Below are 56,811 nucleotides of genomic sequence, written 5' to 3'. Positions count from 1 at the left end.
GAGGCCGGCCTTGGTGGCGTTGGAGAGCGCGGCGTCGTAGTTGCCGACGGCGCTCGTGTTGTACGACTGGACGTAGTAGCCGGCCCGCAGGAAGATCGCGAGCTGCCAGATGCCGGTCGAGTCGTCGCCGGTGTAATGGGTCGCCAGGTCGTGGAAGGACTGCGCGACGGTGAGCATCTGCTGCTCTTTGAAGATGGCGCCCGCGTCGGTGCCGGTCACGTTGAACAGCGTGTTGACGCAGTCCGTGGTCGAGCCCTCGACGAACGAGACCAGCCCGGCTCCACTGCGACTGCCGAAGTCGGCCGGAGTGCAACTCTGGGCGGTTCCGGCGGTCTTGGCGGCAGCCGAGGGGGTGGCGTCGAGCCGCGCCGCGCCCGGCTTGGCCGGCGTCGCGTTCTGCCTGAGCGGGCGGGGGGTGGTCTGAACGGCCGTGCCGGCGGGCTGGCCCATCACGACCTGGCCGAGCAGGGCCGGCGGCAGCGGCGCGGCGGCGGGGGCGATGTCGCCGGAGTCGGCGGCGACGATCGGGCCGAGCGGCTTGGGGACGACGAGGGAGTTCGCGGTCGCCGGCCGGGCGGCGACCGGGGCGGATGCAGCCAGCGCGGGGGCGGGCAGCATGGCGGCGGTGGTGGCGCAGCCGGCGACGAGGCCGGCCATCACTGTGGGGAGCGATATTCGCAGACGCACTGGGTCCTTCTCCGGTGGGGGATTTAACCGAGCATCAGGCGAGGCGTGGGGGGAATTGACATGCATCTTGCCACCGGATGAGCGAGAGAACAATGTCACACGTCATACATTCTTCGAGCGCGACGCTGCGGCCTCCCTGGGCCCCGGCAAGCGGCAGCGGGCAGGAGGCAAGGGGGCGAGGCGGCGCGGCGCAGACGGCTCGGGGAACGCCGGGCGGCCCGCCGGGCGTTGTCAGGGCATGGGCGGATTCGGGATCATCGGCGACATCTTCATGCCGAGCCGGCGCTTCCAGGAGGAAGAGGAGCATCGGCTCGAGTGGACCCGCGACGAGGAGGGTGAGGGCGACCCGCACCGCGGGCCCATCGATCTGGCCAGTGGCCAGGTGGCGATAAGACTCCCGGCGCCACCGGACGAAGACTGACCGCCACTCAGGCGTCCTTCGGCCCCCCGGTACTGCTCAGGCGTTCTTCAGCGCGCTGCTGCGCAGCCCGGCGAGCAGGGGCAGCACATGCCGGTCCTCGCCGGCCGTGAACCTGAGGACGGCGTCGATGACGGCCCGGCCGATGTGGCCCGCCTCGTCGGCGGCGGCTCCGGCCGCCCAGGCCTGGAGGGTCTGGCCCAGCACGGTGCAGATCTTGGAGGTCGGACTCGCGTCCAGGCGCTCCATCGCCTCCTCGTACTCCTCCGAGTTCTTCGTGTCGCGGATGCCGGCGGCGGCCATCAGGAGGGTCTGCAGGATCTGCGCTCCATAGTCCGCGAGCAGGACCGGCAGCGTGGCCTCGTCCTCGCGGGAGCGGGCCAGCGCCGCCAAGGCCTCATCGTCATGCCGCCAGCTGGCCTCCAGGGCAGCGAGCGCACGCAGGGTCTCATCCGGTGTCACTCCGTCACCGTACCGTCGAAGGCCGAGCTCCGCCGGGCCGTTCACCGATCGGGCATAAACGCCCGGAAACAGCGGAATTCGCGCACATACGGTCGGACTTGATCACGCGACGGCCCGGCGCCCGCCTATCACAGCCGGTGCAGGTCCCGGGGGCGAGGAGCGAGGCTACCGACCGGTATGGCAGGCTCCGGCACGTAGCGTTGTCGGAGAAAGGACAACTGATGAGCGATCAGGACCACTCACTGGGCCGGCGGAGGTTCCTGGGCTACGTGCTGGCGGCCTCCACGCTCACCGTGGCGGCCCAGTTCGGCGAGGTGGCCGCGCCGGAGCCCGCGCAGGCGGCGATCCCCTCGCTCCCCGAGCCGGCCGAGGTCTACGACCTGAACGACCTGCTCACGGACGCGGCGCTGCCCACCGCCAACCTGATCAGCATCCAGCTGAACTCCGACGGAACCGCCTCCTTCGCGCTGCCCCGCGCCGAGGTCGGCCAAGGCATCACCACCTCCAGCGCGATGCTGATCGCCGAGGAACTGGACCTGCCGCTCTCCCAGGTGCACGTCACGCTCGCCGACGCCCGGCCCGAGCTGCTCTTCAACCAGCTCACCGGCGGCTCCAACACCACCATCTCGACCTTCACTCCGATCCGGGTGGCGGCCGCGATCGCCAAGCACCGCCTGCTGCAGGCGGCCGCCACCGCGCTCGGCGCGGACATCGCCACGCTGACCGCGAGCGCGGGCGTGATCACCGCGCCGAGCGGCGCGAGCATCGGCTACGGCGCCCTGGCGGTCGCGGCGGCCAGCCTGACCACCGTCCAGGTCTCGGTCGCGCTCAAGCCCGTCTCGCAGTTCAGCGTGATCGGGACCCCGCAGGGCCGGATCGACGCGCTCGACGCGGTGACCGGGCGCAAGCAGTTCGCCATGGACCTGAGCGTGCCGGGGGCACTGCCCACCATGGTCTGCCGCCCGCCGACGATCAACGGCACCGTCGTGTCGGTGCAGAACCAGGCCGCCGTGCTGGCGATGCCGGGCATCACCGACGTGGCGACCGTCGCCACCGGTGTCGCGGTCCGCGGCCAGACCTTCGGCCAGTGCATAGACGCGGTCCGTGCCCTGCAGGTCACCTGGGGGCCCGGCACCGCCGAGGGCGCCTCCGACGCGTCCGTGCTCCAGGAGCTGCTGGCCGCCGAACTCCCGCTGGTGGTACCGCCGCTGCCGCTGCTCACCGAGGCCGTCGACGCCCGGTTCACCTTCCACTTCGCCAGCAACAGCGCGCTGGAGCCCAACTGCGCGATCGCCGACGTGCGTTCCGACCGGGCCGAGATCTGGGGCGCGCTGAAGTCCCCGATCGTCGCCCAGGAGACCATCGGGCTGGCGCTGGGCCTGCCGCCCACTGCGGTCACCGTGCACGTCACCCAGGGCGGCGGCTCGTTCGGCCGCAAGCTCTTCCACGACGCTGCGCTGGAGGCCGCGCTGGTCTCGAAGGCGATGGGCAAACCGGTCAAGCTGATGTGGCACCGCACCGACGACTTCCGTCAGGGCCGCGCCCACCCGATGGCCACCTCCCGGGTCCGGGCCACCTACTCGCTCGGCAACGTCATCAGCTTCGAGCAGCGCCACACCTCGGTCGGCACCGACTTCGGCCACGGCCTCGGCGAGATCATCACCTCGCTGGCGGCCAAGCTCCCGGTGGGCAACCTCGCGTTCTCCGAGACCATGTTCGAGCTCACCCAGCAGAGCCCGTACGAGTTCGGCGTCACCACCCAGCTGCTCAGCGAGGTCGATCACGGCTTCAACACCGGTAGCATGCGCGGCATCTACTCGCCGAACGTGCGCTGCGCGCAGGAGCTGATCGTCGACCAACTCGCCGCCCGGATGGGTCAGGACGCCTACCAGTTCCGCCGCGGGTTCCTCAAGGACGCCCGAGCCCGCGCCGTGCTGGACCAGGTCGCCCAGGTCGGCGCCTGGGGCCGCACGATGCCGCCCGGCACCGCGCAGGGCATCGCGCTGCACCCGGAGTACCACGGCTTCGTCGCCGTCCTCGCCGAGATCGACTGCACGCCCGCCACCGTCGGCCGGCAGATCCCCGACGCGGTCACCGGGCCGCGGGTGACCAAGGTGGTCTGCGCCGTCGATGTGGGCCTGGCCGTAAATCCGCGCGGACTGGAGGCGCAGATGATGGGCGGCATCATGGACGGCATCGCCGTCACCCTGACGGCCGGCCTGCACCTCCAGAACGGCCAGTTCCTCGAGGGCAGTTGGGACAACTACTTCTACACCAGGCAGTGGAACAGCCCGCCCCAGCTGGACGTCATCGTGATGCCGCCGACCACCGGAGTGCCGGGCGGCGCGGGCGAGTTGGCGGTCGCGGGCACGATGGCCGCGGTCGCCTGCGCGTACGGACGGGCCACCGGCACGATGCCCACCAGCTTCCCGATCGGCTTCGGCGGCCCGCTCGGCTTCGACCCGCTGCCCACCGTGCCGCCGATCCCCGCCTCCCCCACCGACGGCCTCGGCAACACCTTCTAGGAGAGCAACTCCCGTGTCCCAACACACCTTCATCCTCAACGGTGCGCCGGTCTCGGTGGACGTCGACGACGACGTCCGGCTGCTCTGGGTGCTGCGCGACGTGCTCGGCATCACCGGCCCCAAGTACGGCTGCGGGCTCGGCGTCTGCAAGGCCTGCACCAGCCACATCAACGGCAAGGCCTTCAACCCCTGTTCGGTGCCGGTCTCGGCGCTCCAGCCGACCGACCAGGTCACCACCATCGAGGGCCTGCCCGCCACCGTCGGCAAGGACCTGCACCCCATGCAGCAGGCCTGGCTGGACTTCGACGTCGCGCAGTGCGGGTACTGCCAGCCCGGACAGATCATGGCCGCCGTCGCCAAGGTGCAGCAGGCGCGCGCCGCCGGACACGAGATCGGCGAGGCGGACTTCGACGAGATCCGCAACATCTGCCGGTGCGGCACCTACTACCGGATCCGGGAGGCGATCGCCGCGGCGGCCAAGAACTTCTGACCAGGCTAGGGCCTGTCCGGCGGTGATCCCCGTGATCCCGGTGCGCCGGACCGCCAGGCGGTCGCGCGCCGGGATCACGCCTGCCGGTCGGCCCGGCTGAGCAGCACCGCGGCGATCAGCCCGCCGGCCAGGACGGCCGCGGCGCCGGTGAGTTGGGCGGCCTCGATGGCCCGGCCGTAGGCGCTCAACGCACCGGCCCGGGCCGATCCGGTCGAAGCCTGGGCCAGCGCGTGTGGGAGCGAGGCCGTGCCGGTCAGTCCGGTGAACCGAGCGCTGAGCACCGCGCCCAGGACCGCGACGCCGAGGCTGGAGCCGAGCTCGGCCATCGCGCCGTCCAGGCCGGCCCCCGCCCCGGCCTTCTCGGGCGGGATCGAGCTGAGCACCGCGTCCACGATCGCCGGGTTCGCCAGCGCGCAACCGCTGCCCATCAACAGCAGGCCGAGCAGCAGCGGGCCGTAGCCGCCCGCCGCGCAGACGGCGATGACACCGAACCCGGCCGCCAGCAGGCCCATGCCGGTCGCGATGGCCGTCGGGCGGCCGAGCCGGGCCAACGCCCGGGCGGCCAGGCCGGTGAAGTTCAGCAGCACGACGCTGAGTGCGAACGGGACCATCCGCAGGCCGGCCTCCAGCGGGCCGTACCCCCGGACGAACTGCAGCTGCTGGGTGAGCAGGAAGAGCACGCCGGTGCTGCCGAAGGTGATCAGGAGCACGCCGGTGACCGCGCCGACGAAGCGCCGGTCGCGGAAGAACGCCAGGTCCAGCATCGGGTGCCGGATCCGGTGCTCCCAGGACGCGAAGGCGGCGAGCAGGGCGCCGCCCAGGCCGGCCGGGAGCAGTACGGCGGACGAGCCCCAACCGTGCTCGGGGCCGGCCGTGATCGCGTAGACCAGCGCGGCCATCCCGATCGTGGACAGCGCCGCGCCGAGCAGGTCGGGGCGGCCCTCCCCCGGGTCCTTCGACTCCGGGACCAGGGCCCGGACGGCCACCAGCGCGATCAGCACCACCGGCAGGTTGACCAGGAACAGCGCGCCCCACCAGAAGTGCGCCAGCAGCAGACCCCCGATCGGCGGGCCGGCCGCGAAGCCGAGCGCGCTCACCGCGGCCCACGCCCCGATCGCCCGGGAGCGTTCGGCGGCGTCGAAGACCTGCATCACCACGGCCAGGGTGCTGGTGGCCAGCAGCGCACCGCCCAGTCCCATGCCGGCCCGGGCCGCGATCAACTGGCCGGTGGAGTGGGCGAGTCCGGCGGCGAGCGAGCCGAGGCCGAAGACCGCGAGGCCGGCCAGCAGCAGGCGGCGACGGCCGTACCGGTCGGCGGCAGCGCCGGCCGCGAGCAGCAGACCGGCCTGCACCAGCGAGTAGGCGTTCACCATCCACTGCACGTCGGCGGTGTCGGCGTGCAGCGAGCGGCTGAGCGAGGGGATCGCCACGTTCAGCACGGTGTTGTCGAGCACCACGGCGAGCTGGACCAGGCAGACCACCGCGAGGATCGTCCAGCGGGCGCGGTGGCGGCCGTCGGCCACCACCGCTGCCCGGGCCTGCCCGGTGTCGAGCGCCGTCACCGGGCCATCGGCGTCTGCGCCGGCTGTGCGGCCTGTGCGGCCTGTGCGGCCTGCGGCGCGAACGGCGCGAGCGGGTTGGCCAGGTCGCCGACCAGCTGGAGCGCGCCCACCGGGTCGGCCAGGTCGACCATCTGCCGGTTGTCGCGCAGCTGGAGCCGGTTCAGGCAGGAGAGCGGGAAGCTCGCGACGAACAGGTCGAACTGCGCGAACTTCTCCGCCAGTTGCGGCACCTGCCGCTGGTAGTCGGTGACGCAGTCGGCCACCGTGCGCCAGAAGTCCCGCTCGTTGAGCGTGCCCGCCTCGTCCAGGGTGGCGGCCAGGTAGCGGAAGAAGCAGTCGAAGACATCGGTGAAGATCGACAGCGGCTTCATCCGGTCGGGGACCTCGGCCCGGATCCGCTGGACCTCGGGCGGCAGGGCCGCGAACGGGTCCATCACCACGATCTCCTCGGCGATGTCCTTGAAGATCGCCCGCTCGACCGTGCCGGACTCGTCCAGCACCAGGATGACGTTCTCGCCGTGCGGCATGAAGGCCAGGTCGTAGGCGTAGAAGCTGTGCAGCAGCGGGGTCAGGTAGGCGTCCAGGTAGCGGCGCAGCCAGGCGGTGGGCGTCAGGCCCGAGCGCTCGATCAGCGCGGCCGCCAGCGAGTCGCCCGCCCGGTCGGTGTGCAGCAGCGAGGCCATCGTGGCCAGCCGCCGGCCGGGCTCCAGCGCGGGCACCGGGCTCTCCCGCCAGAGTGCGGCCAGCATCTTGCGGTAGGGCGAGTAGCGGTCGGTGGCCGCCTCGTACTGCCGGTGCCGGTAGCCGATCGCGGCGTGCTCGCGGATGATCGACAGGCCGGTTCCGCTCAGCACCGCGTCCTCGGCGATCAGCGTGGCCAGCCAGTCGTTGATGGCCGGGGTGGCCTCCATGTAGGCGGCCGAAAGTCCTCGCATGAAGCCCATGTTGAGCACCGAGATGGCGGTCTTGACGTAGTGCCTGGTCGGATCACTGGTGTTGAAGAAGGTCCGGATCGACTGCTGGGCGAGGTAGGCGTCCTCACCCTCGCCGAGGAAGACCAGCCGCTGGGTGGCGAGTTCGCCGGCGAAGGTCACCGAGAGCTTGTTGAACCACTGCCAGGGGTGCACCGGGAAGAGGTGGTACGCGGCCGGGTCGAGGCCCTGCCCGGTCAGCACGGCCGCGAACCGCTCCCGCTCGGCCGGGCTCAACTCCTGCTCCATCAGGCGTTCGTAGTCGATGTCGGCGCAGGAGCTGAAGGTGGAGTGGGCGCGCTGCGCGGCCAGCCAGACCAGGTGCACGGGGCTGGCCGCCTCCGGCGCGTAGCGGTGGAACTCGTCGCCGCCGAAGCCGATCCGGCCGTTGTTGGCGACGAACCCGGGGTGCCCCTCGGTCATCCCGGTCTCGATGGCCTGGAAGTCGGCGCCGGCGAGCTCGGCAGCACTGACGGCCGGCTTCTCCAGCTTGTACGCGGTGCCGGCCAGGGTGGAGCCGATCTCCTCCAGGTAGACCGGCAGCACCTGGTCGGACAGGCCCAGGGTGCCGCGCAGCTCGATGCAGAAGTCGACTGCGTCCAGCGGCAGTTCCTGCTCGTCGCGGTGCCGGGTGATCGAGTCGGCGGGGATCTGCCAGTGGTCGAGCGCAAGCAGCCGGGCGGCGAAGCGGTACTCCACCGAACCGTCGTCGCTGCGCACCGCGTAGCGGCCGGCGCCGATCGGCTCCGGTGCGAGCAGCCGCTCGTGGCTGAACTCGGCGAGCGCCTTGCGGATCAGCAGCCGGTTGGCCACGGCCCAGGTGCCGGGCTTCAGATGGGCGACAGGGTTCAGGTCGGCGACAGGGTTCAGGTGGGCGCGGCTCACGCGGTTGCTCCTCGGGTGGCGGCGGCGAACTGCTCGCGGGTGCAGAAGCTGAGCAGCGCCTCCTTCTCGGGCTTGCTGATCGGGCCGGCCGCTTCAAAGCCGACGGCTGCGTTGAGCGCGTGCACGGCGGCGTTGCGCAGGTCGGGCTCGACCACCACCCGGCGGGCGGCCGGGTCGTCGAGCACGAAGGCCATCACGGTGGTGATCACCGCGCGGGTGAAGCCGTGCACGGGGGTGTCGGTCGGGGCGCACAGGAAGTGCATGCCGACGTCGCCCGGCTCGGGCCGGTAGAGGCCGACCAGTTCGACATGCGCCGGGTCGTAGCGCTCCACCAGGAACGCCGGCCTGCCTTCGAAGAGGCCGATGTAGGCGTCATGGTGGGGGTGTTCGACGATCTTCTGGTACTCCGCCACGACCTCGGCCACGCTCAGCCCCTGCATCATCCAGAACGGCGCCTTGGGGTGGGTGACCCAACCGTGCAGCAGTTCGGCATCGGCGGCGAGGTCCAGCGGGCGGACGGCGAACCGGCCCAGACGCGGGTCGGTGCGGGAGAACAGGACGGTGTCGCCGCCCAGGCGGTGCGCGGTCATCCGACGACTCCCTCGGGCGCGCCGAACTCCTGGAAGGCGATGCTCTTCTCGATCGGGTAGACCTCGCGGCCGGTCAGCTCGCGGATGATCCACGAGTTGCGGTACGGGCCCATCCCGAGGTCGGGGGAGGTGAGGCTGTGGGTGTGGGTGCCGCCGTTCTGCAGGAAGATCCCGCGCCCGGTGGTGTCGATGCTGTAGTTGCGCGCCACGTCGAACCGGCCGTGTCCGTCCCAGCGGATCCGGTCGTGCACCGGCGCCAGGAACTCGGGGGTGCGGTAGCGGTAGCCGGTGGCGAGCACCAGGCCCTCGGTACTGAGCGCGAAGTCCCGCTGCTGCTCGGTGTGGTGCAGGCCGAGCGTGTAGCCGCCCGCGGCCTCGTCCCAGGAGGCGGTGCTGAGCGCGGTGTTGGTGAAGAGCCGGGTGGGCACCGGGCCGGTCACGCTCTTCTGGTAGAGCAGGTCGTAGATGCTGTTGATCAGGTCGGCGTCGATGCCCTTGAACAGGCCCTTCTGCTCGCTCTCCAGGCGGTAGCGGGTCTCCTCGGGCAGCGCGTGGAAGTAGTCCACGTACTCCGGCGAGGTCATCTCCAGCGTGAGCTTGGTGTACTCCAGCGGGAAGAACCGCGGCGAGCGGGTGACCCAGTTGAGCCGGTAGCCGTGCACATCGGTCTCGGCCAGCAGGTCGTAGTAGATCTCCGCGGCGCTCTGGCCGCTGCCGACCACGGTGATGCTCCGCTTCGCCTGGAGCGCGCTCTTCGCCTCCAGGTAGCGGGAGTTGTGCACCAGGTCGCCGCCCAGGCCCTGGCAGGCCGCGGGCAGGTGCGGCGGCGTTCCGGTGCCGAGCACCAGGTGCCGGGCCCGGTGCCGGACGGTCTCGTCGCCGACCTGCGAGGTGACGGTGTAGAGGCCGTCGGCCTCGTCGTACTCGACCAGCGAGACCTGGTGACCGAAGCGGACGGAGGAGAGCTTGCCGGCGGCCCAGCGGCAGTACTCGTTGTACTCCGAGCGCACCGGGTAGAACATCTCGCGGATGTAGAACGGGTAGAGCCGGCCGCGCTCCTTGAGGTAGCTCAGGAACGAGTACGGCGAGGTCGGGTCGGCCAACGTGACCAGGTCGGCCATGAACGGAGTCTGCAGCGTCGCGAAGTCCAGCAGCATCCCCGGATGCCAGTCGAACTCCGGCCTGCTCTCCAGGAACAGGCCGTCGAGCTCCTCGATCGGAGCGGTCAGGCAGGCGAGCCCTAGGTTGTACGGGCCCAGCCCGATCGCGATGAAGTCGTGGGTGGACGTGGACATACGGGTCTCCGAGGCAGGGGGCATGGCGGAAGAGGAAGGGAAGGGGAAGGCAGCGGTCAGCCGGCGAGGATCAGCCGGCCGCGCGGCACAGCTCGGCACCGGCCGCGTGCTCGGCGAGGTGGCGCTGCGCGTGCCCGGCCAGCAGGTCGAGCACCTGGGCGATGTCCGCCAGCTTGGTCTCCGGGTTGAGCAGGGTGAACTTGAGGTAGTGCCGGCCGTCGACCTTGGTACCGGCCACCACGGCCTCACCGGAGGCGGCCAGCGCCTCGCGGGCGTACAGGTTGGCACCATCGGCCAGTTCACGCTCCGGGCCGGCGGGCGGGAGGTAGCGGAAGACCACGGTGGACAGCTGGGACCGGGTCACCACCTCGAACCGCGGGTCAGCGATGAGCAGTTCGTACGCGGCGGCGGCGCGGTCGATCACCTCGTCGAAGAGCGAGCCGACGGCGTCCGCGCCCATGATGCGCAGCGTCAGCCAGAGCTTGAGGGCATCGAAACGACGGGTGGTCTGGATGGACTTGTCGACCTGGTTGGGGATCCGCTGCTCGGCCATCCGGGCCGGGTTGAGGTAGTCGGCATAGTACGTCGCATGCCGCAGCAGGGCGCCGTCGGCGACCACCAGGGCGCTGGAACTCACCGGCTGGAAGAAGGACTTGTGGTAGTCGACGGTCACCGAGCGGGCGCGCTCGATGCCCGCCAGCAGGTGCCGGCGGGTCGGCGAGACCAGCAGCCCGCAGCCGTAGGCCGCGTCCACGTGCAGCCAGACGCCGCTGTGCTCGCAGAGGTCGGCGATCGCCGGGAGCGGGTCGATGGTGCCGAAATCCGTGGTGCCGGCGGTGGCGACCACGGCGATCACCGGCAGGCCCTCGCGCCGGCAGCGGGCCAGCTCGCGCTCCAGCACCTCCGGCCGCATCCGGCGATTCCGGTCGCACTCGATGGTGATCACGGCATCCGGGGCCAGGCCCAGCATCTTGGCGGACTTCTGGACGCTGAAGTGGCCGGCGGCGGAGGCGATGATGCGCAGCCTGGGCAGCAACTCGGCCCGGCCGGCCGGAGGCTGGGCGTCGGTGGTGGCGGCGCCGGCGGCGGTGGCGAGCGCCTCCTCGCGGGCCAGCAGCAGCGCCTGGAAGTTCGACTGGCTGCCACCGCTGGTGAAGATGCCGTCGGCGTCCACACCGAAGCCGATCCGGCCGGCGGTCCAGTCGATCAGGCGGCGCTCGATCAGCGTGCCACCCGCACTCTGGTCCCAGGTGTCCAGCGAGGAGTTGACGGCGGTGAGGACGGCTTCGCCGAGCAGCGCCGGAATCACCACGGGGCAGTTGAGGTGGGCCAGATAGCGCGGATGGTGGAAGTAGACCGCGTCGCGCAGGTAGACGTCGTCCAGCTCGTCCAGCGCGGCGGCGGGACTGCCGAGCGGGCGATCCAGGTCGATGCCGGATATCTCGGGGGCCAGCTGCTGCGGCGATATGCCACTGAACGGCCGCTCGGTGCGCGAGATCCGGTCGGCCACCCGGTCGATGCCGCCGGCCAGCGCGCTGCGATACTCGGCCAGCGTGCGGTCATTGAACAAGTGGCGGCGCGCACCTTCCGCAGCCGCATCGGTGCGGGCCGACGGGGCCTCAACGGTGTTTCCCTGGAAGCTCATTGGCAGTCCTCGGCGGTTCGCGGGCAGGGGAGGAAGGGGGGAGAAACTTAGGTTAGCCTATCCTAATTTTTTTGGAAAAAGCGAAGGCCCGTCCCTGACTGGAACGGGCCTTCGCCTGGTGCTGGGTGTTACGCGACAGCGGTCTGAGCCGACTGTTCCGAGCGCTCCACCCGCAGCTGCTCCTCCGATGCGCCGCGGCGCCAGTAGCCGGAGAACTCAACGGACTTGCGGTCGAAACCGCGCTCGCCGACCAGGTGCCGGCGCAGCGCCCTGACCATGCCGGACTCCCCGGCGATCCAGGCGTACGGCGCGCCGTCGGGCAGCCGCGCGGACCGCACGGCCGCGACCAGCGCACTGCTGGCGTCGCTGCCGCTGTCGCTGTCGCTGTCGCGGATCAGCCAGGTGACGTCCAGCTCGCCGGCGCAGGCGAGATCCTGGATGTCCTGCGGGTGCGGGACCTCGATCCAGGCCTTCACCCTGGCGGTGGCCGGCAGCCATTCGAGGATCCCACCGACCGCCGGCAGCGCGGTCTCGTCCGCCGCGATCAGCACCCAGTCGGCCTCCGGTGGCGGCCGGAAGCCGACGCTGCGGTTGTCCGCCACCGCGGGACCCAGCAGCACCACCCGATCGCCGGGCGCGACCTGCGCGGCCCACCGGGAGGCCGGCCCGGCGGCGCCCGGCGGGTCGCCGGGGCCGGTCCCGTGCAGCGCGAAGTCCACGTCCACTTCACCGAGTTCAGGGCGCTGTGCCCGGATGGTGTACGAGCGCATGACCGCGCGCTGCTCGGGCGCCAGCGAGCGCCACTGCCCGAACCAGTCCTCACCCGCCCCGATGGGGAGGACCGGGGCGGACTGTCCGGGGTGTGGCAGGAAGAGCGAGAAGCTCTGATCCCGGCCGCCGGAGGCGAAGCACACCAACTGCTCGCCACCGAAGGTGATCCGGGTCAGCGTCGGGCCGAGTCGGCGGCTGCGCAGCACCCGTGCCTGGTAGAAGCGGTACTGCCCGCCGTAGATGGTGTCCGCCCCGGACACCGGGCTGGTCAACTGACCTTCTTGGCAGTCTGGATGGCCTTGGCCAGGCCCTCCAGCAGCGGCGCGGCGCCGGCGTACGAGAAGCGCGGCACCGAGCTCCACGGCGTGACCTGACTGGCCTTCACCGCGGGCAGCCGGCTCCAGGCGGGCTTGGCGGCCAGGTCCTTGGGCTGCAGCGCGGTGTTGCGGTTGTCCAGCAGGATCAGGTCGGCCGGGTACTTGTCGGCGTTCTCCCAGCTCAGGCTCTCGTAGTAGCCGCCAGTGTCCAGCTTGGCCGGCACCACGAACTCGACGCCGAGCTGAGCGAAGTACATCAGGTCGGTGCTGATCTGCGGGTTGGAGACGTAGAACAGGTCCGCACTCCCGGAGCCCGCCAGCACCTTGATGCCACCGGCCGCCTTCGCGGCCTGCCGCACGCTCTCGGCGGCGGCCTCGAAGCGGGCCTTGGCATCGGTGACCTTCTTGGCGCCCAGGTCGGCGCCGAGCGACTCGGCCAGCTTGGCGTAGTGCTCGATCGGCTGCGTCATCGGCACCCGGGCCACGGTCATCGCCGCGACGTTCGGGTTGACCTGGAGGATCTTGTCCTTGCTCTCGTCCGGGACGTACCAGAAGGCCCCGGGGTCGTACATGTGCGTCACCAGCAGATCCGGCCGCAGCGCCGCGTACTTCTCGATGTCGAACTCGCCGTAGGCGTTGCCGATGATCGTCACCTTGTCGACGTTCAGGTCGCCGGCCTGCGGATCGGCCTTGCCGTCCGCCGTCTTGGTCTCACCGAAGACGCCGACGATCTGCCGGTCGAGACCGAAGTCGACCAGGGCGGCCGCGGTACCGGTGAAGGCGACGATGCGCGAGGGGGTGCTCGGCGCGGTCAGCTGCTTGGGCTGGTCGTCGGTGAAGGACCACGGGCCCTTCTTCGCGGCGCCGGCACCGGCGGTCGCGGCCGTTCCACTCGTGGAACCACCACCGCTTCCGCAGGCGGTCAGCACGGCACCGAGGGCGGTGGCGCCGGTTGCGACGAGCAGGCCGCGACGGGAGAGCTGGCTGGCGGTTCTGGGGTGCATGCCGATGTCTTTCTCACGGGAGCCGAAGGGCGGGGCGGGGTGGCCCCGGCTGGGATAGGTTAACCTAACCTAAGTTGTTGTCCAGAGGGTCGCTCAGTTCTTCTCACCAGCCTCGGAGTCCACCCGTGTCTGTCACCAACTCCCCTCCGGCCCAAGGCTCTTGTCCCAGCGGATCGGGCGGCTCCGACGCCCTCCCGGGGGCGCCGGACGACCGTTCAGCGGGCCGTTTTCCGGGCCGTCCACGCAGCCGTTCAGCGGGCCGGCCGACCGGCAGTCCGCCGCACCGCACCGCGCTTCGCGCCGGCGGACTGCTGGCCTCGGTGCTCGTCCTGCTGGCCGTCCTCGCGCTGAGCATCGGCCTCGGCGCCCGCGCGATGTCGCCGGGCGAGGTCTGGCACGGGCTGCTCGACCACGGGTCACCGAACTACCCGGTGGTGCATCAGATGCGCCTGCCGCGAACCCTGCTCGGCCTGCTGGTCGGCACCGCACTCGGCCTGGCCGGCGGCGTCATGCAGGCACTGACCCGCAATCCGCTGGCCGACCCCGGCCTGCTCGGGATCAACGCGGGCGCCTCGGCCGCCGTGGTCACCGCCGTCTCGCTGCTGGGCGTGGCCACCTTCGACGGCTACGTCTGGTTCGCGCTGGCCGGCACCGCGATCGTCTCGGTGCTGGTCTACGTGATCGGCGGCGGACGCGGCGCCACCCCGGCCCGGCTGGCGCTGGCCGGCTCGGCGCTCAACGCCACGCTCTACTCCTACGTCAGCGCCGTGATGCTGCTGGACAGCAACTCGCTGGAGAAGATGCGCTTCTGGACGGTCGGCTCGCTCGCCGACGCCCGGCCCGACACCGTGCTCAAGGTGCTCCCGTTCATCGGCTGCGGCCTGCTGCTGGCACTCGCGCTGGCACGGCCGCTGAACACGCTCGCGCTCGGCGACGACACCGCCCGGGCCCTCGGCGCCCGCCCCGAACTGGTGCGCGGCGCGGCCATCCTGGCGGTCACCCTGCTCTGCGGCGCGGCCACCGCCGCCTGCGGGCCGATCGTCTTCGTCGGCCTGATGGTCCCTCATCTGGTGCGCGCGCTGACCGGCCCGGACCTGCGCTGGCTGCTGCCGTACTGCGCCGTGCTCGCGCCGGTGCTGCTGCTCGGCTCGGACGTGCTGGGCCGGGTGCTCGGCCGCCCGGGCGAGCTCCAGGTCGGCGTCGTGACCGCCGTCCTGGGCGGCCCGTTCTTCCTCTACTACGCCCGGCGCGGAAAGGCTGCCCGGATATGAACACGCTCCGCTTCGGGCGCGGCCTCTCGCTGCGCTACCGGCCGCGCGCGCTGGCCGCCGGCAGCGCCCTGGCACTGCTGGCACTGCTGGTCGGCGTCCTCAGCCTGGGCAGCGGCGACTATCCGATCAGCCCGGCGGAGGTGCTGCGCACGCTGGCCGGCAGCGGCTCCCCCGCCGACGACTTCATCGTCAACGAGCTGCGGCTGCCGCGCGTGGTCACCGCGCTGCTGGTCGGCGCCGCGCTGGCACTGTCCGGCGCGCTCTTCCAGTCGCTGGTGCGCAACCCGCTCGGCAGCCCCGACGTGCTCGGCTTCACCCAGGGCGCGGCGGCCGGGGCGCTGCTCGTCGTGGTGGCCGGCGGCAGCAGCCTCGCGCTGGCCTGCGGCGCGGTGGTCGGCGGGGTGGTGACCGGCGCCGCCGTCTGCGCGCTGGCCTGGCGCGGTGGCCTGCACAGCGGCCGGCTGGTGATGATCGGCATCGGCACCGCCGCGATCCTCACCGGCGTCAACGGCTACCTGCTGACCCGCACCCGGCTGATGGACGCCGCTCGCGCGGTGCTCTGGCTGACCGGCAGCCTGGACGGCCGGGGCTGGGGCGACGCGATGCCGCTGGTCGTCGCGCTCGCGGTGCTGGGCCCGCTTGTCCTGGTGGGCTGCGGGAGGGCGCTGCGGATGCTGGAGCTGGGCGATGACACCGCGGCCGGGCTCGGCATCCGGGTCGAGCCGCTGCGGCTGGGACTGCTGGCGGCAGCCGTGCTGCTCTCCTCGCTGGCCGCGGCCGCCGCCGGGCCGGTCTCCTTCGTCGCCCTGACCGCGCCTCAGCTGGCCAGACGGCTCACCCGGGCCCCCGGCCCCAACCTGCTCGCCTCGATGTGCACCGGAGCGGCCCTGCTGGTCACCGCCGACTGGGCGGCGCAACGGCTGATCAGCGGCCATCAGCTGCCGGTCGGCGTGGTGACCGGCGTGCTCGGCGGCGGCTACCTGATCCGGCTGCTGGCCGGTGAGCGGCGGGCCGGGCGGATATGACCAGGCCGCACCGATCCACGCAGCGCCGACCCACACAGCAACAACCCACCCACCACCAGCCCACGCGGCAACGACCGCGGCACACCGGAGAGGCAAGCATGGCGCAGGACGGATCACGACTGGCCGGCAGCGGGCTCACCCTCGCGTACGAGCGGCGCACGATCGCCGAGGAGCTCACCGTCGCCATCCCGGACCGGTCCTTCACGGTGATCGTCGGCCCCAACGCCTGCGGCAAGTCGACCCTGCTGCGCGCACTGTCGCGCACGCTGAAACCGGCGGCCGGCACCGTGCTGCTGGACGGTCAGGACATCGCCGGCCTGCCCGCCAAGCAGGTGGCCCGCACGCTGGGCCTGCTGCCGCAGTCGCCGCTCGCTCCGGACGGCATCACGGTCGCCGAGCTGGTGGCCCGTGGCCGCTACCCGCACCAGGGCCTGCTGCGCCAGTGGTCCGAACAGGACGAGCGCGTGGTCGGCGAGTCGATGGCGGCCACCGGCGTCACCGACCTCGCCGAGCGGATGGTCGACGAGCTCTCCGGCGGTCAGCGCCAGCGGGTCTGGATCGCGATGGCACTGGCCCAGCAGACGCCGCTGCTGCTGCTGGACGAACCGACCACGTTCCTGGACATCGCGCACCAGATCGAGGTCCTCGACCTGTGCGCCAGGCTGCACGAGGAGCAGGGCCGGACGCTGGTCGCCGTGCTGCACGACCTCAACCAGGCAGCCCGCTACGCCACCCACTTGATCGCGATGCGCGGCGGGCGGGTGGTCGCGGCCGGGGCGCCGGGCGAGGTCGTCACGGCCGAGCTGGTGCACGAGGTCTTCCGGCTGCCCTGCCGGGTGATCGAGGACCCGGAGAGCGGCACACCGCTGGTCGTGCCCGCCGCCCGGCGGCGCGCCGCCCCAAGCTCCGACCGACCCGCCGCCACCGACCGTCCCGCCGCAGACCGACCCGCCGCCGAAGCGAGCCGCGCATGAGCATCGACGTCTTCCGTGACGACTGGGGCATCCCGCACCTGCGGGCCGGCGACCCGCTGGAGCTCGCCTACGCCCAGGGCCACAACGCCGCCACCGACCGGGCCTGGCAGCTGGAGGTGGAGCGGCACCGGGCCCAGGGCAGCTCGGCCGCGTTCCTCGGCCCCGACAGCCTCGACTGGGACCGCTTCGCCCGGCAGGCCCGGCTCGCCGACACCGCCCGCCACTGCTTCGCCCGGCTGGACGACTCCACCGCCGCCTGGGTCCGCGGCTACGTCACCGGCGTCAATGACGGGCTGCGCGAACACGCCCACCGAGCACCGGAGTTCGCCGCCACCGGCCTGACCGTCGGCCGCTGGGAGCCGTGGACACCGCTGGCCCTGTGGCTCTCCCACCACATCCTCTTCGCCGGCTTCCCGAGCAAGCTGTGGCGCGAGCGGGTGGCGCAGGTGCTCGGCGAGCGGTCGATCGGCCTGTTCGCCACCGACGGTCTGTTCACCACCAGCGGCCTGCCCGCCTCCGGCAGCAACGGCTGGCTGATCGCCCCCGAGCGCACCGCGAGCGGTGCCGCGCTGATCGCCGGCGACCCGCACCGGTTCATCGAGGACCCCGGGATCTATCAGCAAGTCCACCTGGCCTGCCCCGAGTTCGACGTGGTCGGGCTGGCCGTACCCGGCGTCCCCGGCCTGGCCCACTTCGGCCACACCGGAGACGTCGCCTGGGCGATCACCAACGCCATGGCCGACTACCAGGACCTCTACCACGAGCGGTTGCGGCGCACCGCAGGCGGCGGCGTCGAGGCGCTCGGCCCCGACGGCTGGCGCCCGGCCGCCGCGCACACCGAGACCATCGAGGTGGCCGGGGGCGAACCGGTCACCATCGAGGTGGTCGAGACCGACCGTGGACCGGTCGTGATCGGCGGCCCTGACGACGCCTCTGATTCGGACGGCTCCGGTGGAGCGATGAGCCTGCGCTACCCGCCCAGGGTCCGTGCGGAGTTGGGGTTCGCCGCGCTCCCCGCACTGCTGCGGGCGCGGACCGTGGCCGACGTCGACCGGGCGATGGACCAGTGGGTCGAGCCGGTCAACGTGGTCCAGGCCGCCGACACAGCGGGCGGCCTGCTGCACCGGGTGGCCGGCGCCGTGCCGCTGCGCGACCCGCGCAACCGGCTGCTGCCGGTGCCCGGTTGGGAGGCCGGCCACGACTGGCACGGCTGGTACGCCCCGCTGCCGCGCGCCGAGGTCACCGGCTACGCCGTGATGGCCAACCAGCGCGGCCTGGCCGCACCGCTGGGCGTCGAGTTCTCCGCCCCGCACCGCGCCGATCGGATCGCGGAGCTGCTGGCCGGCACCAGTAGCTGGCAGGGCGACCAGATGGCCGCCGTGCACACCGACACCCACCTCGCCTCCGCCGGGCCCCTGCTCGACCTGCTGGCCGGGCTGACCGGGCTGAGCCCGGCGGCCGACCGGCTGCGCACGCAACTGCTCGGCTGGGATCGGCGGATGGCCGCCGACTCGGTGGCCGCCGGCCGCTACGCCGCACTGCGCTCCGCACTGGTGCGCCGGTTCGCGGCCGAGCCGGCACTGGCCGGCCTGGCCGAGCCCTCCGGCCGTCCCGCACTCTTCGCGCCCTGGCTCTCGCTCACCGCACGGATCGGCTTCGCCCTGGAGTACCTGCTGGACGGCGACCTGCCGCGCAACGGCCTGCTGCCGGGCGTGCAACCGGCGGCACTGCTGCGCAGCGCCATCGAGGAGCTGGCCATCGAGGAACCGGCCGCCGAAGGACCTCCCGACAACAGTCCGACCTGGGGCGAGACCCACCGCCTCGCCCACTGGCAGGCACTGCCCGCCACCGACCCGACACCCGGCCCCACCCTGGCCGGCGACCACGACTGCGTGCTCGCCACCTCGTGCGTCCCCGGCATCACCGACCTCAGCGCCCGCGCCTCGGCCGCCCGCTACGTCTGGGACCTGGCCCGGCGCGAGGACAGCCGCTGGATCGTCCCGTTCGGCGCCGACGGCGTCCCCGGCACCCCGCACCACCATGACCAACTTCCGCACTGGCTGTGCGGAACCCTGGTGCCGGTGATCACCGACTGGACCAGGCTCGAGCCGACCCCCGGCAAGGACACCGATGACCACTGACCAGCCCACCCCCACCGGCCGCACCCACACGCGGGACGTCCCGGGCTTCGGCACCGTCCTGATCCGCCCACTCGACCCGGCCGGCGACGCCGAGGCAGTGCACGGCTGGGTCAACGAGGAGCGCGCCCGATTCTGGGGCATGATCGGCCACAGCCGCGAACGGGTCCAGGAGATCTACGAGTTCGTCGACTCGCTGACCACCCACCACGCCTACCTCACGCTGCGCGACGGCGTGCCGGCGGCGCTCTTCCAGACCTACCAGCCCGAGCACGACCCGCTCGGCGAGCACTACCCCGTCCAGCCGGGCGACCTCGGCATCCACCTGCTGATCGCCCCCGCCGACGGCCCCCGGCTCCCCGGCCACACCGAACGGCTGGTCTCGGTCTTCCTCGACTTCGCCCTGGCCGACCCGACCGTCCGGCGCCTGGTGGCCGAGCCCGACACGCGCAACGAGAAGTCGATATCCCGGCTGCTGCGCAGCGGCTTCGTACTCGGTCCCCAGGTGGAGCTGGCGGAGAAGCACGCGCAGCTCGTCTTCCTCCCCCGCCCGGCCTACGACATGCGCTAGCGGGACTCGACCCGTCCGAGCGGGTCCGGCCCGGCCGTCAGCGCGTCACAGGCCGTCTGCCACGCGGAATCCCCGGGGTAGAGCTCGCTGCGCAGGTAGGCCGCGGTGAGCCGCTGGATCACCGACACCCGGTCGAGGTTCTCGTCCGTGGTCTCGGCGACGTCGTAGCCGGAGACGCCGCCGAGGCCGTGCTCCGCACCGAACAGCGTCAGCAGGGACTTGGGGCCCGGGGCGAGGTGGTACGGATCGGCATGCCAGTCCGGGCCCCGAACCGTCAGGTGGGTGGAGGCGTCCTGGTCACCGGCGACCACGAGTGCGGGCGTCGTCATCGTGGAGAAGTCCGTGGTCAGCAGGAACGGAAGGCTCTCCGCCACGGACTCCGTGATGGCATCGCCGCCCCTGCCGGGCGCGGCCAGCAGCACGCCCGCCTTGATCCGCGGCTCGATCAGGTCGACCTCGGTGCCGTCCTGCGGATCGGTGAGCCGGGCACCCAGCAGCAGGCTCGCGGTGTGCCCACCCATCGAGTGCCCGGCCACGGCGACCCTGCTCCGGTCCAGGCGCCCGAGGAGTTGCGGCACCGCGGCCTCGATCGCGTCGAGCCGGTCGAGGACGAGCGTCATGTCCTCGGCCCGCGATCGCCAGAACAGCGGCGCCCCAGGGGTGTTGGGGTCCAGGTCCAGCGTCCTGGAGCTCAGGTGGGTGGGCTGGATCACGACGAAGCCGTGCGCCGCCCAGTAGTTGGCAAGGGGGGCGTAACCGTTCAGCGAGGACAGGTGGTTGGAGTAGCCCTGCCCGTGCGAGAGCAGGATGACCGGCAGCTCCCCACCGGTCACGGGCGCGGAGACGCGCACCTCCAGGTCCACGGCCCGACCGGGTGCCGGCAGCACGACCGGACTGACCGAGAGGACGGGGACGGGCGAGCCGAGGATGTCGGCCGGGTACGTCGATTCACTCATGGTGCGTTTTCCCTTCAATGGCCTCTGCTGCCGGCCTCGATCGGGCGGCAGCGGGCGAGGTACGCAGGACCGCCGGTACCGAAGTAGGCACGGGCCATACCTACGGCCACGACTACGGCATCGGCTGCGATCTCGGCTACGCTGAAGCGGAGCATCGTTCCGATTAATATACGGAGCGCTGTTCCGCTTTGTCGACGGCCATCGAGAGGAGCCAGCGGTGCCCACCACAGGCCAGTCCGGAGAGGTACCGGCCCGCAGCAAGCGGGCCGACGCGCAGCGCAACCAGCAGACGCTGCTCGCCGCCGCCGCCGAGGTGTTCGTCTCCTCCGGCATCGACGCACCGATCCGTGAGATCGCCGCCAAGGCGGGCGTCGGGATGGGGACGATCTACCGCCACTTCCCGACGCGGGCGGATCTCGTCGTCGCCGTCTACCGCCACCAGGTCGAGGCCTGCGCGGAGGCCGGCCCGGTCCTGCTGGCCGCTGCCGAATCCCCGCTCGCCGCCCTGCGCCAGTGGACGGACCTCTTCGTCGACTTCCTCGTTACGAAGCACGGACTCGCCAACGCGATGCAGTCGGACAGCAGCGGCTTCGACGCCCTGCACAGCTACTTCCTCGACCGCCTGGTGCCCGTCTGCGCGCAGCTGCTCGACGCGGCGGCCGACGCCGGCGAGATCCGGCCCGGCACCCAGGCCTACGAGCTGATGCGCGGCATCGGCAACCTGTGCATCGGCCGCGACAGCGACCCCCGCTACGACCCCCGCCGACTGGTGGCTCTGCTCCTCCAGGGCCTGCGGCAACCGCCGTCAGCCCCGCCGGCCTGACCCCTCATCCCCCGTCCGCCGTCCCCCGTCCCCCTCCGCCGTCACCGCGCCGCAGCCCCCGCCCGGCGGAACAGCGCCGCCCAGAGGAACGGCTCGCCGAAGCACGGCGAGTCGGGCGCCTCGTCACGCATCCGGCGCAGCTCGACCTCGGTCAGGTCGGCGAAGATCCAGCGCAGCGACTCCGGCGTGTAGGCCAGGCCGCCGTGCAGGCCGGCGTCGCGGTAGAAGTCCGCGTCGGAGAGCTCGGAGCCCATCGCACCGGCGGCGAAGCAGCTGAGTGCCAAGTGCCCGCCGGGTGCGAGCGCGCGGTCGAGCAGCGCGCGGTAGCTGATCCGGCGGTGCGGCGGCAGGTGGTGGAAGCAGCCCGAGTCGTAGATCAGGTCGTACGGTCCGGCCGGCACGGCGCCGCCGGGCGCGAACGCGTCGCCGCAGTGGAACCGGACCCGGGCTCCGGCCTCCCTGGCCCGCTCCCGCGCCCAGGCGATGGCCGTCGGGGAGAGGTCCACGGCGTCCACCTCGAAGCCGAGGCCGGCCAGGTACACGGCATTGCGGCCCGGGCCGCAGCCGAGGTCGAGCGCCCGGCCCGGCGTGATCAGGCCGCGGTCGAGGTAGTCGACCAGGCTCTCGTCCGGCTTCGACACGAAGAACGGGACCGGCCGGTCCCGATCGGTGTAGAAGCCGTCCCACCACGTCACCGCCCGAGCATCGGCGGACCAGCGCCGTGCCTCCGGTGTGAACAGGCCGTCCAGCAGCTCCAGCACATCTTCGATCGTGCGCACGGTGCGATCCATCAAGTCCCCCTCGGTGATGGGGAGATGCTAGGCCGAACCAGCGCATCGGCCCAGCTCGGCGGCCCGCGCCGGGGGATCCGAAAAGCCGTGGACGGGCGCACGGACGCCTCCCCGGCCGACCCCTGGCAACGGACCCGGCACCCCGGGCGAAAAAGTGTCCGCACCCCCGGCGCGGCCCGCCACGGGCGGTTTCTGCGGCGCGCGCGGGCGGGTTTCTCGCGGGAATGACCGCGCCTCTCCCGCGCTCGGCCTTCTGGTACTGTCGCCGGGTCGCAACAGGCGGGTCCGACAGTGGATCCGGAACGAAGGAGGTGAGACCGATCAGCGCTGTGTCAGATCGGGTGCTCCCTCCGCACCGCCGCGCGTTCTAGGTCCACGTCCGGGCTCAGGTCCGGACCCAGGTCCTCGGAATCCTGCTCGGCAGTGAGCGGACGGTCGAGGGAGCCCCGGAAGCTTCCCGAAAGGCTCTCCCCTTGTCGATCTTCTCCTCCGCCCGGCTCCGCTCCACCCTCACCCGCCGGCTGCGCGCCGCCGGCTGCGTCTTCGCCGAGGACGAGGCGCGGCTGATCATCTCCACCGCGAACACGCCCGCCGAGCTCGCCAGCATGGTGGAACGCCGAGTTGCCGGCCTGCCGCTCGAACACGTCCTCGGCTGGGCCGAGTTCTGCGGCCTGCGGATCGCGGTCGGCGCCGGGGTCTTCGTGCCGCGCCGCCGCACTGAGTTCCTCGTCCAGCAGGCGGCCGCACTCGCCCGCCACGGCGCGGGCACCACAGGCGCCGGCCCGGCCCGTCCCGACGCGCCCACTGTCGTGGTCGATCTCTGCTGCGGCTCCGGCGCGTTGGGCGCGGCGCTCGCCTCGATGCTCGGCCGGGTCGAGCTGCACGCCGCCGACATCGACCCGCTCGCGGTGGAGTACGCCCGCCGCAACGTCGCGCCGGCCGGCGGACACGCGTACCAGGGCGACCTGTACGACCCGCTGCCCGCCGAACTGCGCGGCCGGATCGACGTGTTGCTCGCCAACGTGCCGTACGTTCCCACCGAGGACGTCCAGTTGCTGCCCGCCGAGGCCCGCGAGCACGAGGCCCGGGTCGCGCTGGACGGCGGCGCGGACGGGCTCGATGTGCTGCGCCGGGTGACGGCCGAGGCCGCGCACTGGCTGGCGCCCGGCGGCCTGCTGCTCTTCGAGACCACCGAACGCCAGGCCGACGCGGCGGTCCGGGCCGTCACCGGGGGCGGGCTGAGCGCGCAGGTGGCCGTCGAGGAGGACTGGGAGGCCACCGTCGTCATCGGCATCCGCGACCGCGCGTAGGACACGTTCGATTGCGCGTCTCGTACGTGATGCGGCGTCAATCGGGTGACAATGCACGACATGGCGAACATTGACGACTACAGCGGCGGCCAGCACACTCCCGACGTGCTGGTGGTGACGACCAACGACATTCCGGGCTACCGGATCGAGAAGGTGATCGGCGAGGTCTTCGGCCTGACCGTCCGATCGCGCAACATCGGCAGCCAGATCGGCGCGGGCTTCAAGTCACTGGCCGGCGGCGAGCTGCGCGGGCTGACCAAGACCCTGGTGGAGAGCCGCAACCAGGCGATGGACCGGCTGGTCGAGCAGGCCAAGGCGCGGGGCGCGAACGCGATCCTGATGATGCGCTTCGACGTCAGCGACGCGGCCGGGGTCGGCACCGAGGTGTGCGCGTACGGGACGGCCGCAGTGATCAAGCCCGTCGACTGACGGACCGCAGGACCCGCAAGCCGACAGGCTGACGCGCACAGTCGGCCCCGAAGTGGCCCCACTCCCCGACTCCGGGGTGTGGGGCCGCTTCGGGGCCGCCTCGCGGCTACTGCCCGCCCATCGCGAGGATCTGGTCGTATCCCAGACCCAGCTTGTTCAGCCCGGTGATGCTGTCCGCGCTCTCGCCGGTCTTCGCCACCAGGTCCTGGACCTGGGCCGGGGTCAGCGGCGGCGCCGGAGTCGCGGGGAACTTGTCCCCGGTCAGACCGCTGCCGAAGCCGCCGCCCGCGTCGGCCTGGGCCCCCCGAGCGGCCAGCCGGCTGAAGGTGTCCTTCAGGGCCTTGCCGTCCAGCGCGCTCGCGCCGGCCGGCACCTGGGCGGTCGGCGCGCTCTGCCGGAAGCTCAGCTTCAGCGGCAGGTGGACGTCGGCGGTCGCCTTCTCGTCGAACTGCGCGAGGTCGATCCTGATCGAGTCGATCACCCCGCCCTTGATCGACAGGTCCACCGCGATGTTCTTGTCCGGCACGTCGCTCGCGGAGTCGGGCAGCTTGCCGCCCGCCTTGCCGATCTTGTCGCGCAGCGGGGCGATCGCCTTCAGCGCACTCTCCGCAAGGTTGCGGGACGAGACGGTGGCGACGATGTGCTCGCCGCCGTCGGCCTTGCCCTTGTCCTCGAAGTGGACGTTGTTCGAAAAAGCGTCACGGAGCCCGCGGCCGAGGTCGCTGAGCTCCTGCGGAGCGAGCGAGGGCAGTGCGGACGGGCTCGCACCGGACGCGTCGCCGGGCGTCTGACCAGCCGCCTGACCGGGTGTCTGCTCGCCGGAGCCCTGCTTGGCCAGGTCGGTCAGCGTCTGCTGGTCGATCGAGACCCACTTGCCGCCGACCGCGTCCTTGAGCGCACCGAGATCGGCCGGCAGCTGGTCCAGCTCCTGCTTGACCTTCGCCGGGTCCTGGCCGCCCAGCTTGGCGATCGCCGGGACGTCGGCCCGCAGGTAGGCGGTCTGCCCCACCTGGCGCAGCTCGACGAGCGAGGCGCCGCTGCGGTCCGCCAGCGCCACGGAGCTGCTCAGCGACTTCGCCTCCGCCTCCGCCTTGGCCCGGTCGGGAGCCGCCTTGAACTGGAAGCTCTCCAGGTCCTTCAGCGGCTTGTCGGCGTGCCACCCGACGGCCAGGCTGAGTCCGGCCACGGCGTTCGCGTTCTCCGGCTCGATCTTCTCGCCGGTGGCCTTGCCGTACGCGACCAGCTGGTCGGGCGTCAGGTCCAGCGAGAGGGTGGCCGACAGCTCGTTGCCCGAGGTCAGCTTGCCGAACGCACCGGACACCTGCTGAGCGGCGGTCAGCTCCTTGATGGTGCCGCAGGCCGATACGCCTGCGGCGATGAGGGTGGTCCCGGTGGCGGCGACCAGGGCGGCCCGCGCCGCACGGCCTATCGCGGTGTTGATGATCCGTCTCCTCTTTGCCTCTTCTTTGCCAAAACTGGGAGCCAAGCTACCTCACCGCACCGACACTCCCTCACCCACCCCGATCAGTTGCCGAGCCGCCCCGCCAGCACCGCCCGCAGCTGCGCGGTCCTGGCCAGCCAGCGCGCACCCTCGCCGCTCTCCGCCCACAGCTCGGCCAGCTCCGACTCGGCCCCGACCACCCGGTCCAGCGCCCGCACCGCCAGGCCGTCCAACTCGGCCGGGAGCGCGGGCAGCCCCGCCTTGGGCCCGTACTCCGGATCCACCGGCTCGCCCCCGGGCCGCTGGGCGGCTACCAGGGCGGCCGCGGCGACCGCCGTCTGCCCGGTCACGGCCGCGAACGCGCCCACACCCGCCGCCACCTCCCGCAACGCCGCACGGACCAGGAGCTCCCCGACGGCGGGCCCGGCCGCGTCCAGCCGGTCGGCGAAGTCCGCGGCGGCGTCGTTGTCGAAGGAGCCGATGTCCCAGGTGCCCATGGCTGCTCTCCCCACTTCCTTGCAATCGATCAAATTTTCGATTCGGCAAGGGCATCCTCGCAACCACCACTGACAACGGAGGCGGGGCGCCGGATGCAACGGACACATCCGACGCCCCGCCCTCCGCACGCCCGCACGCACCCCCGCGCGCTCACCCCACACCCACGCCCCGCAGGCTCACCCCCGCCCCGGCGCCGCGCCCGGCGGCACCTCCAGCACCGCGAACCGCATCCCCGCGGCCGTCAGCCGGTCGATCAGCGCGGTGCCCATCGCCGCCGCGGGCGTCACCTGCCCGGCCGTCGCCGGCAGCTCGTCGAAGGCCAGGCAGAGCGCCGACTCGGCCAGCATCTTCGCCGTCTCGTCGTACCCCGGGTCGCCGCCGGAGACCTCGGTGAAGACCTGCGCGCCGCCGCTCTCGCCGACGAACCTGACGGTGAACCAGGACTTCGCCCGCCGCTGCGCGCTCGGCCCCTGCCCCGGCTTGCGCAGCGCCCCCAGCAGCCGGCGCAGCGCCGGGAGCTGGGCGGCGACGGCCAGCAGCGCCATCCCGGCGGCGCCGGCCAGCGCGACCGGCAGGTGCTTTACGGCGGCGTGGTGGCCGTAGCGGAAGTCGGGCCCGTAGGCCGGCAGCGCGGCGGCCGAGCGGACCACCACCTGCGGGTCGATGGTGGGCAGCGGCAGCGCCCAGGCACGGGCGGGCCGCGACCAGCGCGGGCGGTCGGGCGCGCCGCTGATCCGGCGCCCGGCCGGGCGCGGTTCGACGGCCCGGCGGGCCCGGGCCGCCTCGGCGGTGGCGCGCGGGCGGGCGAGCACGTCGAGCGCCGAGGCGAAGGTGCCGCCGGAGAACGTGCCGCCGGCCCGGACGAAGCCGCGCACCTCGACCGGGGCGCCCCGGGTGCCGGCCGGCAGCCGGTTGACGGTGAAGAGCACGCCGAGGTCGTGCGGCACCGAGTCGAAGCCGCAGGAGTGCACCAGCCGGGCACCGCTGCGCACCGCGCGCTCGTGGTGCAGCAGGTACATCCGGTCCACGAACTCGGGCTCGCCGGTCAGGTCCAGGTAGTCCGTCCCGGCGTCGGCGCACGCGGCGACCAGCGGCTCGCCGTACCGGAGGTACGGGCCGACGGTGCTGACCACGACCCGGGCCGAGGCGGCGACCGCGCGCAGCGCGTCCCGGTCGGCGGCGTCGGCGGCGAGCAGCGGCAGCTCGGCCAGCTGCGGGTGCCGGGAGGCGAGCTGCTCGCGCAGCGCCCCGAGCTTCTCGGGGTTGCGACCGGCCAGCGCCCAGCGGCAGTTCGGCGGCGCGTTGCGGGCGAGGTACTCGGCGGTCAGCCGGCCGGTGAACCCGGTGGCACCGAAAAGGACGAGGTCGTACGGGCGCTCGGCGTCCATGATGATCCCTACTGGCCGGTAGACGGGCGGCCCACGGTAGGGACCGGGCCGACACGGTGTCAACGCGGCGCGGCAGCCTCCACGGCGCCCGACCGAACCTGTCCCGAACCTCCGCGAGCCGCATCGCGCGAGCCGAGCGCGGCGGTGCGCCCGGCCGCACTCCCAGCCCGCTCCCAGCAATCACCCGGCCGCCATGACCTCGGGCGATGTGGATTCGATCGGAACTGGGCCTCGCCACCGGCCCTGACCAGCGACTGGCCGGCCCTGGTCAATGGTTCGTCAAATCTCCCAACTGTTGCTTCCTGAAAGCTTGTTGAGAATCTCCCGATGCGCTTTGATGAGCCTCGGTCAAGCGGCCCCGACGGCGCCCGATCCGGCACCCCCAACCGCCGGGCCCGCGCTCCCCGGCCGCGCCATGACCTTCACCCGTGCCCGGCACCGCCGCGCTGCGGCCCGCCGGGTTCCGGTGCACGCCCAACACCAGCCCCGACACCACTTTCGCCACACACATAGCTTTTGCCCCCCCACAGCACCAAAAGGAGCTCGGGATGCGCAACTCGCGCGAAGACCGTACCCCCACCACCGGCCGCGGCCGGTCCTGGAGGCTGCGCAACACCGCCGCCGTCGCCGCGCTGGCCCTGGCCGGCCTGGTCGGCACCGCCACCAGCAGCACCGCGGCCCCCGCCGCCGCCGACCTCGGCGCCGTGAACCACGCCGTGATGTCGCACGGCAAGCTCGTCCACGTGCAGACCAACGGCCGGCACGGCGTGGTCCCGATGAAGGGCGCGAAGGGCGCCAAGTGGACCGCGCACACCAGCCGCACCGCACCGGCCGCCGCCGGAAACCTCGTCTACAACGGCGGCCCGGTCCAGCACCAGGTGTCGGTCTACCTGGTCTTCTGGGGTAACCAGTGGGACAGCGACTCCAACGGCGTCCAGCAGTACGAGACCAACCTGTTCAACGGCCTCGGCACCTCGCAGGACACCTGGTCCACCGTCACCTCCCAGTACACCGACAACTCCGGCTCCGGCCCGTCCTTCGGCGGCCCCGTGCTCGGCGGCACCTGGGTGGACGACTCCTCGGCCGCGCCCGGCTCGGCGGCCCAGGCCGACATCGCCGCGGAGGCGGACGCCGGCGCCGCGCACTTCGGCGTCTCCGGCCCGGACGTGCAGATCGTCGTGATGAGCCCGAGCGGCACCTCGCCCGACGGGTTCCCCAACTCCGGCTTCTGCGCCTGGCACGACTACGACGGCAACGTCTCGTACACCAACATGCCGTACGTGCTCGACGCCGGCTCCGGCTGCGGCGCGGGCTCGGTGTCGAGCCAGCTCGACGGGTTCAGCATCGTCGAGGGCCACGAGTACGCCGAGACGATGACCGACCCGCAGCCGTCCAGCGGCTGGGTGGCCTCGGACGGCGAGGAGGACGGCGACCTCTGCGCCTGGCAGAACCTCGCCGCCGTATCGCTGCCCACCGGCTCCTTCGCCATGCAGCCGACCTGGAGCAACGCGGCCGGCGGCTGCGCGATCTCGGGCTGACTCGCCGACCGGCGCGCCAAGCTGACGTTGCGTCAGCTCGGCACGGTCAGTTCGGCGCGCCGGTCCACGCCAGCAGTCGGTCCAGCTCCCAGGTCGTGATCACCCGCTCCGCCGGCACCCCCGCCTGGGCCGCGCGCACGCAGCCGTACTCCTGCCAACTCAGCTGCCCCGGCGCGTGCGCATCGGTGTCCAGCGCGAACAGGCAGCCGGCCTGCTCGGCCTGGCGCAGCAACCGCATCGGCGGATCCAGCCGCTCCGGGCGGGAGTTGATCTCGACCGCGGTCCGGTACTCGGCGCAGGCCGCGAAGACCTCGGCCGCGTCGAACTCCGACTCGGGGCGCTCCTTGCCGCCGCCGCGCCGGCCGTCACCGGCGGCCACCAGGCGGCCGGTGCAGTGGCCGAGCACATCGACCAGCGGATTGCGCACCGCGTTGACCAGTCGGCGGGTCATCGGCCGCGCCGCCATCCGCAGCTTCGAGTGCACCGAGGCGACCACCACGTCCAACTCGGCCAGCAGCTCGTCCTCCTGGTCGAGCGAACCGTCCTCCAGGATGTCGCACTCGATCCCGGTGAGCAGCCGGAACGGCGCCAGCCGCTGGTTCAACTCCGCGATCACGTCGAGCTGTTCGCGCAGCCGCTCGGCACTCAGTCCGCGTGCCACGGTGAGCCGCGGCGAGTGGTCGGTGAGCACCGCCCAGTCATGCCCCAACTCCACTGCCGCGCGCGCCATTTCCTCGATCGGGCTGCCGCCGTCCGACCAGTCGGAGTGCAGATGACAGTCGCCGCGCAGGGCTGCCAGCAGCGCCGCGGCGGCCGGGTCCAGCTCGACCAGCGGGCCGGCCGCCCGGGCCTCCAGCTCGGCCAGGTACTCCGGCACGGCGCCCTCGCGCGCCTGGCTCACCACAGCGGCGGTGACCGGTCCGAGCCCGGGCAGTGCGGCCAGGCCGGCCGTGGTCCGCGGCAGCTCGCCGCCCGCCCGTTCCCGCTCCCGCAGCGCCGCCGCGGCCTTGCGGAACGCCTGCACCCGGTAGGTCGAGGCCTGTTCGCGCTCCAGCAGGAAGGCGATCCGCTCCAGCGCGGCGATCGGCTCCATCACCATTCCCTTCCCTCTCGGCAGTCCCGCCATCATCGACGCCCGGCCATGAGCCCGCCCGGCCGACGCGCCGAGCAGCCGCGCCACCCCCGCCCCGCCCGGCGCGGCTGCCACCATCGACGCATGCCCGACCCGAGCGCCACCGTGACCGAGGTGGACGGCCGCCGACTACGCCTGACCCACCTCGACCGCGTCCTCTACCCGCACACCGGCCACACCAAGGCGGCCGTGCTGCACTACTACGCGCAGGTCGCTCCGTTCCTGCTGCCGCTGCTGGCCGGGCGCCCGGCCAGTTTCCTGCGGCTGCCGGAGGGTGTGGACGGCGAGCGGTTCTGGGCCAAACGGGTGCCGCCGGGCGCACCGAGCTGGGTGCAGGGGCTGGACGTGACCCACCATCGCGGGATGCCGCGCCAGGAGGAACTACGGCAGGTGGTGGTCGCCGACCTGTCCACACTGCTCTGGGCGGTGAACCTCGGCTGCCTGGAGTTCCACGTCCCGCAGTGGCGCGAGGACGCGCTCACCCACGACCGGCTGATCATCGACCTGGACCCGGGCGACGGCGCGGGCGTCGTCGAATGCTGCGCGGTCGCGCTGGTCGCGCGCGAGCTGCTCGCCGCCGACGGGCTGCGCGCCTGGCCGAAGACGACCGGCAGCAAGGGGCTGCACCTGACCGTCCCGCTCACCGAGACACCGGCCGACCAGGTCACCGGCTACGCGCGCGAGGTGGCCCGGCGGCTGCGCCGGGCGCTGCCCGAGCTGGTGGTCGACCAGATGGCCAAGCAGCTGCGGCCGGGCCGGGTCTTCGTCGACTGGTCGCAGAACAACAGCGCGAAGACCACGGTGGCCGCGTACTCGCTGCGCGCCCGGCCGGAGCCGACCGTCTCGACACCGCTGACCTGGGCCGAGCTCGCCGCCTGCCGGCGCCCCGAACAGCTCGCCTTCACCGCCGACCAGGTCCCCGCCCGGCTGCTCGCCGACGGCGACCCACAGGCCGGGCTCACCGATCCGGAGGCGGCGGGCCGGCTGCCATAGCCGGGTGGCCGGCCCCGCCACGTCACGTCACGACACCGCGCGCAGCGCCCGCCGCTTCCGGCCGGGCTGCTCCTTCGCCGCGCCGTCCTCTCCGTGCTCGGCCTGCTCGCCCTGTTCACCCTGCTCAGCGGCGTGCAGCGCCTGCGCCAGCTCCTCGCGCGTCATCGAGGAGCGACCGGGGATCCCGCGCTCGGTGGCCAGCTTGTAGAGCTCGGCCTTGGTCAGCGCGTCGAGATCCGGCGTCCCGGCATCCGGTGCCTTCCGCTTCCGGCCGTTCCCCGCGCTCCGCCCGCGTGCCGCCGGGCGCGCCTGCTCGCTCGCCGCCGGCGCCGCCTCGCCGGCGCCCGCACCACCGCCCTCACCGCCGGCGCCACCCGCTGCCTGCAGGCTTCGCTCCAGCACGGCCATCAGGTCCACCACGTTCGTCGTCTCGGGCATCGGCGCCGCGCTGACCACCTCCTCGCCCGCCAGCTTCGCCTCCACCAGCTCCCGCACCTGGGCGGCGTAGGTGTCCTGGTACTCCTCCGGGTCCCAGTCCGCGCTGAGCGCCTCGATCAGCTGCCTGGCGGCGGCGAGCTCCTTGGCCGACGGCTCGGCCGGGCCTTCGGGCAGGTTGTCGATCTCCCGGTGCGGATCACGCACCTCGTCCGCGTAGTGCATGGTCTGGAGCACGAGCACATCGCCCTCCGGCCGCACCGCCGCCAGGTACTGCTTGCCGCGCATGACGAACATCGCCAGGCCCGCACGGCCGGTGTCGCCGAGCGCGCGGTGCAGCAGCGCGTACACGCGTGCGTACTCCTTGCCGCGCGGTCCCAGGTAGTACGTCTTGTCGAAGTAGATCGGGTCGATGGTGTTCAGATCGACGAATCCACTGATCTCGATCGACTTGGACCGTCCGGGTGAGATCTGGTCGAGCTCGGCCGGTTCGAGGACCACGTACTCGCCCTCGGCGAGCTCGAAACCCTTGACGACGTCGCCGTACTCGACCTCCTCGCCGGTGCGCTCGTTCACCCGCTGGTTGCGCACCCGGTCCGAGGTGCCGCGCTGCAGCTGCCGGAAGTGCACCGAGTGGTCCTCGGTCGCCGAGTACAGGCCCACCGGCACGGTGACCAGCCCGAAACTCAGCGTGCCCGTCCAGATCGGTCTGGCCATCGCCGCGCACCTCCTCAGCACGCACCTGCCTGGTGGCTCCCCCGGTCTCTCAGTATTCACCCGCGCCCGTCCGACAGACACCCGTCCACCCGGACCGTCCCCGCCCGCCGGCCTCCGACCGCTGCGCGCGCTGGACGCGCCGGGCGACCTCCTCGCTCCAGGTGCTCCGCACCCACCCACCCACCCACCCACCCACCCGCGCACCCGCACACCCGCCCGCGCACCTTCGACACCCCGCCCCGCCTACCCTGAACGCATGTCAGCCACCCCGACCCGGCCCTCGACCAGGCACTCGATCAGCGACGACCTCGGGAACCTCCTCCAACTCCCCTCCCCCGTGCGGCGCGTGGTCTCCCTGGTGCCCTCGCTCACCGAGGCGGTGGCGGCGACCGCGCCCGGTCTGCTGGTCGGCGCGACCGACTGGTGCACCCACCCGGCCGACCTCGCGGTCACCCGGATCGGCGGCACCAAGAACCCCGACACCACGCGCATCGCCGAGCTCCGGCCTGACCTGGTGATCGCGAACGAGGAGGAGAACCGCGCGGCCGACCTCGACGCGCTGCGCTCGGCCGGCGTGCCGGTCTACGTCACCGAAATCCGCACGCTCGACCAGGCGTTCCGCTCCCTGGACCGGCTGCTCACCGGCGCCTGCGGCCTGCCGCGCCCACCCTGGCTCGACGCGGCCGAGGCCGCCTGGCAGGCGCTCCCCACCCCAACCGCCACCCGCACCGCCGTGGTCCCGATCTGGCGGCGCCCGTGGATGGTCCTCGGCCACGACACCTTCGCCGGCGACCTCCTGCTCCGCCTCGGCGTGCGCAACCAGTACGCCGACCATCCCGACCGCTACCCCGCCATCCCCCTGCCCACGCTGCTCGCCGCCGCCCCGGACCTGGTCGTCCTCCCCGACGAGCCGTACCGCTTCACCCCCACCGACGGCCCCGAGGCCTTCCCAGCCCACCCCGCCGCCCTGGTCAGCGGCCGCCACCTGACCTGGTACGGCCCGTCCCTCACCGAGGCCCCGGCCATCCTCGCCGCCCAACTGACCACGGACTGAGCCGCGCCCCGCCACCACACGCGGACCCGGAACAGCCGGCCCAGCGCCGGAAGTCGGCCGATCCGACGACCGGTGCAGCGCTCCGAGCCGCCGCTCAACCCCCGGATGGAGACCGCCTCTCCACCCGGATGTCCACCCACGGGTCGAGGACGAACCACAGCGGATCCGGCACCCTCGTGCCATGGCGATCACTCAGAACCCGCTCCGAGCAGTCCTCTTCCAGCACTCCCCCGGCCGGCCCGCGGACACCTCCTGTAACAGGCAGCTCCCTTTCTCATCTAATGAGGCTAGGCTAGCCTTCCTTAAGTTGCCCTGGTCTGACGGGCCAACCGGCGGCCCCGCCATGCCTCGCCGCGCCGTGCCCCGGCACGATCGGCACGGCCCGATCAGCGCGGTCCGACAGGTCGGGCACCGTCCCTGGGCGATGTCACGCCCCGAGCCGAGGACCGATCGTGCCCCTCCCCTCCCCCCGCAGCCGGCACGAGCACCGGGCCGCGGTCTACTGCTGGCCGTCCCCGGCCGACGGCGCCACCCCTGACCAGCAGGAGGGCCTCGCCCGCCGCCAGGTCGCCGAGTTGGGCCTCTCGCTCGCCGCCCACCACGTCTTCACCGACGCCCGCACCGCCGCCTGGTCCGGCGCCACCGCCGCGCCCGGCACCCGCCCCGGCTGGGAGCAGCTGCTCACCGCGCTGCGCGCCGGCGAGTTCGGGCACCTCTTCCTGCACCACGCCGAGCAGCTCGAACGGCACCCCTGCGCCTTCGACGAACTCCTCACCCTCGCCACCGAACACCACCTGCACCTCTACGGGCACCCCAGCGACCTCAACGACCCCTCCGTCCGTGCCACCCTCCGTCAGGCCACCGAGCGGGCCTGCCGGACCGCCAGGGAGATCTCCGACCGCAGCCGCCACGCCCACCGCGAGGCCGCAGCCGCCGGCCGCGCCCACGGGGGCGGCCTGCGCCGCTTCGGCTACACCCCAGGCATGACCGAACTCGTCGAGCAGGAAGCGGACGTGATCCGCGAGCTCTTCGCCCGCTACCTGGCCGGGGAGTCACTCCGCTCACTCGCCCTCGACCTGAACAGCCGTGACGTGCCGACCGCCTACGGCCGCAAGTGGACGGTCGGCGGGGTCGGCCGCCTACTGGAGGCGCCGCGCTACGCCGGCCTGCGTCCCCTGGACGGCGACTTCGTGCCCGCCGCCTGGCCCGCCTGCGTGAGCACCACCGACTGGGACGCGGCGCAGAAGCTACGCCAACAACGCGCCCGCGACCAGGCCGCCACCCGTCGTCCCCGCCGCGCCTACCCGCTGACCTCACTGGTCCGCTGCACCCGCTGCGAGCGCGCCATGGTCGGCTCCATGGTCGGCACCTACCCGACCTACGCCTGCACCTCGAACAGCAGCCTCGACTCCGACCACTGCTCACGCCACGTAGGCGCCACCTCCTTGGAGGCGCACGTGACCGAACACGCCATCAACCTGCTCGAAGCCTTCGACTCCCCGCCCCTCGCCAGCGCCCTGGCCGGCGTCCCGACCGGCCCCGCCGCCCGCTTCGGCTGGCCGCGCCTGACCATCGCCCGCCAGACCGCCGTCTTCCAGCACCTCTTCGCAGCCATCCGAATCGGCCCGTCCAGCACCAGCCGCAGCGTCTTCGATCCGGGCCGGATCGAACTGGTCCCCCGTCAACCACTACCACCACAGCGCTGACTGATCATTCACCCAGCTTGAGCCGAAGGCCGCAGACAAGGGTGTCAGTGGCGCCGGATACGGTCCGGCCCATGGCTGACACTGAACTGACCACGCTTCTCGGCGTCCTGAACAGCAAGCGCAAGCACGTCCTGGACATCCTGGAGGGCCTCGACGAGGCGGCGCTCCGGCGCCCGGTGCTGCCGTCCGGCTGGACCTGCCTCGGGCTGGTGCACCATCTCGCCCTGGACGACGAGAAGTTCTGGTTCCGCGCGGTCGCCGCAGGGGAGCAGGCGGCGATCGAGCAGATCCTCGGGTCCGGGGAGAACGCGTGGCAGCCCGCCCCGGAGAAGACGGCCAAGGAGATCTTCGCCCTCTACCGCCGGGAGGGCGAGCTCGCGGACGCCTTCCTGGCGGGCGCCGACCTGGACGCGGCCCCGGCCTGGTGGCCGGACTTCTTCGGCAACTGGCACTACGACAACCTGCGCGAGGTCATCCTGCACGTGATCACCGAGACCGCCACCCACGCCGGCCACTTGGACGCCGTGCGCGAACTCATCGACGGCAGACAGCGGTTGGTCGTCAGCTGACGGGAGAGCCGTTCAGGGTCGGTAGATGCACTCCGCCAGCGTCGCGTGCTTCTTCCAGCCCAGCGTCTCGTACAGCGCGCGCCCGGCGTCCGTTGCGCCGAGAACGCCGAGAACCGCACCCTCCTGCAGAGCATGGTCGGCGAGCGTCCGCATCACGAAGCCGCCCAGCCCGCGCCGCCGGTGGGCCTCGCCGGTCATCACCCGGTCCACGACCACGGCTTCCCCGAGGGCCGCCATCTGCCCCTTGGCCGCCTGGCCACCCGCCGCATCCAGCACTCGGACGGTGGTGACGGCTCCGATGGTCTCCACGGTCGCGGTGTACCCGTCGGGCGCGGCCTGGTGCGCGGCCACGAGGTCAACGGCCATCAGGTGTCCGGTCTCCTCCCAGGCCACCACCCACCCAGGGGGCAGCCAGGGTTCGACCTCCTCCGGTTCCGCAGGCATCTTCATCCAGGTCCGTGGCACGGACACCGAGGCGGCGGCGCTGCGGACCAGCAACTCCTCGGTCTCGGGCAGGACATGGCGCCCCACTTCATCGGGATTGTCGGCCACCTCGATGTAGAACCCCCAGGGCTTCGCCACCGGCGGGGGCGTGCCCCGGGACAGTGCCCAGCCCGCCACCCAGGTCCTGACCGTCTCCGCAACCATCCCAAGCCCTCCCGGAGTTGTGGCCCACCATCGACCAGGTAATAGTCATTAGCGATTAGCAGACATTACATCGCCAGGAGGTCCATGGCACCTGCTTTACGACCGGGCCCCCAAGACGCCAAGGCACCATGACACCAAGGCACCAGGGCACCCGGAGGACAGTTCGGGTGAGCCGGCAGCCCCCGTCCGGCTCCGCCGCTGCCACCATGACCATCGTGACCACCCGAGCCACCCTCCGCGTCGCCCACACCGCCGACCTCTCCCCCGCCACCCGGGCCGAGGCCCGGGCGCTGCTCGCGGAGGTCTTCGCCGAGCAGTACAACGAGCACGACTGGGACCACGCCCTCGGCGGACTGCACGCCCTGATCCACCAGGACGGCGCGCTGATCGGGCACGCAGCGCTGGTGCAGCGCCGGGTGCTGCACGGCGGGCGCGCGCTGCGCGCGGGCTACGTCGAGGGGGTGGTGGTCCGCGCCGACCGGCGCGGGCGCGGGCACGGCGCCACACTCCTCGGCGCGCTGGAGCAGGCCATCACCCGTGCGTACGACCTCGGTGCACTCGCCGCTTTCGAAACGGCCACCGGCTTCTACGCCGCGCGCGGCTGGCGCCACTGGCGCGGTCCCTGTTCGGCCCTGACGCCCAGCGGTATCGTCCGCACCCCCGAGGACGACGGCGCGATCCACGTCCTCCCGCTCCCCGGCTGCCCGCTGGACCTCAGCGCCGAACTCACCTGCGACTGGCGCGACGGCGACCTCTGGTGAGCTGCCCGGCCCGGGGGGCTGCCCGGCTCACCGCCCGACGATCCGCCGCATCCAGCGAGACCGGGCGGCGCGGGCGTCCTGGCTGAGCACGGCCTGCGGCGCGAGGGTGTCGAAGCCATGGAAGGCGCCGGGCCAGACGTGCAGTTCGGCCTCGCCGCCCGCCTGCCAGATCGCATTCGCGTAGGCCACGGCCTCGTCCCTGAAGGTCTCGGCCGACCCGACCTCGACGTAGGCCGGGGGCAGCCCGGACAGTTCCGTGGCGCGGGCGGGCGCCGCGTACGGCGGCAGGTCGGCGGCGCCGCAGCGCTCGCCCAGCAGCGCCTGCCACGCGGTCGCGTTGGAGGTTCGGTCCCAGGTGTCGCGGCCGGCCATCTGGTGACTGGAGAAGGTGTCGTTGCGGTCATCCAGCATCGGACTCAGGAGCAGCTGGCCGATCGGCACCGGCCCGCCACGGTCACGGGCCAGCAGGGCGAGTGCTGCCGTGAGGCCGGCGCCTGCACTCTTGCCGCCCAGGATGACGCGGTCCGGATCAACGCCCAGTCGGGCCGCGTGATCCGCCGCCCAGACAAGTCCGGCGTAACAGTCCTCCACCGGCCCGGGGTACTGCGTCTGCGGCGCCAGGCGGTACTCGACGGAGATGACGGCGAGCCCCAGCGGGCGCCCCCATTCCCGAAGCACCCCTGGCAGGACGGACCAGGCGTTGCCCATGATCATTCCGCCGCCGTGCATGTAGTACAGCAGCGGCAGCGGCCCGGTGATCCCGGCGGGCCGTGCGCTGACCAGCCTGACCTCCCCACTGCCTTGACCCATCGGCGCAGCCAGCTCCGCCACCTCGAACAGACCGTCCGCCCGGAGCTCCCGGACCGTCGGCCTCGGCCGGGCCATGGCGTCCCGCTCCTGCCTGCCCGCAAGGCCCTCGGGGGTGAGCGGTTCCGTCGCCGCCACGTCCATGGCCGCCAGTACGGCGAGAAGCTCCGGATCGAAGGGCGGCGCCTGCCGAGGCACAGACGCAGCACCACGCTCCAACCGCTTGCCGTCGCCACCCATGAAGATCCCCCAGGTCGAGGGATGCCCGGTGACACCCCGACCGGGACAGCCTGCCAGTCCGACCACGCCGCGCGGAACACCCCCGGGCCGGCCGCACACACCAGCTCACCCCCAGCCGCCAGATTAGTTGTGTGCCTATAATAGTTGTATGGCAATAACTAGAAGCTCTGCCGCCCTCGCCGCCACGCGGCGAGGCGCCGGCCCGCACCAACTCGACCACCGTGGGCGGATGCTGGTGCTCGCGATCTGCTGCATGAGCCTGTTCATCGTCGGGCTGGACAACACGATCGTGAACGTCGCCCTCCCGGCCATGCAGCGTGACCTGCACGCCTCGGTCGCCGGGCTGCAGTGGATCATCGCCGCCTACACGGTCGTGCTGGCCGGGCTGCTGATGCTCTCGGGATCGACCGGCGACCGGATCGGCCGCCGGCGCACCTTCCAGACCGGACTGGTCCTGTTCGCACTGGGTTCGCTGCTCTGCTCACTCGCGCCGAACCTGGGCTGGCTGGTCGGCGCGCGGGCACTCCAGGCGGTCGGCGGCTCGATGCTCAACCCGGTCGCGATGTCGATCATCACCAACACCTTCACCGAGCCCCGCGAACGGGCCCGGGCGATCGGCGTCTGGGGCGCGGTGATCGGCGTCAGCATGGCCCTCGGTCCGCTGCTCGGCGGCATGCTGGTCGGCGCGGTCGGCTGGCGGGCGATCTTCTGGATCAACATTCCGGTGGGCCTGGCCGCGCTCGTGCTCTGCGCGCTGTTCGTCCCCGAGTCCCGCGCCGAGCGGCCGCGCCCGCTGGATCCGGTCGGCCAGCTGCTGGTCATCGTGCTCCTCGTCAGCCTCACGTACGGCCTGATCGAGGCGCCGGCCGCCGGGTGGACCTCCGCGCAGACCCTGGGCTGCGGCGCGGTCGCGGTGCTGACGCTGCTCTGCCTGGTGCCCTACGAGCTGCACCGCGCACAACCGCTGCTCGATCCCCGCCTGTTCCGCAGCGTGCCGTTCGCCGGGGCGACCGTGATCGCGGTCTGCGGGTTCGCCTCGCTCAGCGGCTTCCTCTTCCTCAACACGCTGTACCTCCAGGACGTGCTGGGCTACTCCGCCCTGCACGCGGGCCTGGTGACCCTGCCGATGGCCGGGCTGACCGTGCTCTGCTCACCGCTGTCCGGCCGCCTGGTCGCCGGCGCGGGCCCACGGCTGCCACTGATCCTCGCGGGGTCCACGATGGCGGCGAGCACCTGGCTGATGACCGGCCTGAGCGCACACACCCCGTTGTGGCACCTGATCGCCGCCTACCTGCTGCTCGGTCTCGGCTTCGGCATGCTGAACGCACCGATCACCAACACCGCCGTCTCCGGCATGCCGCGTGCCCAGGCCGGGGTGGCCGCCGCCGTCGCCTCCACCAGCCGTCAGGTCGGCCAGTCACTCGGCGTCGCGGTGATCGGGTCCCTGGTCACCTCCGCCGTGCACGGGCCACTGCGCTCCGGGTTCCCGCAGGCCAGCCACGTAGGCTGGTGGGTCGGTACGGTGTGCGGCGTCGCCGTGCTGCTGCTCGGCGTCCTCACCACCGGCCGTTGGGCCGGGCGGACCGCCGAGCGTGCGGCGGCGCGGCTCGCCCAGGGGTAGACCGCCAGGGGCGGACGAGGAGAGCGGACAGGGCATGACCGACGGCACAGCGGACAGCACGGAGCACAGCGAACACGCCACCGCGAGCGAGACCGTGGGCGACGGTACGGCCGGCCGGGTCTGGGCTGCCATGTCCTACCTCGTGCTGCGGCACGAGGACCGCCGCAAGGAGGTCGCCGACACGCTCGGTGTGAGCTTCTTCCGTGCCAGGGCGCTGCGCCGCCTGCTCGCCGGCCCGCTGACCATGCGTGAGCTGACCGCGGTCCTCTCCACCGACAAGCCCTACACCACGCTGGTCGTCGACGAGCTGGAACGGCGCGGCTACGTGGAACGCACCGTCCACCCCGAGGACCGTCGCTCCAAGATCGTCACGCTCACCCCGGCCGGCGCCGCCGCTGCCGAGCAGGCCGAACGCATCCTGAACCGGCCACCGCGCTCGCTGCTCGACCTGGACCCCGAGGAGCTGGCCGCCCTCGACCGGATCATGACCAAGCTGCAGTCCCCGGACGCCTGACCACCCCGACCCCGCGCCTAGCCGGACGGCGCGGCGAGCCTGGCCGCCCGGATCGTGAGGTAGTGCCGTTCCGGCAGGCTGCTCGTGCGGTTCGCGGCTGCGCGGTAGTCCTCGATCGCGGCCTGCCGGTCGCCGGCCATCTCCAGCAGATGGGCCCTGGCGGCGTACAGGTGGTGATGCCCCGCCAGCCGTCGGTCCGACTCCAGGGCGCCGATCAGGTCGAGACCCACCGCCGGGCCGTGCACCATCGCGGCCGCGACGGCGCGATTGAGCGACACCACCGGCGAGGGGGACAACCCCTCCAGCACTCCGTACAGCGCGAGGATCTGGGGCCAGTCGGTCTCCTCGACCGTCGCCGCCTCGTCATGCACGGCGGCCACCGCCGCCTGCACCTGGTACGGGCCGACCGGCCCCTCGGGCAACGCCGCGGTGATCAGCGCGACCCCCTCGGCGATCGCCTCACCGTCCCAGAGCCGCCGGTCCTGCTCGGCCAGCGGGATCAGCTCGCCGCCCGGACCGGTGCGCGCCGGGCTCCGGGCGTCGGTCAGCAGCATCAGCGCGAGCAGCCCGGTGACCTCGCTGTCCTCGGGCAGCAGGCCGTGCACGGCCCTGGCCAGCCGGATCGCCTCCTTCGAGAGCTCGATGCGCTGCAGTTCCGGGCCGCTGCTGCTGGTGGATCCCTCCGTGAAGATCAGATAGAGGACGTGCAGCGCCGCACCGAGCCGAGCCGCCCGGTCATCCGGACCGGGCAGCTCGAAGGGGACGCCGGAGCTCTTGATCCGCTGCTTGGCCCGGCTGATCCGCTGCGCCATGGTCGCCTCGGGCACCAGGAAGGCCCGCGCGATCTCGCTCGTCGTCAGCCCGCCCACCGACCGCAGAGTCAGCGCGATCGCGGACGCCGGCGACAGCGCCGGATGGCAGCACATGAGCAGCACGGTCAGCGTGTCGTCGCGGTCCGCGGCCTCCGCCGCGTCCGCCGCCGACGCCGGCAACCGGTCCGACGCGGCCAGACCGGCCGCGAGCTCCTCCCGGCGGCGGCGGGCCTGCTCGCTGCGCACCTGCTCGATCATGCGGCGGCTCGCGACCTGGATCAGCCAGCCGCGCGGATTGCGCGGCAGCCCCTCGTCCCGCCACTGGGTCACCGCGGCGAGCAGCGCCTCCTGAACGGCGTCCTCGGCGGTGTCGAAGTCACCGAACCGCCGCGTGAGCACGCCGACGACCTGCGGCGCCAGTTCGCGCAGCAGGTCCTCGACGCTCCCATTCGCACTCGCACTCGCACTCGCACCCACGCTCAAGCCCGCCTCGCCCAGTGCTCACCGCACCGCAGGTTCACAGCACTGCGCGCTCACAGCTCCACGGGCGGCGCCGACATCACCTGGCGCACCTCGATCGGCATGCCGAGCGGCGCGCCACCGGGACCGGGCGCGGCCGAGACCGCCGCGGCGATCTCCACCGCCCGCTCGGGCCCGTCGCAGTCGACGATCCAGTAGCCGGCCAGGAACTCCTTGGTCTCGGGGTAGGGACCTTCGGTGACGACGGGCACTCCGCTCCGGGCGCGGACGATCTTGGCCGTCTCCGGCATCGCCAGCCCCTGGGCGTCGACCAGTTCCCCGGATTCGGTGAGCTTCCTGTTGGTCTCCATCATGAACGCGATGTGCGCCTTGAGCTCCTCGGCGGTCCACGTCCCGATCCCCGGGAAATCCGCCGTCGCCTCGCTGAACTGCATCAACAGCATGTACTTCATGGCCCGTCTCCTCCAGACCTCCGCGCCCCGACCGGGCGCTCTCACCGATAGGTAGAAGCACGCGCGGCGATTTCGACATCGCCCGACCCACATTCTCAGCGGGCCGACCCCACATTTCTCAGCAGGGCGTTCTCAGCAGGGCGGCGCGCCGGTCGAGGTGTCCACATCGTCGAACAGCTCCAGCATCCGGCCGAGCACCCGGACGCACGCGGCGACGTCCGCGTCGGTGAGGTCGCCGCCGACCTCGCGCAGCAGCGCGTGCTCGCGCCCGGTCACGGCGGTGATCGCCGCCAGGCCCTCGTTGGTCAGCCGGATCAGCGAGGAGCGCTGGTGGGCGGGGTTCGGAATGCTCACGACCAGGTTCCGCGCGGCGGCGTCGTTGACCATCCGCTGCACGAACTGGCGGCTCAGCGACTGGGCGCGGCCCATCTGGGGGACGGTCATCGGCCCGTGCTCGTTCAGCAGGTCCAGGACGGCGCGCACGCCGACCGAGAGGCCCTGCGTGGCGTCCTGCTCGATCTTGCGCTGAACACGCCGGTAGAGCGGCCCGACGAGCGCGAAGACCTCCATCAGTCGCTCCGGGAGCTCATCGGGGGAAAGACGGCGGTCGGCGGGGTCGGTTCCAGTCACCCCACCATGATGGCATGTGACAACCGGGTTGTCATTGTCGCGAAGACATGGCACCTTGGTTGTCATGACTGATGCTTCGATCTCCACCCCCGGTTCGTCCTCCATCGCCGCTTCCGCCGCCGCTTCCGCCGACCTGCCCGCATTCGAGACCTTCGAGTCCTCGGACGGCCCGCTCGCCTACCGCGACACCGGCCCGCGCGACGGGCAGCCGCTGGTTCTGCTGCACAGCGTCTTCGTCGACCACACCCAGTTCGACAACCTGCGCCCCGCACTCGCCGAGCGCTACCGGGTCATCACCCCGGACGCCCGCGGACACGGCTTCTCCGCCAACGCGAGCAAGCCGTTCCGCAACGCCGACGACCTCGCCGCACTGCTGCACCACCTCGACCTCGGCCGTCCCGCGGTACTGGTCGGTGTCTCGATGGGCGGGATGATCGCGGTAGACACCGCGATCGAACACCCCGAGCTGGTCCGGGCCGTGGTCATCAGCGGCCGCGGGATCGGCGAGCCCGACCTGAGCGACCCGTGGTCCACCGCCGTCGCCGAGCGACAGATGAGCGCCCTGATGTCCGGCGACATCCCCGGCTACCTGGACGGCTTCGCGCAGTGGATCCCGGGCCCGCACCGCGACATCGCCGAGATCGACCCCGAGATCGTCCGCCAGGTCAAGGAGATGGCGCTGCGCACGCTGATGAAGCACAGCCCGGACGAGCCGGACCTGCGCATCCCGGTGGCCGACATCGCGACCCGCGCGGCCGGGATCACCGTCCCGGTGCTGGCGATCAACGGCGCCCTCGACGTGGCGGGGCTGCTCGCGACGGCCGACGCGGTCATCGCCGCCGTCCCGAACGGCCGCACCACGCTGCTCGACGGCGTCGGCCACTACACGACGATGGAACAGCCGGAAGCCTTCACCCGGCTCCTGGAGGCCTTCCTCGACGAGTTGCCCAAGGCCTGACGCGTGACCCCACACATCGGGCCCACCGGCCGTCAGGCCGGGTCCACCTCGGCCCGCAAGGCGTTGTAGTCCGCGAAGGCCGCCTCGACCGCGGCCCGGGTCAGGCCGTACCGCGACAGCTCGTAGCTGTGCGCGCGGCTGCCCTTGGGCCGGGCGGCGACCTCCGGGAGCCGGGCGGCGTCACCGTCGGTCCACCGGGCGCCGATCGCCTGGTAGAGCTTCGGCGCGCCGGCGGCCGGGTCCGAGCCGAGCCACGCGTACGGGACGTCCACCAGCGCCTCTCCGGGTATCGCGGCTCGGGCGGCGAGGCCCCGCGCCATCGAACGGCTCAGCAGTTCGAGCCAGGTGGCGCCGATGCCGGGCAGGTCGAGGGGGTGCCGGGTGATCGCCATGCCGTGCTCGACCAAGCTGCAGAACGACGCCACGACGGCGACCGGATCGCGGTGCGTCCAGACGATCGTGGCATCGGGGAAGACCGTCCGGAGCGCATCCAGGTTCTCGGTGTGCATCGGCGACTTCAGCACCCAGCGGCGGCGGGGGCGGCCGTACTGGAGCACCTGGAAGACCTGCTTGAGGTGGCGGTAGTCGGGGACGAAGTCCCGCTGGTAGTGCCGGGCCTGGTACGCCGGTATGGACGCCTGGGACAGCGGCATCACGGTGTGCGGAAGCGCGAATGTGCACTCCTCGGGCCCGTCCGCGACGAGCGGGTGGATGTCATGGAAGCGCGGGGCGAACCGGTTGATGTCGCCGACCATCCGCCGTGCTTCGGCGATCGCCCGCTGCCGCTGCTCAGGCGGGCCGTCCAGGTCGGGGGTGAGCAACTCCCAGAGCAGCGGACATCGGTGCTCGCGCGAGAGGGAGAGCACGCCGTGGGTGAGCGTGGTCGCCGTCCGGGGCAGGCCCACCACGAAGACCGGCCGCTCGACGGGCTCCTGGCCGATCGCCGGGTTCTCGGCGATCAGCCGCCGGATCCGGACCCGGTTGGCGAGGTGCCGGCGCACGTGGTTCTGCGCGGACAGCCAGCCGACCGGCGTGAGTCGCTCGTCACCCGCCCAGTGGCGCAGCAGGAACCGGAAGTCGTCGACGAAGAGTCCGTCCCCGTCCGCCTCCCCGGTCGTGGCGACCAGCCGGTCGAAGGCCTGGTCCGGGCTGCGGCGGGAGCCGAAGCGCGGCCGAAGCAGCAGATTGGCGACGGTGAGCGCGAGAGGGGTGGCGGACACGGAAGCGGGTCTCCTAACCGAGGCGGCGGGGCGGGGATGATGCCTGCCCGCCCCGCCGCCCCGACAACCGTCCCCGCCTCACCTCTCCGCACCATCGCAGGACGCCAACGAAGGGCTACCGAGCCGCCGTTGAGCAACGCTGCCGGTAGGCCCGCTGCTGACAGGCCCGCGAGCAGTAGTTCCGCGGACGCCCCCGGACCGTCGCATCGAGCTCGGCGTCGCAGGACGCGCACCGCGCCACGGGCGTTCCGGGCGCCCCCGGCACGCCTGCCGCTCCTGGCAGAGTTTCGTCACGCATTTCGTCACGCCGCCGCCGGACGAGCAGCTCGACGCCGTCAAGGGTGCGGGCCAGACCGAAGTCGAAGGGATCCTCGGGCTCCTCGAAGCCGCCGGCCTGCCACAGCCGGCCGAGCGCGGGATAGGGGTACATCCGCTCGATCAGCTCCGCCCGGCCGCTCCACCACTGCTCGATCGAGACGCCGGACTCCCGTTCCTCGCGCAGCACTTCGTGGACCTGCCGGGCGGCGGTCTTCACGAACCCGCCGACCAGCGAGACCACCGCGACCACCTCGGAGGCCCGCAGGCCGGTCCGCTCGGCGATCCGCAGCGCGCGGTCGTGGTCGGCCATGATGTTCGGGCCGGGCAGCCGGCGGCTCCCCGCGGTGTACACGAACCACGGATGCCGCAGGTTCAGCGCCCAGTGCGCGCGGGCCCACGCCTCCAGGCCGGCCCGCCAGTCGGCCTCCTCGCCTTCCTCGCCTTCCCTGGCCTCCCCTGTCTCCCCGGCCTCCCCACCTGCCGCGCCGTCGGAGTCGTCTAGGCCATCGCACCCGGCCAGGTCGATCTCACCGACCACGGCGTCGCGCATCAGCTCGATCAGCTCCGCCTTGCCCGGCACGTGCCGGTAGAGCGACATCGTCGTGTAGCCCAGCCGCTCGGCCACCCGTCGCATGGACAGCACCGCCAGCCCGTCGGCATCGGCGACCTCGATCGCGGCCGCGACGATCCCGGCCAGCGTCAGGCCCGCTCTGCCCCGGCTCTGCGCGACGTCCCAGAGCAGCTCGACGGTGCGCCCGGGATCCGCCACCGCGTTCTCCTCGGTCACGCGCACGCACCCCCTTCTCATCGCTTGACGGCCACCCTATCCGCCTGTTTATGGTGTACGCACCTGTGTACGGCATAAACCTCCGTGGGGGAAGGTACGCCCATGCGCGACAGCCAGTCCGTCCAGTCCCAGCTGCCCTTCCAGTCTCAGCAGCCCGTCCAGCCCGAGCAGTTCTACGTCGCGCCCTGGGGCCGCGACTCCTGGCCCGGGACGTTCGACCAGCCGTTCGCCACCCTGCCCGCCGCCCGGCAGGCCGTCCGCGCCCGTACCGCGGCACAGCGCTCCGATCTCGTGGTCAGCCTCCGCGCCGGCACGTACGTGCTGGACGAGCCGTTCACCCTCGATGCCGCCGCAGCCGACTCCGGCGAACACGGCCACCGGGTCGTCTACCAGGCGTACGGCTACGGAACTCCCGAGCAGGAGACGGCCGTTGTCAGCGGTGGCCGGGTGATCACCGGGTGGCGGCCGAGCGGACCGAACGGGCCCGACGGCCCGGACGGCGCCTGGCAGGCCGAGGTCGGCCCACTGGAGACCCGGCAGCTGTACGTGAACGGCCGCCGCGCACCGCGCGCCGCAGTCAGCCCCGGCCTCCCCGGCAACGTGACGAAAACCGAGACCGGTTACGTCACGGACAGCACCGCGCCGCAGCACTGGCAGGACCCGGCGAGCATCGAGTTCGTCTTCCCCTGGGTCTATCCGTGGTCGCAGGCGCGCTGCCGGGTCACCGAGATCACCGGCGACGCCCGGTCCACGACGATCACGCTCGCCCAACCCGCCTTCGGCTGGGCCGGCGAGCTCTACACCGCCGCCTGGACCGGTCCCGGTTTCGAGAAGCCTGCAGCCCGCCCGAGCGGCCAGTGGGGCGGCCTGGCACAACCCGGTTCGGCGGAGAACAGCGTGAGCTTCCTGACCGAACCGGGCAGCTTCGTCCTCGACCAGCGCATCCCCGGCCGCCACGTCCTGCACTACCTCCCGCTGCCCGGAGAGGATCCGGCCGAGGCCGAGATCGTCGCCCCGGTTCTGGAGCGGCTCGTCGTCGGCCGCGGCACCGAGCAGGACCCGCTGCACGACGTGACGCTGCGCGGCCTGACCTTCGCCGACGCCGGCTGGACCGAACCCGACGGACCGCACGGCTTCCTGCAGTTCTTCGCGAACACCTACTACAGCGGCGGTCCGCTGCAGAAGGTCGAACTCGCCGAGGGGAACGCCCGGCTGACGATCCCGGCGGACCCCAAGCTGGTCCCGGCCAACATCGAGTTCACCGCCGCCGCGCGGGTCGAGCTGCACGACAACACGTTCACCCGGCTCGGCGCCGGCGCGATCGGCTTCACCGGTCCGGGCCGGGACAACGCGGTCGTCGGCAACCTGATCGAAGAGGTCTGCGGCAGTGCCGTGACCGTCGCCTCCGAAACCGGCACCCGGATCCAGCAGAACCTGATCCACCACATCGGCCGCGAGTACCACGGCTCCCCCGCTGTCTGGGTGATCGACGCACGCGAGGTGACGGTGGCCCACAACGAGATCCACCACGTGCCCTACAGCGGGATCGTCGTCACCGGCGGCGAACAGGCCGCCGGGGTGCAGGTCGTCGAGAACCTCATCCACCACACCATGACCGCGCTCGCCGACGGCGGCGGCATCTACCTCAACGGCCGCCAGGGGAACAGCTACGCGGACGGCAGCCTGGTCCGGGGCAACGTCATCCGCGACACCGTCACCTCCTACAACTACGGCCTCTACACCGACTACGGCGCCGCCTGGGTGACCGTGCAGGGCAACGTCGTCCACCGCGGTGACACCCCGATCGTGCTGCGTGTGACGCCCCCGCTGGAGAACGTGGCCTTCCTCGACAACTTCTGGGACGACCTCCCCGCCGACTACGACGCCCCGCCGCCCGGGGTCACCCTCGCCCGGAACACCGTGCTCCCGAAGGACGGCTTCGAGCAGGCCCTGGCCGCCGATCCCGCCGGCGCGGCCATCGTGGCGGCCGCCGGCCGCCACACCAAGCCCGAGCCCGACACCAAGCCCGAGCCCGACCCCGAGCCCGAGCCGCACTAAATCCGTTGACCGACGAACCATCAGCTCGCTATAACTCGGCGAACCCCCATTCGCAGGAGACCGCGTGCTGATCCGTCCCACCGCCGACACCGCAGCCGACCTCGCCCTCGTGCTCTCCGTCACCGTCACCGAGCCGGTCAGCTGGACCGGCCCGGCGGCCTACCGCGAGCTGCTCGCCAGCGGCTCGTACCGGCCCGAGCACACCTGGATCGCCGAGAGTGGCGACGGCGAGGTACTGGCCCGGGCCGTCTGGTGGACCTTCCCCGACGGTCGGGACCCGCTCGCGCTCGACTGCCTCTGGGTGGCCGAGTCCGTCCCCGACCGGGTCGCACTCGCCGCGCGGCTGCTGACCACCGCACACGCCGCCTTCCTCCAGGCCGGCACAGCCGTGCGACCCGAGGCCCACCTGCGCCTCCCGCCCGACTGGCAGGCCGACCCGGCGGTTGCCGCGGCCGTCGGCTGGCGACAGCAGGCGGCCCAACTCGCCGGTCTCACCAGCGTCCTGCAACGCCTGCAGTACGAGTGGACGCCCGAGCTGCCAGTTCCGCCCGCCGACGACCGGCTGCAGTTCCGCGCCGAGCCGGACGACGAGGCGTTCCTGGACGTCTTCCGCCGGGTCTCGATCGGCAGCCTGGATCACGACACCCGCACCGGCACGGCCCGTTCGGGCGTCGACGCCTACGCCCGCGAGACGCTCGACGTCTACCTGAGCATGCCCGGCGACCGCAGCTGGTGGCGACTCGCCCACACCCCGGACGGCCGGCTCGCCGGCTTCGCCATCCCCTCCGCCAATGCCCGGAACCCGGTGGTCGGGTACCTGGGCGTACTCCCCGAGTTCCGCGGCCGAGGACTGGCCGACGCCCTCCTCGCCGAGATCACCCGCAGCCACGCCACCCGCGGCGTGGACCGCATCGTCGCCGACACCGACTTCGACAACACCCCGATGGCAGCGGCCTTCGACCGCGCCGGCTACCGCAGCTTCGGCGTCCGCCTCGTCCTCAGCGAGCCGGCACCGACCGACTTGCCACTGGCCGAACTGTCACCGGCCGGGCTGTCACCGGACGCGTAGCAAGCCGCAGCACCTGGGGTCTGGGCACGGCATCACCGGCGCGTTCCCTCCGGTCCGGGTTCTGCCCGGATCAGTAGACGAAGGGTATGAGTCGCTTGGTGCGGGTCCGGTAGTCCGCGTAGGCGGGGCCGAAGGCGGAGACGAGCAGACGTTCCTCGCTGCTGATCCGCCAGCTGTAGGCGCCGACGAGCAGGGCCGCCACCATGAGCGTGGCGGGCCAGCTGCCCTCGGCGAGGGTGTAGCCGAGCCAGACCAGCAGGCTGCCGCAGTAACCGGGGTGGCGGATCAACCGGTACGGGCCCTCCTGGACCACGCGCTGCTCCTCGACGGTGCGCAGCGTGCGGGTGTAGAAGCGGCCCAGGGTGCGCATGCCCCAGGCACGCAGCACCAGCCCCGCGGCGAGGACCACGAGACCAATCCAGCGCACCCCGGTGGAGACCGGCCCGATCGACCAGTGGCCGCAGACCAGGTTCACCACGCCCGACGCCCCGTACGCGGCCAGCAGCAGGCGGGTCGAGCCGCGATCGCGGTCGTCCCCCTCCCAGGTACCGGCAGCGGCGTCCTTGCGGGAACGCAGCAGCAACTCGTAGCCGATCCAGCAGAGGATGCCCAGAGCGGCGAGCAGACTCGTTGGCGACATGGCGGTCACTCCTCAGTGGTGGTGCTGTCCCACGTTCACCATGCCGCCGAACACGGCTCCGGAGCACGGACCCGTGGGTGGAGAAACACCGCTCCACCCACGGGTGGAGACCACCGACGCCTCGTCAGATGCGCAACACCGAACGGAAGAGCGCCTACAGCACGTACAGCGCCCACAGCGCCTTCAGTCGCCACGGCCACCACAGCGCCTCACCCGAAGGCGCCGCCGGCGTAACGGTCGAAGAGGGCCTGGACGTACTCCTCCAGCCGGGCCGTCACCAGCTCGGGCGTCAGGTCCGTCCGGCCGAGTTCGCGCCACGGGGTGGCGACCTTCGCGGCGTCCGGGGCGAAGGCCAGGGTGTCCAGCAGCCGCCAGTAGAGGTGTGCGGCGTGGTCCCCGGTCAGCGTGCCGCCCGCCGCAGCGTAGCGGTCGGCGAAGCCGATGCCGGCCGGCGCGCCGTGCAGCAGCGCCAGGGCGGTCGAGCAGTGCGCCACATCGAGGTCCGCCGGGCCCCACGAGGTCTCCACCCAGTCAACGACGCCGCTGATCCGCAGGTTCTCGCCACTGCCCTCGAAGAGAACGTTGCCGGGGTGAAAGTCCCGGTGCAGGAAGCACGGCAGGAAGGCGGGCGGTTCACGGCGGATCACGTCCACGGCCCGTCGCCAGAGCTCGGGCCGCCGGGTGGCCTCGGGCAGGCTCACCCGCTCGGGTGCGGTCCACGCCTGGTAGGCGCGCGGGCGGGTCCCGTCGGTCACCCGCACCCGGTGGATCCGCAGCAGCTGGCGGGCCAGCAGGTCCGCGCGCCGGTCGGCGTCCTGGTCGGTCAGCCGGACGGTTCCGGGCAGCAGTGACATCAACAGCGAGGGGTGGTCGCAGGACTCCGCCGTCGCGTCCAGACCGAGCAGCGTGGCGGCGGGCACGTCGGTGCCGTCGAGCAGGCGCAGGACGTCTGCCTCCCGGGTCAGCAGACCCTCGGCGTGCTCCACGAAGAACGGCATGACGAACGACCGGAGCACCAGGTCCCGCGAACCTCCCGGCCCACTGACGCGCAGCCGGCGCATCTCGGACGTCCACCCGCCGCGCAGCCGCTCGACGCCGTCGATCCGCTCGCCCGCGGCCAGCCCCTTCTCCACCCAGGACCGCGTCGCGCTCCAGCCGGCATCCTCGGTTCCCCCGCCAAGTCCCATGGGAAGGAGGCTATCCGCCGATCAACCGCAGGTCCACGAACGGAATCCGGTCACCGGGCAGCAGGTAGCGGTCCACCTCGACGAAGCCGTGCCGGAGCGCGAACCGCAGACCGTCCTCGTTGCTCGCCAGGACCACCGTCTCGACCACTTCGGCGCCCAGCGCCCGCGCCCGCGCCAGCCCGCTCGCGTAGAGCTGCGTGCCGAAGCCCTGGCCACGGTGGGCGGGCAGCACGCGGGCGATCACCGTGGCCGTGGCCGCGTTCTCGACCGTCGGCGGGCGGACGGTCGTGCAGCCGACCGCGACGTCGGCGAGGTACGCGAGCTCCAGGTGGTTGCGCCCCGCCCGCTCGCGCACCTCGGCGAGCGACAGCGGGTCGGTGGGGATGATGGCGTTGTGGATGGACTGCCAGTCCTCGAACGCGGACGTCTCGTCGGACTGTGACAGCTGGGCAATGCGCAGGTTCGGCATGGCAGCAGGAAATCGGGGTCGCCGCCGGGGCGTCAACCGATTTGGCGCCAGGCGGCAGGTGGCGGGTGGCAGGGGCCCGCAACCCGGCGCGGCCACCGCCCGCGCAACGCAACGCGGCCGCCCCGCCGACAGGGTCGATCGGCGGGACGGCCACCAGGCACAAGGCCCTGTTGGGGCCGGACGGAGCGCCTGTCGAACTCGAACTCGTGCTCACTCGTGCTCAGACGCGTGTCGAAGCTCGCGACCCAAGCCTGCCCGCCGGCGGCCACCCGCCGGAACCCGCCGATCGGCGGTGACCACACCCCGCCGATCGACCGGTCCCCCTCACCTAGCACTTCGCAGCCCAAACACGTGAACGATATCCGGACACAGAATGACAACGATCGGACGATCTGAGGTTAATTTGAGGTTTACGCCCGAAATGGTCGCCTAGTCTGCCCGGATTGCCCCGGCCTGGAAGCCGCGCCCGCCCCGGGCGTCCCGCGTCCGGCCCGAGTCGAGACGGAAGGACCGGACACGTTGAGCGCGTCAGAGCCGAGAGCGGCGTCCCACAACAACTACCGCCGCACGCTCGGCACGATCAGCCTGATGGCTGTCGGCCTCGGCTCCATCATCGGATCCGGCTGGCTGTTCGGTGCCGAGCGCGCCGCGAAGCTCGCGGGGCCCGCCGCGCTGCTCGCCTGGGTGATCGGTGCCGCAGTGGCGCTGGTCATCGCCCTCACCTACAGCGAGCTGGGCTCGATGTTCCCGAAGGCCGGCGGCATGGTCCGGTTCGGCCAGTACTCGCACGGCTCGCTGGCCGGCTATCTGGCGGCCTGGGCGAACTGGATCGCGATCGTCTCGGTGATCCCGGGCGAGGCGACCGCCTCCGTGCAGTACATGAGCTCCTGGCACTTCGGCTGGGCGCACCAGCTGGTCGATGGCGAGAAGCTCAGCGGCAGCGGGGTCGCACTGGCCAGCGTGCTGCTGGTCGGCTACTTCGCGCTGAACTGGTTCGCGATCACGCTCTTCGCGAAGACGAACACCGCGATCACCGTCTTCAAGGTGGTCGTCCCGGTGCTCACCGCGGGCAGCCTGCTCCTCGCGCACTTCGACAGCCACAACCTGACCGCGCAGGGCGGCTTCGCGCCGCACGGCTGGAACGCGGTCTTCACGGCCGTCGCGACCTCCGGCATCGTCTGGGCGTACAACGGCTTCCAGTCCCCGCTGAACCTGGCCGGCGAGGCGCGCAACCCGGGCAAGTCGCTGCCCAAGGCCGTGATCGGCTCGATCCTGATCGCGCTGGTGATCTACCTCGCGCTCCAGGTCGCGTTCCTCGGCGCGCTGCCGCACGACGCGCTCACGCACGGCTGGAGCGGGATCTCCTACAAGTCGCCGCTGGCCGACCTCTCGCTCGCCTGGGGCCTCAACTGGCTCGCGCTGCTGCTCTACTCGGACGCGTTCATCTCGCCGAGCGGCACCGGCATGATCTACGCCGCGACCACCTCGCGCATGATCCACGGTGTGCAGGAGAACGGCCAGCTGCCGTCGATCTTCGGCCGGGTGGACCCGAAGACCGGTGTGCCGCGCCCGGCGCTGCTGCTCAACCTGTTCATCGCGTTCCTCTTCCTCGCGGTCTTCCGCGGCTGGGGCTCACTGGCCTCGATCGTCTCGGTGGCCACCGTGATCTCGTACATCACCGGCCCGGTCGCCGTGATGGCGCTGCGCCGCCTGGCGCCGGACCTGCCGCGCCCGGTCAAGCTGCGCGCGATGCCGGTGATCGCGCCGATCGCGATGGTCTTCGGCTCACTGGTGCTCTACTGGGCCCGCTGGCCGCTGACCGGCAAGGTGATCGTGCTGATGGCGGCCGGGCTGCCGATCTGGGCCTGGTACGAGCTGCGCAAGCCGTGGGAGGTGCTCAAGCCGCACCTGAAGGCCGGCGTCTGGGTGGTCGGCTACCTGTTCGTGATGGCGGGCGTCTCCTGGGCGGGCAGCAGTCAGTACGGCGGCCACGGCTACCTGCCCGAGGGCTGGGACCTGCTGGTGGTCGCGGTGCTCGCGCTCGGCTTCTACTTCTGGGGCGTGCGCAGCGGCTGGGCCAACCCCTCCCTCGCCCAGGTCCGCGAGGAACTGACCGCCGCGGCGGCCGAGGAGTCGGCCGAGACGCCCGCGCCGGCGAAGGTCTGACGCCTAGCGTCGAACGGCTGACGGCTGACGGCTGACGGCTGACGGCTGACGGCTGACGGCTGACGGCTGACGGCTGACAGATAACGTCATCTGTCAGCCGTCAGTCACAATCGCCAGCAAGCCAGAAAACCAGTGCCACCCCCGAGCCTCCCGATGCTACGTTCCGCAAACGAACCGGCACCGAGAGGCTCAACCATGTCCGACCGCACCTACCGCGTGATCGTCCGCGGCGTCTTCGCCGGCCTCGACGCACAGCAGCGCGCCGCCCTGCTCGCCCGCGCGGCCGAGCACGATCTGCTCACCGCGACATTCAGCGAAGCCGGCACGCTGATCTACGACCAGGCGCTGCGCAACTTCACCTTCCGCTGCGTGATCCGGCAGGAGGAGGACGACAGCGAGCTGGCCGGCGTGAGCGCGACGGTGCTGGCCGAAGCCCACCTCGCCGGCCAAGGCCTCGGGTACGGCGAGCTGCGCGCCGCCGTCACCAGCATGGACGACATGAAGATCAACCAGAAGCGCCGCTGAGCACACGCCGCGCATTCCACCCGAGCCACCACCGCGCAGGCGCCCCCAACTCCGGGGGCGCCTGCGCGTTTTTGCGCACTTCGCCCATTGATCGAGCATAAACGCGCTGCTAGGGTCCTGGGCAGCTCCGGCTGTCATGGCCGGAGCAAATACGCACAACCACCCCTCCCCTTCTCTCCCGATGGACGGTGGCATGCGCTCCCCCGACCCACACCAAGGCCCGCACCAGCCCCCACACCAGCCCCAGCCCCAGCGCCCACACCCGCACCGACCTCGACGCCGCCCAGCACGCTACTCGGCGCTCGGCGCGTTCACCTCGGTCCTTGCCGTGCTCTGCGCACTGCTCGCCGGCCAGCCCGCCGCGCACGCCGCCGCACCGCCGTCCGGCACACTCTCGCAGAGCGGGCAGCACACGCTCGGCTGGCAGAGCCCGACGTACGCCAACGGCTCGGTCCCGGACCCGGCGCACTGCCCGAGTCAGGCCGCCGACCCGCAGAACAAGTTCTGCGACCACTTCGACCTGACCGTCGACGTCCCGGCCGGTTACTGGTTGGACAACCCGGACGGCGGGGTCCCGGTCTCCATCAAGTGGCCCACCCCGAGCATGGAGTTCGACCTCTACATCTACGACGCCACCGGCCACGAGGTCGCCGAGGCCGCCGCCGGAGCCGACCCGTCCTCGGCCGTGATCCCGCAGGCCTCGGGCACGTATCACGTCCTGGTGGTCCCCTACTCGGTCACCAACTCCTCGTACACGGCGACCGCTTCGATCCCGCAGCCGACCACGGTCGGCAACGCGACCGCGATCTCCCGCTCCGGCGACGGCTACCAGATCGCGGCCGGCGCCGCGCAGGCCAGGGTCGACTTCACCTCCGCCGAAGTGTTCCGCCTGCAACTCGCCCCGGACGGCACGTTCACCCAGCCGCCGGTCGGCGAGATGATCCCCAAGGAACCCTCAACCATCGGCGGTATCAAGGAGCGTGACGAGGGCGCCTACTGGGCGATCAGCTCCTCGGCTCTCACGCTGCGCGCGTACAAGAGCCCACTGCGGTTCGCGCTCTACACCGCCGACAACCGCACCGCCGTCTGGCAGGAGACCCGCGGCCTGACCTGGACCGAGGACGCGATGTCGCAATCGCTCAACCGCGGTCCGCAGGAGCAGTTCTACGGAGCCGGCGAGCAGAACGGCAGCTTCTCGCACCGCGACCAGACCGTGAACGTCGCCAACGACTTCAACTGGAACGAGGGCGGCTACAACAACTCCCAGCCGTTCTACCTCTCTTCAAGCGGTTACGGCGTGTTCCGCAACACCTTCGCGCCCGGCGTCTACGACTTCCACAGCCCCGTGCGCACCTCGGCCATGGAACGGCGGTTCGACGCCTACTACTTCTACGGCCCGGACCTGAAGAAGATCATCAGCGAGTACACCGACCTGGTCGGCAAGCCGTTCATGCCGCCGGTCTACGGCCTGGAGCCGGGCGACTCCGACTGCTACCTGCACAACGCCAACCGCGGCGAGCGGCACACCCTGGACGCGCTCAAGGTCGCCGACGGCTACACCGCCAACCAGGACCCGCTCGGCTGGATGCTGGTCAACGACGGCTACGGCTGCGGCTACGAGGACCTCCAGCAGACCGGCGAGGGCCTGCGCGCGCACAACATGCAGCTGGGGCTGTGGACTTCGACCGGTCTGCCGAACCAGGGCGAGGAGGTCAAGGCAGGCGTGCGGGTGCGCAAGCTGGACGTCGGCTGGGTCGGCCCTGGTTACCAGTTCGCGCTCGACGGCTGCCAGCAGGCGAAGGCCGGCATCGAGCAGAACAGCGACGCGCGCGGCTTCGTCTGGCTGCCGGTCTCCTGGGCCGGCGTGCAGCGCTGCGGTGTGCTCTGGAGCGGTGACCAGACCGGCAGTTACGACTACGTGCGCTGGCAGATCCCGACCTACGCCGGTGCCACGATGTCCGGCATCGCGTACGACACCGGTGACGTGGGCGGCATCTTCGGCAGCGACCCGCAGGTGGAGACCCGCGACCTGGAGTGGAAGACGTTCATCCCGGCCATCATGACGATGGACGGCTGGGCGCAGACCGACAAGCAGCCGTGGCGGTTCGGCGAGCCGTACAACTCGGTGAACCAGCGCTACCTGCAACTGAAGGAGCGCCTGCTGCCGTACCTGTACACGCTCGCCGCGCAGGCCCACCAGAGCGGCGTGGGCGCGGTGCGCCCGCTGGTGCTGGAGTACCCGAACGACCCGAACACCTGGGGTGACGCGGCGAAGTACGAGTTCATGAGCGGCAGCGACTTCCTGATCGCGCCGGTCTACGACAACTCCACCACCCGCAACGGGATCTACCTGCCCACGGGCACCTGGGTGGACTACTGGACGGGCAAGACCTACCAGGGCCCGACCACGATCAACGGCTACCAGGCACCACTGGACACGCTGCCGCTGTTCGTCAAGTCCGGTGCCATCGTGCCGATGTGGCCCAAGGGAACGCTCTCCTGGCAGACCCGCGACACCACGAAGCTGGACTACGACGTCTACGCGCAGGGCCACAGCGACTACACGCTGTACGAGGACGACGGCACCAGCCGCGGCTACCAGCAGGGCGCGAGCGCGACCCAGCAGGTCTCGGTCGACGCCGTCGGCCGGGGGCACGGCGTGACCACGGTGACGGTCGGCGCGAGCGTCGGCAGCTACACCGGCAAGCCGGCCGCACGCTCGTACGAGTTCACCGTGCACGTGGGCGCGGGCCCCGCGGCCGTGCTGCTCGACCACACGCCGCTGACCGGCTACCCGACGCCGGCGGCGCTGGACGCGGCCGGCTCCGGCTGGAGCTATGACGCGGCGGCCGGCGTGGTGCACGTGAAGACCCCGCAGCAGTCCACCGGCTGCGGCTTCTCGCTGCTGCTGGCGGGAGCGGGCGGCCTGGCGGGCTGACCACACCGAGCCGGCCCGCACCGGGCTGACCACACCGGCCTGACCGCGCGAGGTCGGCCGGCGGCCGGAGCGGGGGGGGGGGGGGGCAGCGAAACCCCCACGAAACCACAAAAGAGGGGGGAGGGATGTG

51 protein-coding genes (1 of these 51 running past the window's edge) are annotated in these 56,811 nt (G+C 72.2%); 25 read left to right on the top strand and 26 right to left on the bottom strand.

Going from position 1 to position 56,811, the window contains the following annotated elements:
• Positions 1-687, bottom strand: the beginning of a protein-coding gene (locus AC060L_RS25690) for a collagenase (protein ID WP_483801274.1). The gene continues 1,908 nt to the left of window position 1, outside the view; only the first 687 of its 2,595 coding nucleotides appear in the window; its start codon is at positions 685-687; its stop codon lies off the left edge, out of view.
• 238 nt (positions 688-925) lie between these two features.
• Between AC060L_RS25690 and AC060L_RS25685 the strand changes: the two genes are divergently transcribed.
• The gene (locus AC060L_RS25685; protein ID WP_483801273.1) at positions 926-1,108 is read left to right on the top strand and encodes a DUF6191 domain-containing protein; all 183 of its coding nucleotides are present in this window, start codon (positions 926-928) and stop codon (positions 1,106-1,108) included.
• A gap of 36 nt (positions 1,109-1,144) precedes the next feature.
• On the opposite strand, the gene AC060L_RS25680 is transcribed toward AC060L_RS25685, so the two are convergent.
• Complete coding sequence (locus tag AC060L_RS25680; protein ID WP_483801272.1) at positions 1,145-1,567, bottom strand: hypothetical protein; 423 nt, start codon at positions 1,565-1,567, stop codon at positions 1,145-1,147.
• A gap of 221 nt (positions 1,568-1,788) precedes the next feature.
• Between AC060L_RS25680 and AC060L_RS25675 the strand changes: the two genes are divergently transcribed.
• Positions 1,789-4,092, top strand: coding sequence for a molybdopterin cofactor-binding domain-containing protein (locus tag AC060L_RS25675; RefSeq protein ID WP_483801271.1), 2,304 nt, complete (start codon positions 1,789-1,791; stop codon positions 4,090-4,092).
• Between the two features lie 13 nt (positions 4,093-4,105).
• Positions 4,106-4,582 carry a (2Fe-2S)-binding protein gene (locus AC060L_RS25670; RefSeq protein WP_483801270.1) on the top strand — a complete coding sequence of 159 codons (477 nt, stop codon included), beginning with the start codon at positions 4,106-4,108 and terminating at the stop codon, positions 4,580-4,582.
• Positions 4,583-4,656: 74 nt separating this feature from the next.
• Here the strand turns inward: AC060L_RS25670 and AC060L_RS25665 are convergent, their stop codons facing one another.
• From AC060L_RS25665 to AC060L_RS25635, 7 genes are all read right to left on the bottom strand, one after another.
• Complete coding sequence (locus AC060L_RS25665; protein WP_483801269.1) at positions 4,657-6,144, bottom strand: MFS transporter; 1,488 nt, start codon at positions 6,142-6,144, stop codon at positions 4,657-4,659.
• Positions 6,141-7,967, bottom strand: a complete 1,827-nt coding sequence (locus AC060L_RS25660) for an IucA/IucC family protein (protein ID WP_483801283.1) — start codon at positions 7,965-7,967, stop codon at positions 6,141-6,143. The genes AC060L_RS25665 and AC060L_RS25660 overlap by 4 nt, the downstream gene beginning before the upstream one ends.
• 29 nt (positions 7,968-7,996) lie before the next feature.
• A complete protein-coding gene (locus AC060L_RS25655) occupies positions 7,997-8,590 on the bottom strand; it encodes a GNAT family N-acetyltransferase (protein WP_483801268.1) in 594 nt (197 codons plus the stop codon).
• A complete protein-coding gene (locus tag AC060L_RS25650; RefSeq protein WP_483801267.1) occupies positions 8,587-9,885 on the bottom strand; it encodes a lysine N(6)-hydroxylase/L-ornithine N(5)-oxygenase family protein in 1,299 nt (432 codons plus the stop codon). The genes AC060L_RS25655 and AC060L_RS25650 overlap by 4 nt, the downstream gene beginning before the upstream one ends.
• 70 nt (positions 9,886-9,955) lie before the next feature.
• Positions 9,956-11,530, bottom strand: coding sequence for a pyridoxal phosphate-dependent decarboxylase family protein (locus AC060L_RS25645; protein ID WP_483801266.1), 1,575 nt, complete (start codon positions 11,528-11,530; stop codon positions 9,956-9,958).
• Positions 11,531-11,658: 128 nt separating this feature from the next.
• Positions 11,659-12,573 (bottom strand): siderophore-interacting protein, encoded by a 915-nt coding sequence (locus AC060L_RS25640; protein ID WP_483801265.1) that lies wholly within the window; start codon positions 12,571-12,573, stop codon positions 11,659-11,661.
• Entirely contained in the window at positions 12,570-13,622 is a 1,053-nt protein-coding gene (locus AC060L_RS25635) for an ABC transporter substrate-binding protein (protein WP_483801264.1), read from the bottom strand. Before AC060L_RS25635 ends, AC060L_RS25640 begins: the two co-directional genes overlap by 4 nt.
• Before the next feature lie 308 nt (positions 13,623-13,930).
• On the opposite strand from AC060L_RS25635, the gene AC060L_RS25630 reads away from it, so the two are divergent.
• The 5 genes from AC060L_RS25630 to AC060L_RS25610 all read left to right on the top strand — a co-directional run bounded on the left by AC060L_RS25630 (position 13,931) and on the right by AC060L_RS25610 (position 19,601).
• Positions 13,931-14,893, top strand: coding sequence for a FecCD family ABC transporter permease (locus tag AC060L_RS25630; RefSeq protein ID WP_483801282.1), 963 nt, complete (start codon positions 13,931-13,933; stop codon positions 14,891-14,893).
• On the top strand, positions 14,890-15,918 hold the full coding sequence (locus AC060L_RS25625; RefSeq protein ID WP_483801263.1) for a FecCD family ABC transporter permease: 1,029 nt from the start codon (positions 14,890-14,892) through the stop codon (positions 15,916-15,918). The genes AC060L_RS25630 and AC060L_RS25625 overlap by 4 nt, the downstream gene beginning before the upstream one ends.
• Before the next feature lie 98 nt (positions 15,919-16,016).
• On the top strand, positions 16,017-16,892 hold the full coding sequence (locus tag AC060L_RS25620; protein WP_483801262.1) for an ABC transporter ATP-binding protein: 876 nt from the start codon (positions 16,017-16,019) through the stop codon (positions 16,890-16,892).
• A complete protein-coding gene (locus tag AC060L_RS25615) occupies positions 16,889-19,033 on the top strand; it encodes a penicillin acylase family protein (protein WP_483801261.1) in 2,145 nt (714 codons plus the stop codon). The genes AC060L_RS25620 and AC060L_RS25615 overlap by 4 nt, the downstream gene beginning before the upstream one ends.
• On the top strand, positions 19,023-19,601 hold the full coding sequence (locus tag AC060L_RS25610) for a GNAT family N-acetyltransferase (protein WP_483801260.1): 579 nt from the start codon (positions 19,023-19,025) through the stop codon (positions 19,599-19,601). The genes AC060L_RS25615 and AC060L_RS25610 overlap by 11 nt, the downstream gene beginning before the upstream one ends.
• On the opposite strand, the gene AC060L_RS25605 is transcribed toward AC060L_RS25610, so the two are convergent.
• Positions 19,598-20,557 (bottom strand): alpha/beta hydrolase family protein, encoded by a 960-nt coding sequence (locus tag AC060L_RS25605; protein WP_483801259.1) that lies wholly within the window; start codon positions 20,555-20,557, stop codon positions 19,598-19,600. The two genes, AC060L_RS25610 and AC060L_RS25605, sit on opposite strands and share 4 nt — an antisense overlap.
• Before the next feature lie 217 nt (positions 20,558-20,774).
• Between AC060L_RS25605 and AC060L_RS25600 the strand changes: the two genes are divergently transcribed.
• Positions 20,775-21,380 carry a TetR/AcrR family transcriptional regulator gene (locus AC060L_RS25600; protein ID WP_483801258.1) on the top strand — a complete coding sequence of 202 codons (606 nt, stop codon included), beginning with the start codon at positions 20,775-20,777 and terminating at the stop codon, positions 21,378-21,380.
• 41 nt (positions 21,381-21,421) lie between these two features.
• On the opposite strand, the gene AC060L_RS25595 is transcribed toward AC060L_RS25600, so the two are convergent.
• A complete protein-coding gene (locus AC060L_RS25595; RefSeq protein ID WP_483801257.1) occupies positions 21,422-22,171 on the bottom strand; it encodes a class I SAM-dependent methyltransferase in 750 nt (249 codons plus the stop codon).
• 473 nt (positions 22,172-22,644) lie between these two features.
• Here AC060L_RS25595 and AC060L_RS25590 point away from each other — a divergent pair, with 473 nt between their 5' ends.
• On the top strand, positions 22,645-23,481 hold the full coding sequence (locus AC060L_RS25590; protein ID WP_483801256.1) for a putative protein N(5)-glutamine methyltransferase: 837 nt from the start codon (positions 22,645-22,647) through the stop codon (positions 23,479-23,481).
• A gap of 60 nt (positions 23,482-23,541) precedes the next feature.
• Positions 23,542-23,910 (top strand): YbjQ family protein, encoded by a 369-nt coding sequence (locus tag AC060L_RS25585; RefSeq protein WP_483801255.1) that lies wholly within the window; start codon positions 23,542-23,544, stop codon positions 23,908-23,910.
• A gap of 106 nt (positions 23,911-24,016) precedes the next feature.
• Here the strand turns inward: AC060L_RS25585 and AC060L_RS25580 are convergent, their stop codons facing one another.
• The 3 genes from AC060L_RS25580 to AC060L_RS25570 all read right to left on the bottom strand — a co-directional run bounded on the left by AC060L_RS25580 (position 24,017) and on the right by AC060L_RS25570 (position 27,237).
• Positions 24,017-25,396 (bottom strand): hypothetical protein, encoded by a 1,380-nt coding sequence (locus tag AC060L_RS25580; RefSeq protein WP_483801254.1) that lies wholly within the window; start codon positions 25,394-25,396, stop codon positions 24,017-24,019.
• A gap of 38 nt (positions 25,397-25,434) precedes the next feature.
• Complete coding sequence (locus AC060L_RS25575) at positions 25,435-25,848, bottom strand: DUF4259 domain-containing protein (protein ID WP_483801253.1); 414 nt, start codon at positions 25,846-25,848, stop codon at positions 25,435-25,437.
• A gap of 177 nt (positions 25,849-26,025) precedes the next feature.
• Positions 26,026-27,237, bottom strand: coding sequence for a saccharopine dehydrogenase family protein (locus AC060L_RS25570; RefSeq protein ID WP_483801252.1), 1,212 nt, complete (start codon positions 27,235-27,237; stop codon positions 26,026-26,028).
• A gap of 548 nt (positions 27,238-27,785) precedes the next feature.
• On the opposite strand from AC060L_RS25570, the gene AC060L_RS25565 reads away from it, so the two are divergent.
• The gene (locus AC060L_RS25565; RefSeq protein WP_483801251.1) at positions 27,786-28,775 is read left to right on the top strand and encodes a hypothetical protein; all 990 of its coding nucleotides are present in this window, start codon (positions 27,786-27,788) and stop codon (positions 28,773-28,775) included.
• A gap of 46 nt (positions 28,776-28,821) precedes the next feature.
• Here the strand turns inward: AC060L_RS25565 and AC060L_RS25560 are convergent, their stop codons facing one another.
• Positions 28,822-29,868, bottom strand: coding sequence for a PHP domain-containing protein (locus AC060L_RS25560; protein WP_483801250.1), 1,047 nt, complete (start codon positions 29,866-29,868; stop codon positions 28,822-28,824).
• A gap of 123 nt (positions 29,869-29,991) precedes the next feature.
• Here AC060L_RS25560 and ligD point away from each other — a divergent pair, with 123 nt between their 5' ends.
• A complete protein-coding gene (gene ligD / locus AC060L_RS25555) occupies positions 29,992-30,900 on the top strand; it encodes a non-homologous end-joining DNA ligase (protein ID WP_483801249.1) in 909 nt (302 codons plus the stop codon).
• 27 nt (positions 30,901-30,927) lie between these two features.
• Here the strand turns inward: ligD and ku are convergent, their stop codons facing one another.
• Positions 30,928-32,052 carry a non-homologous end joining protein Ku gene (gene ku / locus AC060L_RS25550; RefSeq protein ID WP_483801248.1) on the bottom strand — a complete coding sequence of 375 codons (1,125 nt, stop codon included), beginning with the start codon at positions 32,050-32,052 and terminating at the stop codon, positions 30,928-30,930.
• Positions 32,053-32,308: 256 nt separating this feature from the next.
• On the opposite strand from ku, the gene AC060L_RS25545 reads away from it, so the two are divergent.
• From AC060L_RS25545 to AC060L_RS25535, 3 genes are all read left to right on the top strand, one after another.
• Positions 32,309-33,106, top strand: a complete 798-nt coding sequence (locus AC060L_RS25545; protein ID WP_483801247.1) for a helical backbone metal receptor — start codon at positions 32,309-32,311, stop codon at positions 33,104-33,106.
• 452 nt (positions 33,107-33,558) lie between these two features.
• Positions 33,559-34,812 carry a recombinase family protein gene (locus AC060L_RS25540; protein ID WP_483801246.1) on the top strand — a complete coding sequence of 418 codons (1,254 nt, stop codon included), beginning with the start codon at positions 33,559-33,561 and terminating at the stop codon, positions 34,810-34,812.
• A gap of 71 nt (positions 34,813-34,883) precedes the next feature.
• The gene (locus tag AC060L_RS25535; protein WP_483801245.1) at positions 34,884-35,381 is read left to right on the top strand and encodes a DinB family protein; all 498 of its coding nucleotides are present in this window, start codon (positions 34,884-34,886) and stop codon (positions 35,379-35,381) included.
• 12 nt (positions 35,382-35,393) lie between these two features.
• On the opposite strand, the gene AC060L_RS25530 is transcribed toward AC060L_RS25535, so the two are convergent.
• Positions 35,394-36,029 (bottom strand): GNAT family N-acetyltransferase, encoded by a 636-nt coding sequence (locus tag AC060L_RS25530; protein WP_483801244.1) that lies wholly within the window; start codon positions 36,027-36,029, stop codon positions 35,394-35,396.
• Positions 36,030-36,235: 206 nt separating this feature from the next.
• Here AC060L_RS25530 and AC060L_RS25525 point away from each other — a divergent pair, with 206 nt between their 5' ends.
• A complete protein-coding gene (locus AC060L_RS25525) occupies positions 36,236-36,790 on the top strand; it encodes a GNAT family N-acetyltransferase (protein ID WP_483801281.1) in 555 nt (184 codons plus the stop codon).
• Between the two features lie 27 nt (positions 36,791-36,817).
• On the opposite strand, the gene AC060L_RS25520 is transcribed toward AC060L_RS25525, so the two are convergent.
• Complete coding sequence (locus AC060L_RS25520) at positions 36,818-37,837, bottom strand: alpha/beta hydrolase (RefSeq protein WP_483801243.1); 1,020 nt, start codon at positions 37,835-37,837, stop codon at positions 36,818-36,820.
• Between the two features lie 148 nt (positions 37,838-37,985).
• On the opposite strand from AC060L_RS25520, the gene AC060L_RS25515 reads away from it, so the two are divergent.
• Complete coding sequence (locus tag AC060L_RS25515) at positions 37,986-39,458, top strand: MFS transporter (protein ID WP_483801242.1); 1,473 nt, start codon at positions 37,986-37,988, stop codon at positions 39,456-39,458.
• Between the two features lie 34 nt (positions 39,459-39,492).
• Positions 39,493-39,972 carry a MarR family winged helix-turn-helix transcriptional regulator gene (locus tag AC060L_RS25510; protein WP_483801241.1) on the top strand — a complete coding sequence of 160 codons (480 nt, stop codon included), beginning with the start codon at positions 39,493-39,495 and terminating at the stop codon, positions 39,970-39,972.
• Positions 39,973-39,989: 17 nt separating this feature from the next.
• On the opposite strand, the gene AC060L_RS25505 is transcribed toward AC060L_RS25510, so the two are convergent.
• The 3 genes from AC060L_RS25505 to AC060L_RS25495 all read right to left on the bottom strand — a co-directional run bounded on the left by AC060L_RS25505 (position 39,990) and on the right by AC060L_RS25495 (position 42,286).
• Positions 39,990-41,261 carry an RNA polymerase sigma factor gene (locus AC060L_RS25505; protein ID WP_483801240.1) on the bottom strand — a complete coding sequence of 424 codons (1,272 nt, stop codon included), beginning with the start codon at positions 41,259-41,261 and terminating at the stop codon, positions 39,990-39,992.
• Positions 41,262-41,317: 56 nt separating this feature from the next.
• Entirely contained in the window at positions 41,318-41,716 is a 399-nt protein-coding gene (locus AC060L_RS25500) for a YciI family protein (protein WP_483801239.1), read from the bottom strand.
• 132 nt (positions 41,717-41,848) lie between these two features.
• Positions 41,849-42,286, bottom strand: a complete 438-nt coding sequence (locus AC060L_RS25495) for a MarR family winged helix-turn-helix transcriptional regulator (RefSeq protein WP_483801280.1) — start codon at positions 42,284-42,286, stop codon at positions 41,849-41,851.
• Positions 42,287-42,410: 124 nt separating this feature from the next.
• On the opposite strand from AC060L_RS25495, the gene AC060L_RS25490 reads away from it, so the two are divergent.
• Positions 42,411-43,304: an alpha/beta fold hydrolase gene (locus AC060L_RS25490; RefSeq protein ID WP_483801238.1), complete on the top strand. Its 894-nt coding sequence runs from the start codon at positions 42,411-42,413 to the stop codon at positions 43,302-43,304.
• A gap of 32 nt (positions 43,305-43,336) precedes the next feature.
• On the opposite strand, the gene AC060L_RS25485 is transcribed toward AC060L_RS25490, so the two are convergent.
• The gene (locus AC060L_RS25485) at positions 43,337-44,524 is read right to left on the bottom strand and encodes a sulfotransferase family protein (RefSeq protein WP_483801237.1); all 1,188 of its coding nucleotides are present in this window, start codon (positions 44,522-44,524) and stop codon (positions 43,337-43,339) included.
• Positions 44,525-44,639: 115 nt separating this feature from the next.
• On the bottom strand, positions 44,640-45,629 hold the full coding sequence (locus AC060L_RS25480) for a TetR/AcrR family transcriptional regulator (RefSeq protein WP_483801236.1): 990 nt from the start codon (positions 45,627-45,629) through the stop codon (positions 44,640-44,642).
• A 102-nt stretch (positions 45,630-45,731) separates the two neighbouring features.
• Here AC060L_RS25480 and AC060L_RS25475 point away from each other — a divergent pair, with 102 nt between their 5' ends.
• Together AC060L_RS25475 and AC060L_RS25470 are read left to right on the top strand one after the other, a co-directional pair.
• On the top strand, positions 45,732-47,687 hold the full coding sequence (locus AC060L_RS25475; RefSeq protein WP_483801235.1) for a right-handed parallel beta-helix repeat-containing protein: 1,956 nt from the start codon (positions 45,732-45,734) through the stop codon (positions 47,685-47,687).
• A gap of 64 nt (positions 47,688-47,751) precedes the next feature.
• The gene (locus AC060L_RS25470) at positions 47,752-48,756 is read left to right on the top strand and encodes a GNAT family N-acetyltransferase (protein WP_483801234.1); all 1,005 of its coding nucleotides are present in this window, start codon (positions 47,752-47,754) and stop codon (positions 48,754-48,756) included.
• A gap of 70 nt (positions 48,757-48,826) precedes the next feature.
• Here the strand turns inward: AC060L_RS25470 and AC060L_RS25465 are convergent, their stop codons facing one another.
• From AC060L_RS25465 to AC060L_RS25455, 3 genes are all read right to left on the bottom strand, one after another.
• Positions 48,827-49,396 carry a methyltransferase family protein gene (locus AC060L_RS25465; protein WP_483801233.1) on the bottom strand — a complete coding sequence of 190 codons (570 nt, stop codon included), beginning with the start codon at positions 49,394-49,396 and terminating at the stop codon, positions 48,827-48,829.
• A 209-nt stretch (positions 49,397-49,605) separates the two neighbouring features.
• Positions 49,606-50,583: a phosphotransferase family protein gene (locus AC060L_RS25460; protein WP_483801232.1), complete on the bottom strand. Its 978-nt coding sequence runs from the start codon at positions 50,581-50,583 to the stop codon at positions 49,606-49,608.
• Positions 50,584-50,593: 10 nt separating this feature from the next.
• Positions 50,594-51,052, bottom strand: a complete 459-nt coding sequence (locus AC060L_RS25455; protein WP_483801231.1) for an N-acetyltransferase family protein — start codon at positions 51,050-51,052, stop codon at positions 50,594-50,596.
• Between the two features lie 519 nt (positions 51,053-51,571).
• Between AC060L_RS25455 and AC060L_RS25450 the strand changes: the two genes are divergently transcribed.
• From AC060L_RS25450 to AC060L_RS25440, 3 genes are all read left to right on the top strand, one after another.
• Positions 51,572-53,218: an APC family permease gene (locus AC060L_RS25450; RefSeq protein ID WP_483801230.1), complete on the top strand. Its 1,647-nt coding sequence runs from the start codon at positions 51,572-51,574 to the stop codon at positions 53,216-53,218.
• A gap of 195 nt (positions 53,219-53,413) precedes the next feature.
• The gene (locus tag AC060L_RS25445; protein ID WP_483801229.1) at positions 53,414-53,743 is read left to right on the top strand and encodes a DUF6204 family protein; all 330 of its coding nucleotides are present in this window, start codon (positions 53,414-53,416) and stop codon (positions 53,741-53,743) included.
• Positions 53,744-53,936: 193 nt separating this feature from the next.
• Positions 53,937-56,681, top strand: coding sequence for a glycoside hydrolase family 31 protein (locus tag AC060L_RS25440; protein WP_483801228.1), 2,745 nt, complete (start codon positions 53,937-53,939; stop codon positions 56,679-56,681).
• The last annotated feature ends 130 nt before the right edge of the window (positions 56,682-56,811 follow it).

This window comes from Kitasatospora sp. NEAU-69, from assembly GCF_057158765.1.
This window is presented reverse-complemented; position numbering and strand designations above follow the sequence as displayed.

Bases quoted from the DNA above. Each gene is read 5' to 3' on its own strand.
- AC060L_RS25685 (WP_483801273.1), top strand. From the start codon at position 926: ATGGGCGGATTCGGGATCATCGGCGACATCTTCATGCCGAGCCGGCGC.
- AC060L_RS25675 (WP_483801271.1), top strand. From the start codon at position 1,789: ATGAGCGATCAGGACCACTCACTGGGCCGGCGGAGGTTCCTGGGCTAC.
- AC060L_RS25655 (WP_483801268.1), bottom strand. From the start codon at position 8,590: ATGACCGCGCACCGCCTGGGCGGCGACACCGTCCTGTTCTCCCGCACC.
- AC060L_RS25650 (WP_483801267.1), bottom strand. From the start codon at position 9,885: ATGTCCACGTCCACCCACGACTTCATCGCGATCGGGCTGGGCCCGTAC.
- AC060L_RS25645 (WP_483801266.1), bottom strand. From the start codon at position 11,530: ATGAGCTTCCAGGGAAACACCGTTGAGGCCCCGTCGGCCCGCACCGAT.
- AC060L_RS25635 (WP_483801264.1), bottom strand. From the start codon at position 13,622: ATGCACCCCAGAACCGCCAGCCAGCTCTCCCGTCGCGGCCTGCTCGTC.
- AC060L_RS25625 (WP_483801263.1), top strand. From the start codon at position 14,890: ATGAACACGCTCCGCTTCGGGCGCGGCCTCTCGCTGCGCTACCGGCCG.
- AC060L_RS25620 (WP_483801262.1), top strand. From the start codon at position 16,017: ATGGCGCAGGACGGATCACGACTGGCCGGCAGCGGGCTCACCCTCGCG.
- AC060L_RS25615 (WP_483801261.1), top strand. From the start codon at position 16,889: ATGAGCATCGACGTCTTCCGTGACGACTGGGGCATCCCGCACCTGCGG.
- AC060L_RS25610 (WP_483801260.1), top strand. From the start codon at position 19,023: ATGACCACTGACCAGCCCACCCCCACCGGCCGCACCCACACGCGGGAC.
- AC060L_RS25605 (WP_483801259.1), bottom strand. From the start codon at position 20,557: ATGAGTGAATCGACGTACCCGGCCGACATCCTCGGCTCGCCCGTCCCC.
- AC060L_RS25595 (WP_483801257.1), bottom strand. From the start codon at position 22,171: ATGGATCGCACCGTGCGCACGATCGAAGATGTGCTGGAGCTGCTGGAC.
- AC060L_RS25585 (WP_483801255.1), top strand. From the start codon at position 23,542: ATGGCGAACATTGACGACTACAGCGGCGGCCAGCACACTCCCGACGTG.
- AC060L_RS25575 (WP_483801253.1), bottom strand. From the start codon at position 25,848: ATGGGCACCTGGGACATCGGCTCCTTCGACAACGACGCCGCCGCGGAC.
- AC060L_RS25570 (WP_483801252.1), bottom strand. From the start codon at position 27,237: ATGGACGCCGAGCGCCCGTACGACCTCGTCCTTTTCGGTGCCACCGGG.
- AC060L_RS25565 (WP_483801251.1), top strand. From the start codon at position 27,786: ATGCGCAACTCGCGCGAAGACCGTACCCCCACCACCGGCCGCGGCCGG.
- AC060L_RS25560 (WP_483801250.1), bottom strand. From the start codon at position 29,868: ATGGAGCCGATCGCCGCGCTGGAGCGGATCGCCTTCCTGCTGGAGCGC.
- ligD (WP_483801249.1), top strand. From the start codon at position 29,992: ATGCCCGACCCGAGCGCCACCGTGACCGAGGTGGACGGCCGCCGACTA.
- ku (WP_483801248.1), bottom strand. From the start codon at position 32,052: ATGGCCAGACCGATCTGGACGGGCACGCTGAGTTTCGGGCTGGTCACC.
- AC060L_RS25545 (WP_483801247.1), top strand. From the start codon at position 32,309: ATGTCAGCCACCCCGACCCGGCCCTCGACCAGGCACTCGATCAGCGAC.
- AC060L_RS25535 (WP_483801245.1), top strand. From the start codon at position 34,884: ATGGCTGACACTGAACTGACCACGCTTCTCGGCGTCCTGAACAGCAAG.
- AC060L_RS25530 (WP_483801244.1), bottom strand. From the start codon at position 36,029: ATGGTTGCGGAGACGGTCAGGACCTGGGTGGCGGGCTGGGCACTGTCC.
- AC060L_RS25525 (WP_483801281.1), top strand. From the start codon at position 36,236: ATGACCATCGTGACCACCCGAGCCACCCTCCGCGTCGCCCACACCGCC.
- AC060L_RS25520 (WP_483801243.1), bottom strand. From the start codon at position 37,837: ATGGGTGGCGACGGCAAGCGGTTGGAGCGTGGTGCTGCGTCTGTGCCT.
- AC060L_RS25515 (WP_483801242.1), top strand. From the start codon at position 37,986: ATGGCAATAACTAGAAGCTCTGCCGCCCTCGCCGCCACGCGGCGAGGC.
- AC060L_RS25510 (WP_483801241.1), top strand. From the start codon at position 39,493: ATGACCGACGGCACAGCGGACAGCACGGAGCACAGCGAACACGCCACC.
- AC060L_RS25500 (WP_483801239.1), bottom strand. From the start codon at position 41,716: ATGAAGTACATGCTGTTGATGCAGTTCAGCGAGGCGACGGCGGATTTC.
- AC060L_RS25495 (WP_483801280.1), bottom strand. From the start codon at position 42,286: ATGGAGGTCTTCGCGCTCGTCGGGCCGCTCTACCGGCGTGTTCAGCGC.
- AC060L_RS25490 (WP_483801238.1), top strand. From the start codon at position 42,411: ATGACTGATGCTTCGATCTCCACCCCCGGTTCGTCCTCCATCGCCGCT.
- AC060L_RS25475 (WP_483801235.1), top strand. From the start codon at position 45,732: ATGCGCGACAGCCAGTCCGTCCAGTCCCAGCTGCCCTTCCAGTCTCAG.
- AC060L_RS25465 (WP_483801233.1), bottom strand. From the start codon at position 49,396: ATGTCGCCAACGAGTCTGCTCGCCGCTCTGGGCATCCTCTGCTGGATC.
- AC060L_RS25460 (WP_483801232.1), bottom strand. From the start codon at position 50,583: ATGGGACTTGGCGGGGGAACCGAGGATGCCGGCTGGAGCGCGACGCGG.
- AC060L_RS25455 (WP_483801231.1), bottom strand. From the start codon at position 51,052: ATGCCGAACCTGCGCATTGCCCAGCTGTCACAGTCCGACGAGACGTCC.
- AC060L_RS25445 (WP_483801229.1), top strand. From the start codon at position 53,414: ATGTCCGACCGCACCTACCGCGTGATCGTCCGCGGCGTCTTCGCCGGC.
- AC060L_RS25440 (WP_483801228.1), top strand. From the start codon at position 53,937: ATGCGCTCCCCCGACCCACACCAAGGCCCGCACCAGCCCCCACACCAG.